This is a genomic window from Bradyrhizobium sp. AUGA SZCCT0169, from assembly GCF_018130085.1.
Lineage (GTDB): Bacteria > Pseudomonadota > Alphaproteobacteria > Rhizobiales > Xanthobacteraceae > Bradyrhizobium.
In genome coordinates, this window is record NZ_JAFCMC010000007.1 from 172,615 (window position 1) to 228,825 (window position 56,211).

55 protein-coding genes, 2 tRNA genes and 1 pseudogene (1 of these 58 only partly in view) are annotated in these 56,211 nt (G+C 63.3%); 34 read left to right on the plus strand and 24 right to left on the minus strand.

All coding sequences use genetic code 11. From position 1 onward, the window contains the following. The first annotated feature begins 36 nt into the window (after positions 1-36). On the plus strand, positions 37-1,218 hold the full coding sequence (locus JQ609_RS11490; RefSeq protein WP_212273504.1) for a DNA topoisomerase IB: 1,182 nt from the start codon (positions 37-39) through the stop codon (positions 1,216-1,218). Between the two features lie 142 nt (positions 1,219-1,360). On the opposite strand, the gene JQ609_RS11495 is transcribed toward JQ609_RS11490, so the two are convergent. From JQ609_RS11495 to tsaD, 4 genes are all read right to left on the minus strand, one after another. Then, complete coding sequence (locus tag JQ609_RS11495) at positions 1,361-2,698, minus strand: GGDEF domain-containing protein (RefSeq protein WP_212273505.1); 1,338 nt, start codon at positions 2,696-2,698, stop codon at positions 1,361-1,363. Between the two features lie 251 nt (positions 2,699-2,949). Then, a complete protein-coding gene (locus JQ609_RS11500; protein WP_212273506.1) occupies positions 2,950-3,363 on the minus strand; it encodes an EVE domain-containing protein in 414 nt (137 codons plus the stop codon). Then, a complete protein-coding gene (locus tag JQ609_RS11505; RefSeq protein WP_212273507.1) occupies positions 3,364-4,344 on the minus strand; it encodes an NAD(P)H-dependent glycerol-3-phosphate dehydrogenase in 981 nt (326 codons plus the stop codon). A gap of 2 nt (positions 4,345-4,346) precedes the next feature. After that, the gene (tsaD, locus tag JQ609_RS11510; protein WP_212273558.1) at positions 4,347-5,420 is read right to left on the minus strand and encodes a tRNA (adenosine(37)-N6)-threonylcarbamoyltransferase complex transferase subunit TsaD; all 1,074 of its coding nucleotides are present in this window, start codon (positions 5,418-5,420) and stop codon (positions 4,347-4,349) included. A 143-nt stretch (positions 5,421-5,563) separates the two neighbouring features. On the opposite strand from tsaD, the gene JQ609_RS11515 reads away from it, so the two are divergent. The 4 genes from JQ609_RS11515 to JQ609_RS11530 all read left to right on the plus strand — a co-directional run bounded on the left by JQ609_RS11515 (position 5,564) and on the right by JQ609_RS11530 (position 9,578). Continuing rightward, on the plus strand, positions 5,564-6,310 hold the full coding sequence (locus tag JQ609_RS11515) for a uroporphyrinogen-III synthase (protein WP_212273508.1): 747 nt from the start codon (positions 5,564-5,566) through the stop codon (positions 6,308-6,310). Between the two features lie 53 nt (positions 6,311-6,363). Beyond that, on the plus strand, positions 6,364-7,623 hold the full coding sequence (locus tag JQ609_RS11520) for a COG4223 family protein (protein WP_212273509.1): 1,260 nt from the start codon (positions 6,364-6,366) through the stop codon (positions 7,621-7,623). An 8-nt stretch (positions 7,624-7,631) separates the two neighbouring features. Next, positions 7,632-9,407 (plus strand): heme biosynthesis protein HemY, encoded by a 1,776-nt coding sequence (locus JQ609_RS11525; RefSeq protein WP_212273510.1) that lies wholly within the window; start codon positions 7,632-7,634, stop codon positions 9,405-9,407. 95 nt (positions 9,408-9,502) lie between these two features. Next, a tRNA-Thr gene (locus tag JQ609_RS11530) sits at positions 9,503-9,578 on the plus strand. Between the two features lie 99 nt (positions 9,579-9,677). Here the strand turns inward: JQ609_RS11530 and JQ609_RS11535 are convergent. Continuing rightward, entirely contained in the window at positions 9,678-9,863 is a 186-nt protein-coding gene (locus tag JQ609_RS11535) for a hypothetical protein (RefSeq protein ID WP_212273511.1), read from the minus strand. A 166-nt stretch (positions 9,864-10,029) separates the two neighbouring features. On the opposite strand from JQ609_RS11535, the gene JQ609_RS11540 reads away from it, so the two are divergent. After that, positions 10,030-10,251: a hypothetical protein gene (locus tag JQ609_RS11540; RefSeq protein ID WP_212273512.1), complete on the plus strand. Its 222-nt coding sequence runs from the start codon at positions 10,030-10,032 to the stop codon at positions 10,249-10,251. A gap of 249 nt (positions 10,252-10,500) precedes the next feature. Here the strand turns inward: JQ609_RS11540 and JQ609_RS11545 are convergent, their stop codons facing one another. Next, positions 10,501-10,860 carry a hypothetical protein gene (locus tag JQ609_RS11545; RefSeq protein ID WP_212273513.1) on the minus strand — a complete coding sequence of 120 codons (360 nt, stop codon included), beginning with the start codon at positions 10,858-10,860 and terminating at the stop codon, positions 10,501-10,503. A gap of 640 nt (positions 10,861-11,500) precedes the next feature. Continuing rightward, the gene (locus JQ609_RS11550; RefSeq protein WP_212210302.1) at positions 11,501-11,689 is read right to left on the minus strand and encodes a bacteriocin; all 189 of its coding nucleotides are present in this window, start codon (positions 11,687-11,689) and stop codon (positions 11,501-11,503) included. 111 nt (positions 11,690-11,800) lie between these two features. Here JQ609_RS11550 and JQ609_RS11555 point away from each other — a divergent pair, with 111 nt between their 5' ends. From JQ609_RS11555 to JQ609_RS11570, 4 genes are all read left to right on the plus strand, one after another. Beyond that, complete coding sequence (locus JQ609_RS11555; RefSeq protein WP_212273514.1) at positions 11,801-12,214, plus strand: hypothetical protein; 414 nt, start codon at positions 11,801-11,803, stop codon at positions 12,212-12,214. Positions 12,215-12,606: 392 nt separating this feature from the next. Beyond that, on the plus strand, positions 12,607-13,347 hold the full coding sequence (locus tag JQ609_RS11560) for a hypothetical protein (protein ID WP_212210304.1): 741 nt from the start codon (positions 12,607-12,609) through the stop codon (positions 13,345-13,347). Between the two features lie 210 nt (positions 13,348-13,557). Continuing rightward, positions 13,558-15,633, plus strand: coding sequence for an ATP-binding protein (locus JQ609_RS11565; RefSeq protein ID WP_212273515.1), 2,076 nt, complete (start codon positions 13,558-13,560; stop codon positions 15,631-15,633). Then, a complete protein-coding gene (locus JQ609_RS11570; RefSeq protein WP_212273516.1) occupies positions 15,630-16,283 on the plus strand; it encodes a response regulator transcription factor in 654 nt (217 codons plus the stop codon). Before JQ609_RS11565 ends, JQ609_RS11570 begins: the two co-directional genes overlap by 4 nt. A gap of 53 nt (positions 16,284-16,336) precedes the next feature. On the opposite strand, the gene JQ609_RS11575 is transcribed toward JQ609_RS11570, so the two are convergent. The 3 genes from JQ609_RS11575 to JQ609_RS11585 form a co-directional block, all read right to left on the minus strand. After that, on the minus strand, positions 16,337-16,642 hold the full coding sequence (locus JQ609_RS11575) for a DUF6719 family protein (RefSeq protein WP_212210354.1): 306 nt from the start codon (positions 16,640-16,642) through the stop codon (positions 16,337-16,339). 7 nt (positions 16,643-16,649) lie between these two features. Then, the gene (locus tag JQ609_RS11580; RefSeq protein ID WP_212273517.1) at positions 16,650-17,024 is read right to left on the minus strand and encodes a hypothetical protein; all 375 of its coding nucleotides are present in this window, start codon (positions 17,022-17,024) and stop codon (positions 16,650-16,652) included. 706 nt (positions 17,025-17,730) lie between these two features. After that, complete coding sequence (locus JQ609_RS11585) at positions 17,731-17,880, minus strand: hypothetical protein (RefSeq protein ID WP_212273518.1); 150 nt, start codon at positions 17,878-17,880, stop codon at positions 17,731-17,733. 355 nt (positions 17,881-18,235) lie between these two features. On the opposite strand from JQ609_RS11585, the gene JQ609_RS11590 reads away from it, so the two are divergent. Together JQ609_RS11590 and JQ609_RS11595 are read left to right on the plus strand one after the other, a co-directional pair. Beyond that, positions 18,236-19,414, plus strand: a complete 1,179-nt coding sequence (locus JQ609_RS11590) for an efflux RND transporter periplasmic adaptor subunit (RefSeq protein WP_212273519.1) — start codon at positions 18,236-18,238, stop codon at positions 19,412-19,414. A gap of 105 nt (positions 19,415-19,519) precedes the next feature. Further along, positions 19,520-19,963, plus strand: a complete 444-nt coding sequence (locus JQ609_RS11595; RefSeq protein ID WP_212210310.1) for a hypothetical protein — start codon at positions 19,520-19,522, stop codon at positions 19,961-19,963. Between the two features lie 81 nt (positions 19,964-20,044). Here the strand turns inward: JQ609_RS11595 and JQ609_RS11600 are convergent, their stop codons facing one another. After that, entirely contained in the window at positions 20,045-21,061 is a 1,017-nt protein-coding gene (locus tag JQ609_RS11600) for a polysaccharide deacetylase family protein (protein WP_212273520.1), read from the minus strand. A 209-nt stretch (positions 21,062-21,270) separates the two neighbouring features. Between JQ609_RS11600 and JQ609_RS11605 the strand changes: the two genes are divergently transcribed. Then, positions 21,271-21,549 (plus strand): hypothetical protein, encoded by a 279-nt coding sequence (locus tag JQ609_RS11605; RefSeq protein WP_212210312.1) that lies wholly within the window; start codon positions 21,271-21,273, stop codon positions 21,547-21,549. A gap of 183 nt (positions 21,550-21,732) precedes the next feature. After that, on the plus strand, positions 21,733-21,948 hold the full coding sequence (locus JQ609_RS11610) for a hypothetical protein (RefSeq protein ID WP_212273521.1): 216 nt from the start codon (positions 21,733-21,735) through the stop codon (positions 21,946-21,948). A 164-nt stretch (positions 21,949-22,112) separates the two neighbouring features. Here JQ609_RS11610 and JQ609_RS11615 read toward each other — a convergent pair whose 3' ends face one another. Beyond that, positions 22,113-23,801, minus strand: a complete 1,689-nt coding sequence (locus tag JQ609_RS11615; protein ID WP_212273522.1) for an MFS transporter — start codon at positions 23,799-23,801, stop codon at positions 22,113-22,115. A 150-nt stretch (positions 23,802-23,951) separates the two neighbouring features. On the opposite strand from JQ609_RS11615, the gene JQ609_RS11620 reads away from it, so the two are divergent. From JQ609_RS11620 to JQ609_RS11650, 7 genes are all read left to right on the plus strand, one after another. Continuing rightward, the gene (locus tag JQ609_RS11620; protein WP_212273523.1) at positions 23,952-25,325 is read left to right on the plus strand and encodes a hydrolase; all 1,374 of its coding nucleotides are present in this window, start codon (positions 23,952-23,954) and stop codon (positions 25,323-25,325) included. Between the two features lie 165 nt (positions 25,326-25,490). Continuing rightward, complete coding sequence (locus JQ609_RS11625) at positions 25,491-26,873, plus strand: cytochrome P450 (RefSeq protein ID WP_212273524.1); 1,383 nt, start codon at positions 25,491-25,493, stop codon at positions 26,871-26,873. Positions 26,874-26,930: 57 nt separating this feature from the next. Further along, a complete protein-coding gene (locus tag JQ609_RS11630; RefSeq protein ID WP_212210317.1) occupies positions 26,931-28,343 on the plus strand; it encodes an adenylate/guanylate cyclase domain-containing protein in 1,413 nt (470 codons plus the stop codon). Positions 28,344-28,546: 203 nt separating this feature from the next. Next, positions 28,547-29,074: a TerB family tellurite resistance protein gene (locus JQ609_RS11635; RefSeq protein WP_212210318.1), complete on the plus strand. Its 528-nt coding sequence runs from the start codon at positions 28,547-28,549 to the stop codon at positions 29,072-29,074. Between the two features lie 216 nt (positions 29,075-29,290). Beyond that, the gene (locus JQ609_RS11640) at positions 29,291-30,070 is read left to right on the plus strand and encodes an SDR family oxidoreductase (RefSeq protein ID WP_212273525.1); all 780 of its coding nucleotides are present in this window, start codon (positions 29,291-29,293) and stop codon (positions 30,068-30,070) included. A 142-nt stretch (positions 30,071-30,212) separates the two neighbouring features. Beyond that, a complete protein-coding gene (locus JQ609_RS11645) occupies positions 30,213-31,019 on the plus strand; it encodes a glutamine amidotransferase (protein WP_212273526.1) in 807 nt (268 codons plus the stop codon). Between the two features lie 130 nt (positions 31,020-31,149). Further along, positions 31,150-31,959, plus strand: coding sequence for an enoyl-CoA hydratase (locus tag JQ609_RS11650; RefSeq protein ID WP_212273527.1), 810 nt, complete (start codon positions 31,150-31,152; stop codon positions 31,957-31,959). Positions 31,960-32,088: 129 nt separating this feature from the next. On the opposite strand, the gene JQ609_RS11655 is transcribed toward JQ609_RS11650, so the two are convergent. Further along, positions 32,089-32,164 (minus strand) — tRNA-Ala (locus JQ609_RS11655). 182 nt (positions 32,165-32,346) lie between these two features. On the opposite strand from JQ609_RS11655, the gene JQ609_RS11660 reads away from it, so the two are divergent. From JQ609_RS11660 to folD, 3 genes are read left to right on the plus strand one after another with little or no spacing between them, the layout of a single operon-like run. Then, a complete protein-coding gene (locus JQ609_RS11660; protein ID WP_192739394.1) occupies positions 32,347-32,637 on the plus strand; it encodes a YggT family protein in 291 nt (96 codons plus the stop codon). A 10-nt stretch (positions 32,638-32,647) separates the two neighbouring features. Then, the gene (locus tag JQ609_RS11665; protein WP_212273528.1) at positions 32,648-32,977 is read left to right on the plus strand and encodes a DUF167 domain-containing protein; all 330 of its coding nucleotides are present in this window, start codon (positions 32,648-32,650) and stop codon (positions 32,975-32,977) included. 1 nt (position 32,978) lies between these two features. After that, a complete protein-coding gene (folD, locus tag JQ609_RS11670; RefSeq protein ID WP_212273529.1) occupies positions 32,979-33,863 on the plus strand; it encodes a bifunctional methylenetetrahydrofolate dehydrogenase/methenyltetrahydrofolate cyclohydrolase FolD in 885 nt (294 codons plus the stop codon). 159 nt (positions 33,864-34,022) lie between these two features. Here the strand turns inward: folD and JQ609_RS11675 are convergent, their stop codons facing one another. The 3 genes from JQ609_RS11675 to JQ609_RS11685 all read right to left on the minus strand — a co-directional run bounded on the left by JQ609_RS11675 (position 34,023) and on the right by JQ609_RS11685 (position 36,982). Next, positions 34,023-35,504, minus strand: coding sequence for a M20 family peptidase (locus JQ609_RS11675; RefSeq protein WP_212273530.1), 1,482 nt, complete (start codon positions 35,502-35,504; stop codon positions 34,023-34,025). Positions 35,505-35,714: 210 nt separating this feature from the next. Then, a complete protein-coding gene (gene ppa / locus JQ609_RS11680) occupies positions 35,715-36,248 on the minus strand; it encodes an inorganic diphosphatase (protein ID WP_212210325.1) in 534 nt (177 codons plus the stop codon). A gap of 224 nt (positions 36,249-36,472) precedes the next feature. Further along, positions 36,473-36,982: a GNAT family N-acetyltransferase gene (locus JQ609_RS11685; protein WP_192739389.1), complete on the minus strand. Its 510-nt coding sequence runs from the start codon at positions 36,980-36,982 to the stop codon at positions 36,473-36,475. A gap of 311 nt (positions 36,983-37,293) precedes the next feature. On the opposite strand from JQ609_RS11685, the gene JQ609_RS11690 reads away from it, so the two are divergent. Genes JQ609_RS11690 through JQ609_RS11705 form a run of 4 tightly spaced genes read left to right on the plus strand, consistent with a single transcriptional unit; the run spans position 37,294 to position 40,412 of the window. Then, the gene (locus tag JQ609_RS11690) at positions 37,294-38,193 is read left to right on the plus strand and encodes a S9 family peptidase (RefSeq protein ID WP_212273531.1); all 900 of its coding nucleotides are present in this window, start codon (positions 37,294-37,296) and stop codon (positions 38,191-38,193) included. Between the two features lie 7 nt (positions 38,194-38,200). Beyond that, complete coding sequence (locus JQ609_RS11695) at positions 38,201-38,668, plus strand: DUF2269 domain-containing protein (protein WP_212273532.1); 468 nt, start codon at positions 38,201-38,203, stop codon at positions 38,666-38,668. Positions 38,669-38,694: 26 nt separating this feature from the next. Then, the gene (locus tag JQ609_RS11700; protein ID WP_409410555.1) at positions 38,695-40,008 is read left to right on the plus strand and encodes an SDR family oxidoreductase; all 1,314 of its coding nucleotides are present in this window, start codon (positions 38,695-38,697) and stop codon (positions 40,006-40,008) included. Further along, positions 40,005-40,412 (plus strand): thiol-disulfide oxidoreductase DCC family protein, encoded by a 408-nt coding sequence (locus JQ609_RS11705; RefSeq protein WP_212273534.1) that lies wholly within the window; start codon positions 40,005-40,007, stop codon positions 40,410-40,412. The genes JQ609_RS11700 and JQ609_RS11705 overlap by 4 nt, the downstream gene beginning before the upstream one ends. A 132-nt stretch (positions 40,413-40,544) precedes the next feature. Here the strand turns inward: JQ609_RS11705 and JQ609_RS11710 are convergent, their stop codons facing one another. Next, complete coding sequence (locus JQ609_RS11710) at positions 40,545-41,804, minus strand: NAD(P)/FAD-dependent oxidoreductase (RefSeq protein ID WP_212273535.1); 1,260 nt, start codon at positions 41,802-41,804, stop codon at positions 40,545-40,547. A 224-nt stretch (positions 41,805-42,028) separates the two neighbouring features. On the opposite strand from JQ609_RS11710, the gene JQ609_RS11715 reads away from it, so the two are divergent. Then, positions 42,029-43,942 (plus strand): hypothetical protein, encoded by a 1,914-nt coding sequence (locus tag JQ609_RS11715; RefSeq protein ID WP_212273536.1) that lies wholly within the window; start codon positions 42,029-42,031, stop codon positions 43,940-43,942. Between the two features lie 24 nt (positions 43,943-43,966). Here the strand turns inward: JQ609_RS11715 and typA are convergent, their stop codons facing one another. Continuing rightward, entirely contained in the window at positions 43,967-45,793 is a 1,827-nt protein-coding gene (typA, locus tag JQ609_RS11720) for a translational GTPase TypA (RefSeq protein ID WP_212210332.1), read from the minus strand. On the opposite strand from typA, the gene JQ609_RS11725 reads away from it, so the two are divergent. Continuing rightward, a complete protein-coding gene (locus tag JQ609_RS11725; protein WP_192739380.1) occupies positions 45,792-46,016 on the plus strand; it encodes a hypothetical protein in 225 nt (74 codons plus the stop codon). The genes typA and JQ609_RS11725 overlap by 2 nt on opposite strands. A 23-nt stretch (positions 46,017-46,039) precedes the next feature. On the opposite strand, the gene JQ609_RS11730 is transcribed toward JQ609_RS11725, so the two are convergent. Next, the gene (locus JQ609_RS11730) at positions 46,040-46,795 is read right to left on the minus strand and encodes a Crp/Fnr family transcriptional regulator (protein ID WP_212210333.1); all 756 of its coding nucleotides are present in this window, start codon (positions 46,793-46,795) and stop codon (positions 46,040-46,042) included. 202 nt (positions 46,796-46,997) lie between these two features. Here JQ609_RS11730 and JQ609_RS11735 point away from each other — a divergent pair, with 202 nt between their 5' ends. Then, on the plus strand, positions 46,998-47,366 hold the full coding sequence (locus JQ609_RS11735; protein ID WP_212210334.1) for a response regulator: 369 nt from the start codon (positions 46,998-47,000) through the stop codon (positions 47,364-47,366). 204 nt (positions 47,367-47,570) lie between these two features. Here JQ609_RS11735 and JQ609_RS11740 read toward each other — a convergent pair whose 3' ends face one another. Continuing rightward, positions 47,571-49,121, minus strand: coding sequence for an alkaline phosphatase (locus JQ609_RS11740; protein WP_212273537.1), 1,551 nt, complete (start codon positions 49,119-49,121; stop codon positions 47,571-47,573). Positions 49,122-49,218: 97 nt separating this feature from the next. Beyond that, on the minus strand, positions 49,219-50,646 hold the full coding sequence (locus JQ609_RS11745; RefSeq protein WP_212273538.1) for a TAXI family TRAP transporter solute-binding subunit: 1,428 nt from the start codon (positions 50,644-50,646) through the stop codon (positions 49,219-49,221). Between the two features lie 209 nt (positions 50,647-50,855). On the opposite strand from JQ609_RS11745, the pseudogene JQ609_RS11750 reads away from it, so the two are divergent. Together JQ609_RS11750 and JQ609_RS11755 are read left to right on the plus strand one after the other, a co-directional pair. Beyond that, positions 50,856-51,170, plus strand: a pseudogene (locus tag JQ609_RS11750) (4a-hydroxytetrahydrobiopterin dehydratase); the annotation flags it as partial. 157 nt (positions 51,171-51,327) lie between these two features. Then, positions 51,328-51,714, plus strand: a complete 387-nt coding sequence (locus JQ609_RS11755) for a YkvA family protein (RefSeq protein ID WP_212210338.1) — start codon at positions 51,328-51,330, stop codon at positions 51,712-51,714. Between the two features lie 61 nt (positions 51,715-51,775). On the opposite strand, the gene JQ609_RS11760 is transcribed toward JQ609_RS11755, so the two are convergent. The 3 genes from JQ609_RS11760 to JQ609_RS11770 form a co-directional block, all read right to left on the minus strand. Continuing rightward, positions 51,776-52,981, minus strand: a complete 1,206-nt coding sequence (locus tag JQ609_RS11760) for a TAXI family TRAP transporter solute-binding subunit (protein WP_212273540.1) — start codon at positions 52,979-52,981, stop codon at positions 51,776-51,778. Between the two features lie 99 nt (positions 52,982-53,080). Next, positions 53,081-53,866, minus strand: a complete 786-nt coding sequence (locus JQ609_RS11765; protein ID WP_212273541.1) for a hypothetical protein — start codon at positions 53,864-53,866, stop codon at positions 53,081-53,083. 507 nt (positions 53,867-54,373) lie between these two features. Further along, positions 54,374-55,348, minus strand: coding sequence for an NADPH:quinone oxidoreductase family protein (locus tag JQ609_RS11770; protein WP_212210341.1), 975 nt, complete (start codon positions 55,346-55,348; stop codon positions 54,374-54,376). Between the two features lie 275 nt (positions 55,349-55,623). Here JQ609_RS11770 and JQ609_RS11775 point away from each other — a divergent pair, with 275 nt between their 5' ends. Further along, on the plus strand, positions 55,624-56,211 hold the 5' portion of the coding sequence (locus JQ609_RS11775) for an SDR family oxidoreductase (RefSeq protein ID WP_212273542.1). It continues 252 nt past the right edge of the window; only the first 588 of its 840 coding nucleotides appear in the window; the start codon lies at positions 55,624-55,626; its stop codon lies beyond the right edge, outside the window.

Sequence of the window (56,211 nt, forward strand, 5' to 3'; positions counted from 1 at the left end):
TTACCGGACGAACAGCGGAGCAGGACAACGACGGTCATGATGGATCAGGTGAATTTCGAGGCTACGCGGCCCAATTCCGCTGATCCTGCCGTCGCATTGGCAGAAGCGCTTGGCCAATTGCCGAAAGCGCCGCTGAAGGCCCCCGCGAAAATCCCTTCTCCGAAAGAAAAGCTCGCCAAGCATGAGCCGAAGATTTCGGTCGAGTCGCTGGCGCAGGAACTGGGTCTCAAGCTCGGCGACCAGAACGAGCTGACGATCCGCCGCATCAAGCGTGGCAAGACCTATTCATTTGTTCGCGCCAACGGCACGGCGATCCGCCACGCCGGCACCATCCGGCGCCTGAACTCGATGGCGGTGCCGCCGGCCTATCAGCAGGTGCGCTATTCGCCCGATCCGACCTCGCATCTGCAGGCGGTCGGCGTCGATGCCGCCGGCCGGCTGCAATACCGCTACCACGCCGATTGGGAAAAGGTCCGCGAGCACCGCAAGGCGCATCGCCTGGCGCGCCTGGTTGCGGCCTTGCCGAAGATCCGCCGCAACGTCTCGATGCATCTGTCCGGCGACGAGCCGACGCGCGAGTTCGCGCTATCGGCCGTGATCGAACTGATCGCCCGCACCGCGATCCGGCCCGGCAACGAATCCTACGCGCGCCTGAACGGCACCCGCGGCGCCACCACGCTTTTGAAGTCCAACGTCACGCTGGAAGACGACAGCTTCGTCCTGACCTTCAAGGCCAAGGGCGGCAAAGCCGTGCGCAAGGAATGCGATGCGGCCAAGCTCGTGCGCGCGATCGGCATCCTGCGCAGCGTGCCGGGCAAGCGCATGTTCCAGTACCGCGACAATTCCGGCACCGTGCGTACTGTCTCGACCACGACGGTGAACGGGTTCCTGCGCGAGATCGCCGGCATCAAGATTTCGCTGAAGGATTTCCGCACCCTGATGGCGTCAGCCGTGGTTTTGGAGTCATTGTCGCGGATCTCGCCGGCGGCGAGCGCCCGCGGCCGCAAGAAGCAGGTGCTGGAAGCGGTTCGGGCTGCCGCCGATGAACTGTCGAACACGCCGGCGATCTGCCGCAAGAGCTACGTCCACGATACCATCGTCACCGCCTTCGAGGACGGCATCCTCGAGCGCTTCGCCGCGACCATGAAGGGCTACCGTTCGCAGTCGAAACGCGAGGCGCTGCTGGCGCAAGTGGTGACCGCTGCCGCGGCGGCGTAGGCAACGCCGTCATGCGCGGGCTTGACCCGCGCATCCATCTTCAAAAAAGCTTTTCGAAGTTTGATGGATTACCGGGTCATAGGCGAGCGGAAGCGACGCCGTCCTACGGACGGCTATGCCCGGCAATGACAGATTGCGAGCGCTACTGCCCGCCTACCTTTGAGGACATCTTCCGTTCATCCACGCCGACCGGCTGCACATCACGCGCGTCCTCGCCGGCAACATGCGCATTCGACAGGAACACAATATTCCTGCCGCCGCGCTTGGCGTCGTACAGGGCGTCGTCAGCCCATTTGGCGACCATCTCCGGTGCGGCGCCTTCGTGCGCGAACGCAACGCCGAGACTGATCGTCACCACGCAGGTCGAATCGTTGGCGGGATGGATGCCGGGATTGACGATGCCGAGCCCCTCCACTGCGCTGCGGATGCGTTGCGCGATCGTCCAGGCCAGATCGGGCGTGGCATGCGCGAGAACGACGAGGAATTCCTCGCCGCCATAGCGGAACACCGCATCCAGGCCGAGCCGGACCGAGTCCTCGATCGTATCAGCTACCCGCCTGATGCAGGCGTCGCCGGCGGCGTGGCCGGCGGTATCGTTCAGGTGCTTGAACAAGTCGATATCGGCCATGATGAACGCGATACTGGCTTTCGGAACCGTCGGGTCGCGCCAGAGCCGGTCGATCAGATCGGTCGCCGAACGGCGATTGCCGAGCCCGGTAAGCGGGTCGCGCGTCGCCAGTATTTCCAGTTGATGGTTGGCGCGCCTCAGGGCGTCGCTGCGATACTGGTTGCGCAAGGACAGCAGGAAGGCTTTTTGACCGAGGAGCGACTGGGTTTTCCGCGCGATCGTCGCCGCATACATGCCCATCGCATAGAAGATCGACGTTCCGACCGCTTCCTTGGATTCGATCGCGGGATTGAAGATTTCAAAGCCGAAGAAGATCCCGATGGAGCAGATCATCAAAGACAGCGTCCAGAGATAGTCGATGCTGAACACCACGATCGCGATCGTGTTGACGTACATGATGCAGGTGAGGAAGCGCTCGTAGTTGCCACCGGCCGCGACCGCGAGGAAGCCGTAAGCAATCATGACTGATGTCATCAACAGCAGCAGCGACAGGCCTTCGACCGCGGCGCTGCGCGGTTTTCGCCAGATCAGATAAGCACAGCCGTGCATCGCCGGAACCAGCAGGCCGCTGATGATGGTGGTGTGCATGAGGAAGTCGGGCGCCAGCAGGTAGCTGATCGGAACGAACGCGACGCTGATCAGCCCGACCCAGACCATCCACGCGCGCGCGATCTTGCTGCGTTGCGGCCAGTCCTTCCTGCGATAGGCGCGAACCATCTCGGGAGAGAACCGGATGTCGCGCGTGCGCTGGGACAGCAGGCGCTCGGTCTCGGCTTCGAGCGCCGGCGTCACGAGCACGTCCGCCGCATCGTCGAGCGGCGTCGCGTTCAGGCTGCTGGAACCCGATCTCAAGGCGTATCTCTCCCGCTGGCGTGCTTGCCGCACGCGGCAGGAGTTAGCGCCCGAAATGCTAAATTTCTCCTGCAAACGGGATCGGGGAGTATTACGGGATAAGGGGATGGTTAAGGTGCCAGGATAAGGTGCTATATTACCCTGATTAAGAAGCCCCGTTACTTTGCATCGAGTTGTTTCGCGATTTTGTGTCTGACCCCCGCCAGGTTCCACCCAAGCGCGTCGGCACTGCGCGCTGTTTCCGCGAGGCGTTACAATCCGCCCATCTTGCAGACCATGTTCCATTCGTCCGCGGTCACCGGCTGGACCGACAGCCGCGAATATTTCACCAGCGCCATCGCGGCGAGCTTCTTGTCGGCCTTGATCGCGGCCATCGTCACCGGGGTCTTCAGCGGCTTGTCGGCCTTGATGTCGACGCAGACGAACTTGCCGGTCTTGTCGGTCGGATCAGGATAGGCCTCCTTGATGATCTCCGCGATGCCGACGATCTCCTTGCCCTCGTTGGAGTGGTAGAAGAAGGCGCGGTCGCCTTTCTTCATGGCCACGAGATTCTGCCGCGCGGTGAAATTGCGCACGCCGGTCCAGGCTTCGCCCTTGGCGCCTTTCGCAACCTGCATATCCCACGACCACACCGAGGGCTCGGACTTCACCAGCCAGTACGCCATTTATTCCTCCGCCTTGAACGGCCGCGTCAGCAGGCCCTCGATCGCCGCATCGATCGTCACCTTGCCGGCCAGGATCGCGGCGACCGCATTTGATACCGGCATATCGACATTTTGCGCAGCCGCCAGCTCGATCAGCACCGGCGCAGTGAAGGCGCCCTCCGCCAGCTTGTCGCGGGCCGGCTGCTCGCCGCGCCCGAGCGCGATGCCGAGCGCGAAATTGCGCGATTGCAGGCTGGAGCAGCTCAGGATCAGATCGCCCAATCCGGAAAGTCCCGCCAGCGTTTCGGCGCGCGCGCCGCAGGCGCGGCCAAGCCGTGCCAGCTCGCTGAAGCCGCGCGTGGTCAAGGCGGCCAGCGCCGAGGCGCCGAGCTTGCGTCCTTCAACGATGCCGGCCGCGATCGCCAGCACGTTCTTCGCCGCACCGCCGATCTCGACGCCGCGGATATCCGTGGTGTGATAGGGCCGGAAGGTGGATGAGCCGAGCGCCTGCACCAGCGCGCTTGCCAGTGCTTCGTCCTTTGCCGCCAGCGTCACGGCGGTCGGAAGTCCGCGCGCCACATCGTCGGCGAAGCTTGGTCCCGACAGGATCGCAGGTATCGCGTCGGGGGCGGCTTCCGCGATCACTTCGGTCATGAATTTATGCGTGCCGCGCTCGATGCCCTTGGCGGTGGCGATCACCGGCGTCGCCTTCTTCAGATGCGGCGCCAGCGCCAGCGCCGCTTCACGCAAATTCTGCGCGGGCGTTGCGATCAGGATAATGTGGGCGCCGGCCGCCGCCGCGATGCGGTTGGTGATTTCGATGCGCTGGTCCAGGCGCATGCCCGGCAGCCGCGGATTGGCATGCGCCATCTTCATTTGCGCGGCGTTTTCGGCGTTGCGTGCATAGAGGATGACATCGCGGCCGGCGCGCGCCGCGACGGCCGCAAGCGCCGTGCCCCAGGCGCCCGCGCCGATCACAGCGACGGTGTTTTCAGACGGCATCGCTAAAATCCCGCCCTGGTGTTGGCGTAGCCCGCCGGCGCTGCGGCATTGGCATCGAGCAGCCAGCGCGCGCGCGGCGGCGCATCCATCGTATCGGTCAGTCCAAGCGCCATCCGCTCGGCGCCGGCCCAGGCGATCATCGCGCCGTTATCGGTGCAGAGCGCCGGCGGCGGAATGATCAGCGTGGTCTGCGCTTTCGCCGCTACATCCTGCAGGGCGTCGCGGATCGCGTGATTGGCGGCGACGCCGCCGGCCGCGACCAGCGCGCGGGGCGGACCGAACTGCTCGTGGAACAGCCGCAGGCCGACGCTCAATCGATCGGCGGTGGATTCCAGCACCGCGGCCTGGAAACTGGCGCAGAGATCGCTGACATCCTGCGGCTCCAACGGCATCATCCGGCTGGCCTCGTTGCGCACGGCGGTCTTCAGTCCCGACAGCGAGAAATTCGCATCCGGCCGCCCGAGCATCGGGCGCGGAAACGCAAATCGCTTCGGATCGCCGCCGGCGGCCGCGCGCTCGACCTCGGGTCCGCCGGGATAGGGCAGCGACAACATCTTTGCGACCTTGTCGAAGGCTTCGCCCATGGCGTCGTCGACGGTGGTGCCGAGCCGGACATATTTGCCGACGCCGACCACCGCGACGATCTGGGTGTGACCGCCCGAGGCAAGAAACAGGCAATAGGGAAACGCCAGCGCGCAAGTCAGCCGCGGCGTCAGCGCGTGGGCCTCGAGATGGTTGACCGCGATCAGCGGCGTGTCGTGCACCATCGCGATCGCCTTTGCGGTGGTGAGGCCGACGATCACCCCGCCGATCAGGCCGGGACCCGCGGCGGCCGCGACCGCCGACAATTGCGCATAGCCGATCCCGGCCTCTTTCATCGCGCTATCGACAATGCCGTCGAGCAGATCGACATGGGCGCGCGCTGCGATCTCCGGCACCACGCCGCCGAAGCGGGCGTGCTCGTCGGTCTGCGAGCGCACGATATTGGACAGGATGCGGCCGCTGCCGTCACTCGCCCGCTCGATCACCGCCGCCGCGGTCTCGTCGCAGGTGGTCTCGATACCCAGCACCAGCATCGGCGTGTCGTTATCCAATTTGATCCCTTGCGCATCAGGTCAAACAACGCTTCCGTAACCCGGTAGCATTACGAGGTCTCTGGGTGCAATCGCCGGTTAAAGCCGAAACATTTTGCGCCAAGGTATTTTTGGAGATCTGAGGCATGGCCGTTCTCGTCACGCGCCCGCATCCGGACGATGAGGCCACCGCCGCAGCCCTTCGCGCCAGGGGTTTTGAAGTGCTTCAGGCGCCGATGCTGCGATTTGAGGCGGTGCCGTTCCATGACGATGCCGATGCCCGTTACGGCGCCATCATCGTCACGTCAGCCAACGCGCTGCGCGCCATCGCGCCGCATCTGGCCGATAGCCGGCTGCTGAAATTGCCGCTGTTCGCGGTCGGCGAACACACCGCCTCGGCTGCCCGCGACGCCGGTTTCAGCGAGGTGATGGCGGCCAGGGGCGATGCCGGTGCGTTGCGCGATCTGGTGCTGGGAGCTGTGAAATCGAAGCAACTCAAGAAAGCCAGCACGCTGCTCTATCTGGCCGGCGCCGATCTCGCGCGCGATCTCGCGGGCGAATTGGGCGAGAAGGGGTTCACCGTCGTGACGCACACGACCTACCGGATGATTCCGGCGTCCAGCCTGCCGCAGGAAATATGTGACGCTTTCGTGGCGAACCAGATCGAGGCGGTGCTGCATTATTCACGCCGCAGCGCGCGGGCCTTTCTGAACGCGGCCCGGTCGGGCGGCGTCGAAATATCGGCGCTGGCGCTGCCACAATGCTGCATTTCCGCTGCCGTTGCCGCCGTCTTGCGCGATGCCGGCGCGATGCAGGTCACGGCGGCCGCCCAGGCCGACGAAAATGCCTTGTTCGAGGCTTTGAGCCGTGCTTTGCGGACCCGATTGGCCTAACCCCGCCCGATTCTGATAGGTTCAGGGCAACTCACGCTAAGGGAACCGCTGCGATGGTCGACGACAGGCCCGAAAATCAGGGATCACCGCCCGAATCGGAGCGGCCCAAGCGCGAGCCGCCGACGATCGATCTCGAGGCGACCGAAGTGACCAGCGAACCTGCGAAAGCAGGCGATACAACGAGTGCGGATACCGCCGCGCCCGAGACCGCGGCGCCTGAGGCCGCGGCGGCCGACACCGAGACTGCAACCGCGGCGGCCGCGGCGGAACCGGCGCCGCAACCGGTGCCTGCGCCGGCGCCGGTCTCGCCCTGGATCGTTGCGCCCGTCTCCGGCGCGGTGGCGGCCGCGCTCGTGATCGGCGTCGGCTGGATGCTGGGCTGGCCCGCCGTTCAGCCGGCGGCAGCACCGCCCGCGCCGCAACTCAACGCCGCGATCGACGGTCTCTCCACGCGTGTCGCAGGCCTGGAGACGAAAACAAGCAAGCCCGCCGCGCCGGTGGCCGATCCGGCTTCCCTGGCGCGGATTGATACGCTGGAAAAATCGCTCGCCACGTTGCGCGGCGAACTCGCAACCGCGCGCACGCAGAACGAAAAACTTGCGTCCTCCGTCAACGAAGTGAAATTGGCGCCGCGTACCGACGGCACTCCCGCACCCGCGCCCGATCTTTCCGGGATCAACGAGCAGATCGCGAAGATCGAAAGCAGCGTACGGGCGCAGGCCGCGGAGATCGCGCAGCAAGGCAGCAAGATTGCCGACTTAAAGCCGGTCGAGACCAAACCTGCCGACGATCAGCCGCTGCGCCGGGTGGTGGCGGCGGCTTTGCTCGATGGTCTCGTGCGAACCGGCGATCCCTATCCGGCGGCGCTGAACACGGCGAAGGCGCTGGCGCCAAACGCCGACGCGCTGAAGCCGCTTGAGCCGTTCGCGGCAACGGGCGTGCCGAACGCCGGCAAGCTCTCGGGCGAATTGCTGACGCTGGTGCCGAAATTGTCGCCGGCGGTGCCGCAGGACACCGCCACGACTGGTTCGGGCATCGTCGAGCGGTTGCAGGCCGGCGCCGCCAAGCTGGTCCGCATCGAACGCACCGATACCGCCGGCAATGACCGCGGCGCGGTGGTGGCGCGGGCGACCGCGGCGGCGTTGCGCAACGATGCCAATGAAGCGCGGCGCGAATTGAAAACGCTGGCGCCGGCCGATCGCGCCCCGGCGCAAGCCTGGCTCGACAAGGCCGATGCGCGCGATGCCGCGCTGGCCGCCTCCCGTCAATTTGCGGCCGACGCCATGGCCGTGCTCGCCAAACCGGCGCAATAAGGAATCCGATGGTCCGGATCATTCTGTTTCTGCTGTTGATCGCGCTTGGTGCAGCGGGCGCGTCGTGGGTGGCCGAGCAGCCCGGCGACGTCGTGCTGTTGTCGGGCAATCTGAAGATATCGACCACGCTGCCGAGGTTCTTGGCGGGGCTTGGCATCGTCATCGTTGCGGCCGTCATGCTGTGGGCGATCCTGCGCGGCTTGTGGCGGACGCCGGCGCGTCTGCGCCGCAATCGGCGCGAGAAGCGTCACGCCCGCGGCCGGCACGCGATCACGCAGGGATTGCTCGCGATCGGTCACGGCGATTCCACCGCCGCCCGCGCGCATGCCGAAGTCGCGCGCCGCCATGCGGCAGAGGATCCGCTGGCGCTGCTGCTGGAAGCGCAATCGGCGCAGCTCGATGGCGATCGCGAAGGCGCGCAGCGCGCCTTCCACGCCATGGCCGAGCGTGAGGATACGCGGCTATTGGGCCTGCGCGGCCTGTTCATCGAGGCGCAGCGCGCCGATGATCCCGTCGCCGCCGTGATGGTCGCCGAGGAAGCGCTGAAACTGTCGCCGTCATCGTCATGGGCGTCGCATGCCGTGCTCGGCTTCTGCTGCGCCAAGAGCGACTGGACCGGCGCGCTCCGCATTCTCGATAACAATCAATCCTCGGGGCTGATCGACAAGGCGACCTATCGCCGTCACCGCGGCGTGCTGCTGACGGCGCGCGCGCTTGAGCTGGAGAAGGTCGATCGCGATCTCGCGCGTCAAAGCGTGATGGAGGCGGTCAAGCTGGCGCCGACGCTGGTGCCGGCCGCGGTGCTCGCGAGCAAATTTGAAAGCGAGGCGCATCAGGTGCGGCGTTCGATGCGCCTGGTCGAAACCGCGTGGCTGGCGCAGCCGCATCCTGATCTCGCCGATGCCTATGCCCATGTGAAGCTCGGCGATTCCGCGCGCCAGCGGCTGGTGCGCGTCGAAACGCTGGCGGCGAAAGCACCCGGCCATATCGAGGGCGCGCTCGCGATCGCGCGCGCCGCGATCGACGCCTCCGAATTTACGAAAGCGCGCGAAGCGCTGGCGCCGTTCATCACCGCGCCGACGCAGCGGGTGGCGCTGCTGATGGCGGAGATCGAGCGCACCGAACATGGCGACAGCGGCCGGGCGAGGGCGTGGACCTTGCGCGCGGTGCGCGCGCTGCACGATCCGGCCTGGACCGCGGATGGCTATGTCAGCGATCGCTGGCGGCCGGTCTCGCCGGTCACCGGCCGCCTCGACGCCTTTCAGTGGCAGACGCCGGTCGCGGCCTTGCCGTCCGAAAAGGGCCCCGCCATCGAATCCTCACCGTTCGAAGAGGCGATGCTGGCGACGCCGCGCCGCGCGGTCGTGCTCGAGCCGCCGGCTCCGGCCCCGGTCGAAAGCGGGCCGGCGGAACCGGCGGCCCCCGTCGCGCCGGAGCCTGTTGTCGCGCCCGCAGCTGCGGCCGCCCAGGACAACGCGCCGCCCGCCGCCAGCGTCGAACCGGAACCCGCCTCTGCGGCGGAGCCTGAGCCGTCCCCCGCACCGACGCCGCCGCCCGCCCAACAACCGGCGCCCGCCGTTGCCGCGCCGCTGTTTCGCGCCCGCCAGGACATTCCGAAGGCGGTTCCGGCACCGATTCCGGCCGTGATTCCCATTGTCCGGGCGCCGGACGACCCGGGAATCGACGAAGACGGCCCTCCGGACGAATTCGCCCAGCAAATCGGCCCGCCCAAGGCCCAGGCCGGCGGCTGGCGGGGATTTTTGTCACGCTGGGGCGGGGAGTAGAGTTGGGAGGCAGCGTTTTTCTTGCCAAGGCGGGCGCTGCCCGATATCAGGTGGCACGCGTTTTCGGCCCAGTTGCCGAACGCTGCGTCTGGTCCGCCGCAATAGCTCAGTTGGTAGAGCACGTCATTCGTAATGACGGGGTCACAGGTTCGAGTCCTGTTTGCGGCACCAATGACTTAGCCGGTTTTCGGCACCTTCAAAAATCAGCCGGGGTAGGTCGGGGGTAGGTAGCGCCCCGCGCGGCCAATCTGCCTGTTCGGCCCTTGAGCGCTATCGCCGTTCGCTCTGCGGCGGGTTGGCGTTGGGGGCGGTTGACGAGGCTTCAGCGTCCTCGGCAGGCACTTCGCGCGCGATCAATCGGGCGAGTTCGACAAGGCCATCGTCGAACGGGCGGGCGCGCGGGGTTGGTCTTTCCGGCCGGGAGGCGACCCGGCTCAACGCTGCTAGGATTTTCATTGTACGATTCCCCCGACCGCTGCGGCACTGGGTCAAGGCACTCTAAGGCGCTTCGTTCCGATTTGATTAAAATGAAGGCCGACAACTGAAGAACGTAGTCAACGCCGTCCTAACGTCGGTCGAGGTCGGTGGCCTCTTAACGCGTGAACGCTGAGATGATGGGCCCATGCCTGACAACGTCCACAAATTTCGCAGAATCAAATGGGCAGACCCGAAGTGGTTTAAGATGATCGATGGTTTCAAGTCAAAGCCGCGCGGTTCGCGCTATTTTTCTGGCTTGGTAGGCTTCAACGCGCCCGAAACAGGCAGCCGCGCGCGATGCGAGACAGAACGTCAAAAGGGCGAAGCAGCCCAGCGGCGGCTTCGCGAACAGCGGCGGTCGTCCTGATTTCCAGCAAGTCACTTGCTCTTGTCCGGCGGGAACGGAAGGCGCTAATGCGTGCAACTTTGGACGCCGCTCCTACTCTGCCCCGCCCGTGGTGCTGACCTAGCGGAATGATTCGGTCGGCCGCTATAGACACGCTCAACCTTGTTTGGCGTCGATGCCTTGTCCGATGCTGAAGGCAAAGCGGACCTACGACGCATCATGCCGAAGCGACGCGAATGACCCAGAGCCGAACTCGCGGCTATGCAGCCGTTATCGACCAGCATGCAATCGCCAAGGGGCGACGTCTGTGGCAATCAATTCAAAGATTGCCTGCGACATAATCTCCCTGAAAGCAGTGGCAGGGGGCGGGGTTCCACTGCACTCTGCTTCTACCGACAGTTTTGAATTCCCTGCAGCCGAAGCAAATATTTCATTGAGTAGTCGAACGCAGTCGTCCCACTCAGCATGTGACGGCGGTTCGTCGGCTCGAATATGAATGAAACACTTCTGCGGGTCGGCGGCAGCGTAAATGCTTTTGATCCATGTGAATGCGGGCCAAATCAATTCGAACAATGCCAACTGTATGCCGGCCAATTTCTCATTCAGTGCATCTTCTGACAGGCCGTTCATTATAAAGCAGCTCCGAGCATCCAAGTGAGGGCAACCAAGAAAGCTGTCGAGGCCATCGAAGGTGCATTCTGATATCGCCGAGTGTCAATGCTGCGCCGTCGGCTATTGGCACTTAACGGACCTAATGCGAAGGACCAACGAAGTCCGCTGATAGCGTTAAAGCGGACGTGATCCGCGCAAGCGATTCGTCCGCTGATCTATCCACACCCGCCGCCGGTCGCGCCCCGATGCTTTTCAGGGCGCAAGGGCGGGTGTGATTCGCGAGTCCGACGCGGCTGCGCTTTGATTGCGTCATGCCATGGCGGCGAAAACCAAATTCTCGATTGCGATACTGGTCAGGCGGGACACCGACCACGGCAAAGGCCGCTGGCTTCACGTCGATTCTTGTCTACTGCGTCGGCCCGCCTGTCGGAGACCCGCGCAACGGTGTTGGCATTCGGCGGCTAACCGAACGGGGTCACAGGTTCGAGTCCTGTTTGCGGCACCAGCCTCTCTCCCGCTCTACGCGCGTATTCTCAACTGATCGGTGTAGATCAGCGGAAATTTGTGGCCAGCTCCCGGTAGCGCAGCGTGGTCACGACATCCGCCCCAGGTCGGTCACGCCGACCGGGGCGACTTTTGGTCAAAGTGACCGTTTCACTTACAGCCGAATTGTCGGGGCTTCGATTGCGCCGCGATAGTTGCTCTCCATGAGCTGCTTCTGGGCGATCATGAAGTCGGTCCTGGCGCCAAAGCCAGTCGGATGCAGATGGATATATCCGCCTCCAGTGACAGCGGCGAGGTCGTTCTCGGTGATTTCGCGAAGTTCGTTCTGATTCCCGGTAGACATGGCACATCCTCCGTTTAGCTCGACCGGCGCGATCATTCGCCCCGTTCCGTCGATCTCGGAAAAATGCCCCGTCTTGCAATGATGCGCTGTTCCCCAGGTAACAGCCGATGCGTGACCGGCATCACGGAGCGCCCCGCATATCGCGTCTATGTCGGCAAAGCAGAGAGCGCTCATGCACCTGCTGCCATGCTTGTCCGAACATGGAGGCGCCGCATGCTGAAAATATACCTGAAGGTGAAGAGTGCCGCCCCTGTGGCGTTGCTCAACCGTCGACTCAGCGAGGTGCCTCCCAAGCAACGTGACGAACTCGCTCGAAATTTGAAGGACGAGTCCGACATCTATCCGCGTGCGCTACTCCTGATATTCGCGTTGGTCTCGTGCGCGTTTGCCGCGCTGGCGATATTTGCTGCTATCGACGCGTGGAAATCCGGCAACTGGGTGCAATTCACGGTAACGGCTCCGGGAGCGATCTTCTTTGCGTGGTGCGCGTGGGCATGGTTGCGCCGATGGATCGCCCGCGCCTGAACAGCATTCCGCGCTCACGGCAACAGTGGTACGGGCGGTGTGATCTTTCTCCCGGATACGATCTCCGCGGTGCTCGGAAGCTATTTCCGGCATTTTTCCCTGCCTATGCTGCGCCGTTAACCCTCCATTAACCATGTCGGCGCACCCTGCGCTGTCCCTTCTGGAAACGAGTGTGCGGCGAGAGGCCGTCCCCGCTGTCCCGGTGACGGCTTTTTGCCTTTCCGAACCGTGGAGTAGAGCCATGTCTGAACCGGGCAAGGTGCAACTGGGGGTAAATTTGCTTTCCGCATTCACATCGACAATTGCCGTTGCCCTGGTCTTGGGCTTGCCAATGGCGGTCGCTATAATCTGGCTTTGCTCCTGATTTCTCCGCCTGGCCAGAGGGCAAGGCAGTGTTCGACTGGTGGAAATCGAAAAAGCCTTCGACGAAGTCCGCCGACCGGGGACGCGGCGGCGGACCGCACGTCATCCTTGAGGAATTACGCAGCCGCGTTCCGCGGTACCTCGATGATGCCGATAACGGCAAACTGATCTATCCGGCCTGCAAGCGGGCGCTTTCGGATCTGGATGGCGATATCAGCTCGGTTTGGGATCACACCCGACTCGAAGCGATGCGATATGTCACGATGGTGCCAAGCCCGCAATTCGAGTTGCTGACCGGTTCGGACCGCCAGATCGAGATGATGAACGCTTACTTGTTTCAGCGTCCTCACGACGAGACCGTGATCGATTTCACCGGAACTGCGACGACCGATTTTGCGATTGCTATTGTGGCCGGCCTCAATTGGCTGACGCATTGCGCCCAATTGTCTGGCGTTGAACCAGGCAAGCAGTCCGGCACGATTCGCAATTTTCGAAGGATAGTCACGTTGGCGCACCAATGGTGGCTAACCGAGGGAGCCGGCGAACGCGCCAGCCGATTGCTTGATAATGGCGAGCAGCCACCGCTGATGTTCTATTTGGTATGGAACGACTATACGCAACTGGCAAAGCACATCGCGGCAGCCACCGTATTTGGATCGTCCGCCAACCGTGCAGCAAAGCTGGTTGCACTTCCCGCCGACCTCATTCCCCGTTTTGAGGCCGCTCAAGATCCGCTGGAATTGGCCGACGACGCAGCACGACCCCGCTAGTGGTTTGATCGGCTGCATTCCCTGAGGTTCATGCCCAGCTTTGGCGGGGCCGGAACCAAAGGATCTGGAACCCCGATGGATTGCGAGCGTCAGGATTTACCTGACGTCCGTGCGGCCAACACCATGCCTGGCAGACCAAGGTCAGGCTGGTCCGATCCGCCAAATCCCGTAAGGGTGGTCCGGGTTCAATTTGCTCCGGCGGAACGATAGATGCGCACAGCTGTAATCGCGGAGTTGGCTGACAGGCTTTCCTCCGGTTCAGGACGAAGGAACGAGGGCATATGGCTGTTCGCCGCGCTGGCTCTGACCGCCGCCATCCCGGTCCTGCTTCTCGGGGGATGGATCGCCTACATCACCGCTGACCAGGAACGCAGCTACGCGCGTAAAGCGGCCACCGAAGCGCTGACCCAGGTCGCGCATCAGATCGAAGCCGAAATTTCGCGTGAGATGCAGGTCGCGGAAACGCTCGCGAGTTCGGCCGCACTCGACAACGGGAATTTGGGTGACTTCTATCTGGAGGCAACGCGGATCGTGGCCGCCCGCCCGCTCTGGGAGACGGCCGCGCTGACGAAGCCGGATCAGGAGCAGGTATTGAACGTGCTGCGCCCGCTCGGGGCGCCGCTCGGACCGGTCATGGACAGTGAAAGTTTCAACGCCGCCGTCCGCACGCGAAAGCCGGTCCTTGGCGGACTTGGTCCGTACCAGGCTGCGATCGGCAAACAGCTGGTGTCCCTGCGTGTCCCGGTCATCAGGGATGGTGAACTCCGCTACATCCTGACGATCGGGCTGTTGCCCGACCAGATCGGCACGATCCTCGGTCAGGCCGGACTGCCGGCCGGATGGGCCGGCACGGTGATTGACGCCAAAGAGCGGATGGTGGCGCGCACGCCCGACACGAACACCGCCAAGGCAGACGCGAAAACGCCTGCAGTGCAGGAAGCCATTGCCCGCGGCGGCGCGAATTCGCGCAACACCAAGACCAGTGAGGGCATGGATGTCGAAACCGTCCATCGCGTGCTGGCCGGCACCGAAGGATGGTCGGTGCATGTGGGCGTTCCGCTCGCTGAACTGAACGCTCCCGTGTCTCGCTCCTTGCGACTGTTGTTTGGCGGAACCGCCGCAAGCGTCGGGCTCGCCATTGCCCTTGGTCTGGTGATCGCCCGGGAAATTGCCCGCCGGCGTCGCATGGAGGCGCTCGAATCGGCAGCGGCTTTGCTGGACAGCGAAAAACGAGGGGCGCTTGCGATCGACGCCGCCGAGCTCGGCACCTGGCGCTGGGATCTGTACACAAACGAGTTCAGCGGCTGCAGCCGCTTTTGCGCACTGCTGGGCCTGCCGGCCGCCCGATCGGGCGAAACAAAATGGCCTGCCGACGGGATTTTCGCGAAAGTCGAACCATCGCATCGGCCGGCGCTGGCGGCCTTTGGCGCTGCATGCCTGGAGAGCGGCAAGTCGAGCAGCGTCGCATTTCAGATTCAGTCCGACGACCGCGGCGAGTATTGGTTGCGCGCGGCAGGGAGAGCTGAAGGGCGGCCCAATCATCGCCATGTGATTCACGGCGTGCTCGCCGACATTGACGTGTCCAAGCGCGCGGAGGCGGAGCGGTCGCATCTGCTGCGACGGCTTGCCTCCGCCCAGGAAGAGGAGCAGCGCCGGATATCGCGGGAACTGCACGATCAGATCGGCCAGACGGTGACAGGGTTGTCGCTCGGCCTCAAGGCACTCGAGCAGGGGCTCGCCAGAGGAAACAACGGAGCAGCGGCAACCGAGCAGGTACGATGGCTGGAACAGCTCGCGGCGCAGATAGGCCGCGATATTCATCGCACGGCTTCGGACCTGCGGCCGACGGCGATCGACGACCTCGGAATTTTCAAAGCGATCGAGGCCTACGTTGCGGAGTGGCAGGAGCGTTATGGCGTTCGTGTCGATGTTCAGACGTTCGGGCGAGACGATCAACTTCCCGCCGATGTGGCGGCGGTGCTGTACAGGTTGGTTCAGGAAGGGTTGAACAACGTCCTGAAGCATGCCCAGGCCAGCAAGATCAGTCTCGTGCTCGAAAAAAAATCGGAAGGGTTGGCGCTGGTTCTTGAGGACGACGGAATAGGTTTCGATCCGGAAACCTCGCAACGCAATGTGTCGCACGGCCGGGCGCCCGGATTGGGCCTTTCCGGCATGAAGGAACGCGTGGCGCTTCTTGGCGGCAAGATTGCCCTGGAATCCGCGCCAGGAAAAGGCAGTACGATCTTTGTCCAGATTCCGCTGGAAGAGCTTGTGAGCGTCAGATGACCCGCATTCGCATCGCCCTCGTCGATGATCATCCTGTCGTGCTGGCGGGCATTCGCGCGCTGCTGCTGGACGTGCCGGACGTCGAACTCGTGGGTGAGGCGAATACGGGAGCGGCAGGTTTGAAGGCGATTTGCGAATGCTCCCCGGATATCGCGGTGATCGATCTGTCCCTGCCGGATTTCAGCGGCATGGAACTCGCGCGTCGTCTGAGCAAGCGGTGTCCGGCGGTGAAGATCATCGCGCTGACCGTTCATGAGGATCGCGCCTACGTCCACCCCGTGCTGGACGCCGGAGCGAGGGGATATCTGTTGAAGCGATCGGCCGGAGACGAATTGCTTCGCGCCATCCGGGCCGTCAACCAGGGATCGCTCTACCTCGACCCTGCGATCGCCGAAAAGACATCGGCGAAGGTGCCCGAACTCGCGTCGGCGGGCGAGGACGATGGCGGTGAGCTCAGCCCTCGCGAAGAGGACGTCCTCAAACTCGTGTCGCAGGGATTCAGCAACAAGCAGATCGGCGGGCAACTCGAAATCAGCGTCAAGAGCGTGGAGACCTACAAGGCGCGCGCCTCCGAAAAGAAGGGACTGCATAGCCGCGCGGATATCGTTCGCTATGGCATCAAGCAGGGCTGGCTTACGACTCCAAATTGAGCGCCTGTAACAGGTGTGAAGTCACGTGGCATCGCTGCCTGCGCCGCGAATCATCATCGCGGGGCGGTCTTGAGATCACTCATCGGCACGCAGCTCTTCTTCCGCCGCTGATTCCGCGGCGCACCCTGCACCTTCAAGACCTTGCCGGCCGAACACGAGCCGTCGTTGACATAGATCGTGGTATAGGGATCCATCATCAGCGGTTCGTAGGAATAGAGCTTCTGGGCATAGGACGGTTGCGCAACGAACAAGGCCGTCGCGAACAAGGCCGTCAGAAGCGCACCCCATGCCAGTCGACGAGAGCCGCGCCGGAACGCAAGGCATGCGCTGTCCTCAACGTGCCCGTTACGTGCGCTCACGGGCATCTCATCGATCCTCTTGAGGATGAAATGTCTCCGCCGTCGAGGGCGCATTCCGCGACAGGCTGTGAATGATGTCGGTCACCGGTATGAGATGGCGGGCGTAGACCTCTTGAAGTCTTCGAACCATGTCGATGTTTTCTGCTGACGCGTTCAAGCGAAAGCCGCCATTCGTGCAAAGCACGAACCCGTCTACGGAAAGCCGTTCGAGCGCCTTCGCGGTTTCCGTCTCGCTGGCGTAGATGCGGGCTGCGATCTCAGTCACTCCCCAGTGTTCTCCGGGGTTTGACCAAATGAGCAGCAGCGCTTCGATTTGTGCCACCGAAGCGATGTACTTCAGGATGAAGTCCCGAACCTCGCCGGGGACGTATTGGGCTGCCATGAGTTGGGCCGAGCTTGTGCGTGCGAACGAGAGAGGGTGTCCTGGCGGCAGATCGTGGTGCGATCGCCAGAGGATAATTCAGGGATCATTCCGCCGGTGAGTTTTGAACCGCCGGCGTGGCTCGCGTCCCCAAGGATCGCTCCGCTCGCGCCGCCTCGCCCTCATACTCGTCGACCAGTGCCTGAAGTTTAGCTGCAAATTTCGGGTCGGCGGCGCCGACTGCCAGCTGCTTGAAAAACATGGCCCGCGCACGCAAGTGCTTGCTTCCATATGGCTTGTTCAATTCGCAGTTGGCTCGACCCACCGTCGCATTCCCCATTCTTACATGCTGCCGCTCGGCGCCATTCTAGAGCCCAACCAGTCGTACGGGCGTCAGGAAAAGCCTGTCAGGGTCAACGGTTGTCTCATCAACGGGACGGGACTGCTGCCAAAGGGCTGCTGCAAAAGGCAAGCGGGAGCCCCGAGATGTTCATGGCGATGGAGAGGATCTCGCGGCGGTTTGCGGAACGGATCCGCTGCGTGAATCATTGTTGCAAATCAGGCAGACAGCGCGGGACGTCAACCGTCCGTCGACGCCTAACCGCTCGTAACGGTGTGGCGTTCTTTCCAAGCACGGAACGCAGTAAGCCAAAGGTGGACTCTTGATCGTCTTGCCATCCAGCATTTCAAAACCCCCAATCTTGAAAAAATCTGCGTAAATCTCCCGTTATTCTTCGCTTTCGTCGGCCCCACCCGCAATCGCGACCACGACCACGAAGCCAATGGCACCCGCCGAGATGAGAGCATTAATCCTCAATGCCGCCGGAGGAACTCCCAGCCCGTACCAGACCAGCAGCATCATCAACAATGCGGCCACGCATGCGCTTCCGAGGTAGATCGTGAGTGCGACAGCCAGATCTATCATTCTCATCGTTGGCTCGCGGCTATCTCGGGTTCGGCGTTACCCTGAATAGTAGAACGACGATGATCTTCGGAACGTCAGGTAAATCCTGTCAGGTCTGCCGGGGGATAGTGCACTAGTCATTCCTAAAGCAATTCGCGGTAATGACGCTGGACGGTTCCAGGATCTGATCGGGTCCAACGGCGCTAACCCTGCTCAGAGCGGCTGAATCCGATCGGATTGCCTGGCAAGACCTGGAAGCCAAGACCTGGAAGTCAAGACCTGGAAGTCAAGACCTGGAAGTCAAGACTTGGAAGTACTGGGGGATTAGATGAAGCATCACTCGGGGCTGGCGTGCGGAGCATTGTTGTTGGCTGGCCTTGCGCCGTTTCTTGCGGGTTGCGATGAGCCGAGGGCCGCGCAAGCCGCAACCAAGGTTGAATCCGAAGTGGGCGTTATTTCCGTGAAACCGCATCCGCGTGCCCTGGTGCGCGAACTGCCCGGTCGCATCGCGCCCACGCGCATTGCCGATGTTCGGTCCCGCATATCGGGCATCGTGGTTGAGCGGATGTTCCACCAGGGCTCCGAAGTAAAGGCCGGCGATCCGCTTTATCGAATCGATCAAAGGCCGCTCGAAGTCGAACTGCGTGCAAGCGAAGCGTCGCTGGCAAAGGCGACTGCCGCGCTCGAACTGGCTTCGCATCAGGAGAAGCGAACGACGCTGCTCGCGAGTCAAAAGGTGGTCTCCGAAGCCCAGCATGAGAAGGCGGTCGGAGGCTTGCGTCAGGCCGAAGCGGACGTCGCGGCCCGCAAGGCCGACGTTGCCCGCGCACGGCTCAAGCTGAATTACGCAACCATCCGCGCTCCCATCGATGGCGTGGTTGGCGCTGCACTTGTCAGTGAAGGCGCCTTTGTCGTCCAGAACGAATCCAATCTCGCCACGATTCGGCAGCTTGATCCGACCTACGCAGACTTCACCCAATCGGTAACCGAGATGAACCGGCTTCGCCGCGCGTTTGCCGACGGCGACCTGGACCGGATCGCGCCCACGACAGCCCGGGTTCGCCTCGTGCTGGATGACGGAACCGTTTTTCCGATGCACGGCAAATTGCTGTTCTCGGAATCCAAGGTCGATGCCTATACCGGGCAGGTGACAATGCGGGCCGAGTTTCCAAACCCGAGACGAGAATTGCTGCCGGGCATGTATGTCCGGGTTCTCATCGAGCAGGGGGTCGACGCCGACGCCATCACGGTGCCGCAACAGGCCGTCCAACGCAACGCGGGAGGAGGCAGCGAGGTCTTTGTGGTCAAGGACGATGGTCGTGTCGCGGTGCAGCCGGTCCGTCTTGGTGAGGCGCAGGGTGGCCTGTGGCTGGTAAACGAGGGTCTGCGTGAGGGCGACCGGGTGGTGGTGGATGGATTTCAAAAGCTTGCGCCAGGCGACAAGGTCAAGCCGGTGCCTTTCATCAATGAAACGGCGTCGGCCGATGCCTCCCTGGGGCGCCGATAGCTCGCGCCTATTCAGAGAACGGCCACTGCCCCTGTGTGACCTATCTCACATAACCATTCGCGGTCCCCGCCTAGTTTTCCCGCTACCAAAAACGGGAGACACATCATGCGCAAAATCATTCTGATCGCAGGGTTCGTTTTGGCGTCTGTCAGCGCGCAGGCCGGGGATAACAGAAGCCTCTCGCTGGCCGGAAGCGATACGCAAACAACCGCCGCACCGGCCCGGACCAACGCGCCGCCGCAAATTGCCGAAGCTGCCGAACCGCCGAAGGCCGAAGCCCCGCGCGCGGCCGAGGCGCCCAAGGCGGAAACTCCGAAATATGTCGAGCGTCCGGCGATCGTCGAAACCAAGCCTGACCGGTATCGCCACGAGCCGCGTTACAAGGACGAGCCGCGATATCGCGACGAACCGCGCTACAAGGATGAGCCGCGATATTCGGACTCGCCTCGATATGATGATGGTCCCCGATACGATAAGTCCCGGAGGTCACGCTACTGGACCGAACGGCGTATCATCAACGCACTGCATCGACACGGCATTTACTGGTAATTCCAGAAAGCAAAACGCGCCCGCGGGATTGATCCGGGGCGCGTTTTTGTTGTGGGCTGATGCCGGCGGCGGCGCGCTTGACTACTCCTGAGCCGTCTGCACCACGCTGGCGATCGGGCGGCTGGCGACGGTCGGGACCTTGAGGTCCTTGACCAGCATCGCGTCATACTCGGCCAGGGTCTCGAGCTGCACCTTGGCCTTCATCAGCACGACCTTGTAGCCGCCGGCCTTGAGGCGGCGCAGCAGCGTCGGCAACGCCGTCGCGGTGTGCTTCTGCAGGTCGTGCATCAGGATGACGCCCTTGCCCTGCTTGTCGAGCTTGGTCATGACGTTCTGGATCACCTGATCGGGACCCGAGGATTTGAAGTCGTTGGAATCGACGTCGACCGAGAACATCGAGATGTTTCGCGTGCCGAGATAGGCCAGCGTGGGTTGGGTGTGTCCGAGCCCGGGGAAGCGGAAGAACGGCGCGGGTGCAGCGCCGATCGCCATCTTCACGGCGCTGAAGCCCTTCTCGATCTCTTCCTTGGCCTGCGCTTCCGTCATCTTCTTGCTGTCGAGATGCGCGTGCGACCAGGTGTGCGAGCCGACGGTGTGGCCGGCTACGTAAACCTGGCGGAGGATTTCCGGGTGATAGGTGGTGTGCTTGCCGACCGGGAAGAACACCGCCTTGGTGCATTCGTCCGCCAGCGCCTTCAGCACTGCAGGTGTGGTCGGCCACGGACCGTCGTCGAAGGTCAGCACGACCTCTTTCTCGGTCAGGAAGTCGAACTGCTTGTATTGCAGGAAGCCGAAGCCCGGTCCGCCCGTGGTGTCGATAATGACGGTGCGGCTGACGCCGAGCGCATCGGGATTGGCGCAAGCCGGTTTCGCGGCCACCGGCGCGACAGGTGCGGGCGGCGGGGCCGGCTTCGTTAGCGACGCCGTTACCTCGACGTCATCCTTCGGCTTGGCGGCGGCCGGCAACGGCTCGGCCTTGCGGGCGGCGACAGTTTGAGGAGCCGCATCAGCGCGCGGCGAGGAGGTCCAGAACCAAACACCGGCGATCACAGCCGCCGAAACAACAGTGGCCAGCATCAGGCCTAACGCATTACGCATCGTTACACTTTCCACATAACGCAAGGGACACAACGCAACGGGCCATTAATGCCAATAAGGTCTTAACGCCTCCCCAACACGGCGCCGGAGTTCAGGAAAATTAGGGGCTTATCTCTGTGTGATGAACGTCACAGCGGGAATGGTGGGCGGAGTGCACGGTCGGTCATCAACAACGGGCCCCGCATCCGCGGCGCCAATGGGAGCCGAAAATGACCGCTTTCTTCACCACCGTTCGTAACGTCAGTGTCGTGCTGGCCGTTGCCGCCTCGCTTTCCGCTGTTACCTCGACCGCGGGCTATGCCTTCAGCGAAGAAGCCCGCTCGCAGTGCACGGGCGATGCCTTCCGCCTCTGCAGCTCTGAAATCCCGAACATTCCGAAGATCACCGCCTGCATGGTCAAGAATCGCGCAAATCTCTCCAGCGGTTGCCGCGCCGTGATGGACCGCGATTTCGCCGCGCAGCGCGTCAGCAAGGTCGCCGCGCAATAACCCAGTCTTCCCCGGCTCTCTCGAAAAGCGCTTGCGTCGATGCGACGCAGGCGTTTTTTGCGTTTGCCGGCAGCCAAATTCCCGCATGTAACCGCTTCCCCCGGACCAGCTCCGGGCTGGCTTTCGCCTGAAAACGCGATAGAAGGCGGGGATCGTTTATTGCTGTGTGTGAAGGCGACTAAGATGACCAGATTTCTTTTCGTTGTTCCCTTTGTTCTGATGGCGTCAGCCGCTTCGGCGCAGCAGCAGCCGGGCCATGACGCCTGCGCCCGCGACGTCTCGCGGTTTTGCCGCGCCCAGATGAATGACGGCGACATGGTCGTGCTGGCGTGCCTGCAGCAGAACCGCGCCCGTATCAGCAAGGGCTGTCAGCAAACGCTGGCCGCTCACGGGCGGTAGTTAGCCTCTCCGTCATTCCCCGATGCGCAATTGCGCATCTGAGGGCGTGCGAAACACGAGCTATGATGTGCAATTGCACATCTGAGAATCCATAACCACGATAATGAGTATGGATTCCGGGCCTGCACCAAGGGGCGCATCCCGGAATGACGATGGTGAGATAGCTACGTACTGCTTCCCGCCACGGTCGCGACCGGCAACACCTCGTTGGCGGCGCGGTCGGGCGTATCTTCCTTCCAGCGCACCGATCCGAACGGCCGCTCCAGCATGCGGCGCACGCGGATCGGCTCGGGCCCGAGGTGGAAGTCGATCGCGCGCTGGTGCAGCGCGCGTTCGGATTGCGTCGCGCGGTTGCGCTGGCGCAGATAATCCAGCCAGGTCGGGCAGTGATAGCGTTCGGTCCACAATTCGGGATCGGCGATGTCGCGCGCGATCGACCAGCCATAGGCGCCGTTGCGCTGCCGGCTCAGCTGCACTTCCTGCATTACATTGTGGAACAGCCGGGCGTTGTCCTGCGCCACGCGATATTCGATCTCGACCACCAGCGGGCCGCTGCGTCCGGTCAGCGACAGCCGCACCTCGGGATCGGCCAGCACTTCGGTGGCAGCCTCGTTGCGCGCGCCGACCGGTGGCATGCGCAGCCAGATGCCGAGGATCGGCGAAACCAGCATCAGGCCTGCGGAGACCAGCAACGCGGCCTCGACGCCGGCGTAGTCCGTAAGATGGCCCCAGCCCCAGCTTCCGACCGCGATGCCGCCGGCGATCGCGGCCTGGAAGGCGGCCAGCGAGCGGCCCGCGACCCAGCGCGGCGCCGAGAGCTGTACGCCGATGTTGAACAGCGCGACCGCCAGCATCCACACGCCGCCGGCGAGCACGAGGGCCGCCGCCGTCAGCGCCGCGTTCGTGCTGAACGCCACCGCGGCAATCGCGCCGGCCATCGAAATCGCGCAGGCGCGCACCGCAGCTTCGCCGCTCAGCCGCTTGCGCACTTCCGTGATGTTGAGCGCCCCGATAACGGCGCCCATGCCGAAGGCGCCTAACATGATGCCGTAGGTTTGCGCGCCGCCATGCAGCAGATCGCGCGCCACCAGCGGCATCAGCGCCGAGACCGAACCGCCGATCAGGCCGGTGACCAATGTTCGTATCAGCACGATGCGGATCGACGGCGAGTTGGCGATATAGCGCACGCCGGAGACCATCGCGCGGTTGAGACGCTCGCGCGGCAGGCGCGACGGCTCGTGGGTGCGGTTCCACAGAAACAGCACGACCATCAGCGGCAAATACAGCACCGCGTTGACCGCGAACGCTGCGACCGCACCCGCGGTCGCGACCACGATGCCGCCGACCGCCGGCCCAAAGCTTCGCGCGATGTTATAGCTGATGCCGTTGAGCGCGACGGCCTGCGGCAGCGTTTCCGCCGGCACCTGCTCGCTGACCGAGGCCTGCCAGGCCGGACCGAACAACGCCATGCCGCAGCCGACGACAAAACACAGCGCCAGCAGCACATTCGGGGTGACGAGGTTGAACCATGCCAGCACGGTCAGCGCGGTGGCGCCGACCAGTGCGATCGACAGCGAGACCAGCGCCACGATACGCCGGTCGTGCATGTCGGCGATGGCGCCAGCCGGCATCGAGATCAGCATGATGGGGAGCATCAGCGCGGTTTGTACCAAGGCGACCTTGTCGGCCGAGGACGTCATCTGCGTCATCGCCCAGGCCGCGCCGACGCCCTGGATCAACAGACCGAGGTTGGACACCAGGCTGGCCAGCCAGATCCGCCGGAACACCGCGTGCCGCAGCGGCGCTGCGATGCTGTCGGCGGCAAAACGCGAGCGCTTCGGCTGGTCGGTCATGGTCCGTTCCGCCTGTCCCTCTGTCACCGGTTTGATTCCATTTGCATTTAAAGAGATGCCTGCGAAAACCCTGCCCTGTCCAGTAGTTACGCCGCCCTCGGTGGTGCCAGGACACAGCTAAAGTACTGAAAAGTAACGGAAGGTCACAAAATGAGCCTATCGCGGCGATCGATCCTGAAAAGCGCCGGCGCGCTATCCTTGCTGGGCGGCCCCTTCGGATTTCAAGCGTTGGCACAGGCGGCGCCGGCTGTGCCTGCCGCCGCCGAGATTCCGCCGATCCTGTTCGTGCACGGCAATGGCGATCATGCCGCGCTCTGGATCACCACGCTGTGGCGGATGGAATCGAACGGCGTGCCGCACGAGCGGATGTTCGCGATCAATTTCACCGATCCCCTGGCGCGCAGCGACGACAAGGTGGAGCAGCCGAACCGTTCGTCGACCGAAGACCAGCGCCGCGAACTTGGCGAGGCGATCAAGGAACTGAAACGGCGCACCGGTGCGCCGCGCGTCGCGCTGGTCGGCAATTCGCGCGGCGGCAATTCGATCCGCAATTATGTCAAGAACGGCGGCGGCGGCGATGTCAGCCATGCCGTGCTGTGCGGCGTTCCCAACCACGGCGTCTATGACTGGGACGACGGTCTCGGCGGCGAGTTCAACGGCCGCGGGCCTTTCCTGCGCGGCCTGAACGAGGGCGAAAAAGAAGTCACTGATGGCACGGCATTTCTGACGCTGCGCAGCGACGGCATCGACAAATTCGCGCAAGCCGACGGCCGCTTCGTCGGCAAGCCGGGGACGCCGACCGGTATCACCGCGGAAGGTCCGGCGCTGAAGGGTGCAACCAATCTGGCGCTCGGGGCTATCGATCATCGCGAGACCGCGTACCATCCGCGCGCGTTCCGCGAGATTTACAAGTTCATCGCCGGCCGCGAACCGTCGCGTCTCGACATCGTGCCGGAAGCGCAGGTCAAGCTGAGCGGGCTGGTGACGGGCATGCCGACCGGCGTTCAGACCAACCGTCCGGTATCCGGCGCAACGGTCGATGTCTATCGCGTCTCCGCAGAGACCGGCGAACGCAATGGCGGGCGGATTCATTCTTCGCAGACCGGCGCCGATGGCCGCTGGGGTCCGGCGCAGGTCGACCCCAGCTGGTATCTCGAAATCGTGCTGACCTCGCCGCACGCGACCACGACGCATTTTTACCGTTCGCCATTCCCGCGCTCGTCCGACATCCTGCATTTGCGGGCCGCCCGGCCGCTCGGGTCGGCCGATTCCGGCGCCGGCGCTGTCGTGCTGATGTCGCGGCCACGGGGCTATTTCGGCCTGCCGCGCGACGTGGTGCTGTTCGACGGCAAGGAGCCCAAGGACGTGAAACCGGGCGTGCCGACCGATTCGGTCACCACCTTGCGGCTTCCGGCCGAGGAGGCAGGCCGCGCCGTGGTGGCGCTGTTCAACCAGGAGCGAATCGTGGCGCGGGCCTGGCCGGCAGCGGAAAACCGGATTGCGGTAGCTGAGCTGACTTATTAGCTGTTTTCTCGACTATTACCGGTGCCGGCGCCTTTGTCATGCCGGGATCGGAGACATAGATTGAATCTTGGATAAGATCTTGGCCCGCATGAGCGCAGCGATATGCGGGGCTTTGGCACCATCCCGGATATCGCTTCGCTCATCCGGGCGACGAAAGTGGCGCCTATGAGCATTGCCGAAGCCTACGACATGCCGCTCGCGCGGCCGCTGGTGCCACCGAGCCCGCCGCGTGCGCCCGACGACATGACGATGCTGCGGCGGATCAAGGCGATCCGCGAGAACGTGATCGGCAGCTGGGGCCAGCGGGCCTATGAAGAGGACATCGTCCGCGGCCGTTTTTTCCGGCGCAGCACTTTCATTCTCAACACGCCGGACGCCATCCGGCATGTCCTGGTCGACAATTACGAGAATTATACGCGCACGCCGGCCAGCTTCCGTGTGCTGCGGCCGCTGGTCGGCGACGGATTGTTGACCGCCGAGGGACGCGCCTGGAAACATCAGCGCCGAACGCTGTCGCCGGCCTTCACGCCGCGCGCGGTGACGACGCTGGTTCCGCACCTGCTGTCGGCAACCGACCAGACCATCGCCAAGCTCAGGGCCGCCAGCAATGCGCCGGTGGATCTGCGCCAGGTCATGCAGCGGATGACGCTCGAGATTGCCGGACGCACGATGTTTTCGTTCGGGATGGACCGCCACGGCGCCGCCTTGCGCAATTTCGTGACGGAGTATGGCGAGCGGCTGGCGTCGCCGCATTTTCTCGACATTCTGCTGCCGCCGCGCTGGCCAAGCCCGCAGGATTTCGCGCGCGCCCGCTTCCGCAAGCGCTGGACGGCTTTTGTCGGTGTGCTGATGGCCGAGCGCCGCGCCGCCGGCAAGACCGAAGGCGCCCCGCCGCGCGATCTGTTCGACCTGATGGGCGCGGCGCGCGATCCCGAAACCGGCGAGGCCTTCACCGACGAACAGCTCGGCGATGAAGTCGCGACCATGATTCTCGCCGGCCACGAGACGACGGCCACCGCGCTGTTCTGGTCGCTCTATCTGCTCGCGCTCGATCCCGCGACCCAGGAAAAACTGGCGTCCGAAGTGCAGGGCGCGAGCGTCAATGGCGAGCTCGAGATCGAGCGGTTGAAATTCACCCGCGCGGTGGTCGACGAGACCATGCGGCTTTACCCGCCCGCTTTCCTGATCATTCGCGCGGCAGCCGGGCCGGATACGATCGGCGGCATGCCGGTGAAGAAAAACGACGTCGTGCTGATCGCGCCGTGGCTGCTGCACCGGCATGAAAAACTGTGGCGCGATCCGAACGCGTTCGTGCCTTCGCGCTTCATGACGGGGACGCCGCCCGATCGCTTCGCTTATCTGCCGTTCGGTGTCGGCGCGCGCGTCTGCATCGGCGCGCATTTCGCGCTGGTCGAGGCGGTGCTGGCGCTGGCCAAGATGATCGGCGCGTTCCGTGTCAGCATGGTCGACAACGCGCCGGTGATGCCGGTCGGCGTGGTGACGACCCAGCCGGACCGCTCACCGCTGTTTGCCATCGTGCCGCGGTGATGCGCATAGCGCATTGCCTGACTTGGTGGTCCGCCCAATCTGCTTTAGGCTGCGATCATGAGTGACGTCAAAGCGCAATTTTCGATGCTCAATCAGACCGCCGATCCCGCGGTCGCCGATGCGATCCGGCTTGCGGTCGAGAACGGCCAGGACCATGAGCTCAACCGCATCAATGTGCTGGATTTTGCGAAACGGAGCGGGCTGGACGAAGAGCGGGTGATTTCGGGCTTTCTGCACGCGTCGCGGCTTGGATTGTTCGACCTGACCTGGAACGTGTTGTGCCCCGGTTGCGGCGGTGTGCTCGGCGCCCACAGTACGCTGAAATCGCTGTCTCCGCATGACTACCATTGCGGCCTTTGCGCCTGCGGTTACGAGGCCTCGGTCGACGAGCAGGTCGAGGTGGCCTTTACCGTCAGCCCCCGGGTCAGGCGCATCGCCGCGCATGATCCCAATACGCTGCCGGTCTGGGAATACTACAAGCAGATGTTCTGGAGTTCGGGCATCGATTTCGACGCGGCTGATATCGCGACGCTGGCCGACGAAGTGACACTGGATACGCTCGAACTACCGGCGGGCGAGAAGGCGGTGCTGTCGCTGCAATTGCCGAAAGAATTCATCATCGTGTTCGAACCGGTGACGCATTCGGCGGAGTTCATCGACGTTCAGGGCGAGCCGACCAAGGAACGCCAGCAGCTGTCGCTGGTCTACAACAAGACCGCGACGCCGACGGGCGGAACGAGGACCATGCGTCCGGGACCGCTGCGATTGTCGCTCGACAATCAGGCCGATGTGCGGACGTTGCCTACGGTCTTTATCGCGGGTGATGTGATGCATCACCTGATCGGCAAGCGGAAGCCGTTTCTCACGGCCAAGCGGATGCTGTCGAACCAGACCTTCCGCGACGTGTTCAAGGCCGACAATCTCAGCGTCGATCAACGCCTCAAGATCACGTCGCTGACCTTCCTGTTCACCGATCTGAAAGGATCGACCGCTCTGTACGAGCGGGTCGGCGATCTCGCCGCGTTCGATCTGGTGCGCGCGCATTTCCACGCGCTGCTGGAAATCATCTCGTCGGAAAAGGGCGCCGTCGTCAAAACGATTGGCGATGCCGTGATGGCGACGTTCATCAAGCCCGAACATGCTATCGTTGCGGGCTTGCGCATGCGCTCCGCGATGGACGCCCTCAATGCTGCGCGCGGCACCGAGGACCTCGTCGTCAAGATCGGCATTCACGAGGGCCCGTGTCTTGCCGTCATGCTCAACGAGCGGCAGGACTATTTCGGCCAGACCGTGAATATCGCCGCCCGTGTGCAGAGCCTGTCGACCTCGCAGGAGATGCACATCACCGGTCCGGTGATCGAGTCGCCTGCGGTTGCCGGCATCCTCGAGAGGGAAGCGATCAAGCCGATCCAAAAACAGGCGGCGCTGCGCGGCATCGCCGACAAGATCGTGGTGTACGAAATACCGTAGAGGTGGGTCCGTCATTCCGGGATGGTCCGAAGGACCAGACCCGGAACCTAGAGATTCCGGATTCGATGCGTTGCATCGCCCCGGAATGACGACGTGATCCAGATTGCCTAAACGTAATGCTTCCCCGGTAGCCCCCGCGCATTGCGCGGCCTGATTTTCCACGCCATATAACCGCTATCAATCTTCGTTCCATAGAGGTGCCGATGCTCGACGGACTTCGCCAATTCATCGCCGACATTGTCTCTCCCGATGCGAATCAGGATCGGGCGTTCGACGATACCGGGTATCTTCTGGCGGCGACGGCGCTGCTGGTTCACGTCATCTCGCTCGACGGCGAACCGACGGCGCTGGAGAAGCGCAAATTGCACAGCCTGATCGAAAGCCGCTTTGAGCTCGATCCCGGCACCGCGGACCGATTGATTGCCTCGGCGACGCGGGTCGAAGGCGACGCGGTCGATCTCTATCATTTCACCAGCGTCATCATGCGCAGCGTGAATGAGGAGGGCAGGCTCCGCATCGTCGAGATGATGTGGGAAATGGTCTATGCCGACGGTGACGTCACCGAGTTCGAGGATAACGTGCTCTGGCGCGCCGCAGATCTCCTGGGCGTCTCGTCGCGCGACCGGATCGATCTCAAGCGCCGTGTCGCGGAGCGGCAAGGGAATTCCGAAGGCAAGTCTCAAGGCAAGCCCCTCGCGGGCGCGTCGAAGGCGGCCGACGCGACAACTTAAGCGCTGTGCCTAGCCGCAGATGACGAAACTTTAATGTGGAGCGCGGCCCGCGATCCCGACGCGCGATAGACCCTGAAAATACTGGACTTCGATTCAGCAGGCGCGTGCCTTTGCGTGGCGATATGCTCGCGGGGTGGCTTGCGTCGCACCACAAGCCTATGCTCTCGTTCTCCCGTTGGGCGGCATTTCCGTAATTCATTTTAAGAGCACTCGATCGTGACTGAGCGTGTGGCGCTGATTACCGGTGCATCGGCGGGCATCGGCACCGAACTGGCGCGCGTGTTTGCTTCCAGGGGCCATCGCGTGGCGCTGGTGGCGCGGCGCGAGGACCGGTTGACGGCATTGGCGGCTGAAATCACCGCGGCAGGCGGTGCGGCGCCGATCGTGATTCCCTGCGACCTCACCCAAACGGGGGCAACCGACCGGATTGCCGACGCACTGACGGCGGCCGGCGTCGAAGTGGAATATGTCGTCAACAATGCGGGCTTCGGTGTGTTCGGCAAGGCGATCCAGCGCGATCGCGCCGATCAGCTCGACATGATAACGGTCAACATCCGCGCGCTGACCGATCTGTCGCTGCGGTTTGCCGATCAGCTGATCCGCCATCGCGGCGGCCTGCTCAATTTGGGCTCGATCGCGGGTTTTCTGCCGGGCCCGGGCATGGCGGTCTATTACGCGTCCAAGGCCTATGTCTTGTCGTTCACCGAAGCGATGCGGGCGGAACTGGCGCCCCGGGGCGTGCGCGTGACCGTGGTGTGTCCCGGCCCGGTGCCGTCGGAGTTTCAGGCCCGCGCCGGCTTCGCGCCCGGATTTGATTCGGCCATCCTCAACGTCCTGCCCGCCGATGTCGCCAGGCAGGCCTATGACGGCCTGATGGCCGACAAGCGCGCGGTGTTGCCCGGTATTGGCATCAAGATCGTGCCGTTCCTGCTGCGGTTGTTTCCGCGCTCTTTCATCCTGGCGGCGGTCTGCCGTTTCCAGCTGCGCAAGCGCTAAAAGGCGGCGTGACGCGCCTCACAGACGCTCTGGCCCGCGATTTGCTTACAGATATTTGCAAATATCTGCAGGCCCCGCATGAACTCACCTGAAATTAAGACTCACTTAGGTATGGTTTTGGTTTGAGGTCCTGAGCACATCGATGTCGTTCCGGTCGCGAAAAAATGGCGAAAACGTCCTGCCCTTTCCGGGGCGAAGGGCGCTGGCTGCCGCGCCGGAATCTCTGCTGCCGCCTCTGCTGCCGGTCCTGATCGTTCTGCACCAGGAGAGTTCGACGCCGGGCCGGGTCGGCAACGCGCTGCGTGCGCTGGGGCATACCCTCGACATTCGGCGTCCGAGGTTCGGCGACCCCCTACCGGAAACGCTGGATCTGCATGCCGGTGCGGTGATCTTCGGCGGCCCGATGAGCGCCAACGACGGCGACGAATATGTGCGCCGGGAGATCGACTGGATCGAAATTGCCCTGCGCGAGCAGCGGCCGTTCCTCGGCGTCTGCCTCGGCGCCCAGATGCTCGCCAAACAATTGGGCGCGCCGGTAGCACCCCATCCGCAGGGCCGTACCCAGATCGGCTACTACCCGATCCGTCCGACGCAAGCCGGCCACGCGGTCTGCCCGAACTGGCCGGATCAGGTTTACCACTGGCACCGCGAGGGGTTCGAGCTGCCGGCCGGCGCCGAATTGCTGGCGGAGGGCGACGACTTTCCGGTGCAGGCATTCCAGTCCGGCCATGCCTTCGGCTTCCAGTTTCATCCCGACGTGACCTACGCGATGATGCATCGCTGGACCACGCGCTGCGAGACAATGGATTTGCCGGGTGCGCGGGCGCCGCATTCGCACTTCGCCGATCGCGCGGTGCACGACGTCGCCGAGCGCGCGTGGCTGCAGCAATTCATCTCCGGCTGGCTCAAGCGCATGCCGATGTCGATCATGTCGGAAGCGGCCGAATAGCCGCCACGCGGAATTTCCCCGCGCCTCCACGCGCCTTTCAAAACCATCAGATGTGCTAATCTGTCCGCATGGCGTGGCCGAAAAGGCTCGCGCGCGAAATTCAACAATAGAAAACAACAGGGAGATCGCGGTGACCTACCAACACATTCTGTACGACGTGAGCGACAAGGTCGCGACCATCACGCTCAACCGGCCGGACCGCATGAACGCCTGGACCGCGATCATGGAGCGCGACGTGCGCCATGCGATGGAAACCGCCGCTGCCGACGACAATGTGCGCGTCATCGTGCTGACAGGCGCGGGGCGCGCGTTCTGCGCCGGCGCCGATATGGAAGGGCTGAAGGGAATCGATCCCAACGAGGTCAGGCGCGGCGAGAACACGCCGTTCGACATGAACCGGCGCGCCGACTGGCAGACGCGCTACGCTTATTATCCGGCGATTCCAAAACCGGTGATCGGCATGCTGAACGGCGCCACCGCCGGCATCGGCCTCGTGCATGCGCTGTATTGCGATCTGCGCTTTGCCGCCGACAACACCGTGTTCACGACCGCGTTCTCGCGCCGCGGGCTGATCGCCGAGCATGGCATCAGCTGGATGCTGCCGCGAATCGTCGGCCACGCCAACGCGCTCGATCTGCTGATGTCCTCGCGCCGCGTCTCCAGCGAGGAAGCCCTGCGCATCGGCCTCGTCAACCGGCTCTATCCGCCGGATCAGCTGCGCGAGCAGACCTACGCCTATGCCCGCGACCTCGCCGATTTCGTCTCGCCCAGCGCGATCTCGGTGATCAAGCGCCAGCTCTACGACGTGCCGTTCCAGACGCTCGCCGAAGCCACCATCGACGCCAACCGGGAAATGCAGATTGCGCTCAAGGGCAGCGACTTCAAAGAGGGCGTGGCGAGTTTTATGGAGAAGCGGCCGCCGAGGTTTACGGGGAGGTGAGGGGGTTGTGTGCTTGTGGAACCAGCCCGCCGTCGCCCTTCGGGCTATGGCGCGGCAGCCTTCGCTAGCTTCGCTACGATAGGCCACGGCGTGGCTTGCCGAGCCGTAGCTTGCGAAGCAAGCGAAGGCTGGTGGAGCCAGGCGGGATCGAACCGCCGACCTCGTCATTGCGAACGACGCGCTCTCCCAGCTGAGCTATGGCCCCGTCGCGGCCGCCCAAACTGAGAACAGGCGACCGGCAATCGGCGCCATTTACAGTCCGGCCCAAGGTCAAGTCAAGAACGGTTAAAGCGGCGATTCCGGGGTCTTTTTGATGGGAACTTCCCTTGTTTGCGGGGGGACGAACCGATATCTAGCAGGTTACCCCACCTGCGAGCCCCCTCCATCATGCGCGCTGTCCTCGACATCATCTCCATCGTCCTCGACCTCTATATCTGGCTCTTGATCGCCTCCGCCATCCTGTCCTGGCTGATCGCCTTCAATGTCGTGAACACGCGCAACCAGTTCGTCGCGGCCGTGGCCGAATTCCTGTACCGGATCACCGAGCCGGTGCTGGCGCCGATACGCCGGATGCTGCCCAGTCTGGGCGGCCTCGATATCTCGCCGATCATCCTGATCCTGATCATCATGTTCATCCAGCGGGTGATCGCCTACTACATCTATCCGAACGTCATCTGATCGAGGGTTGATGGATCCTTGGCGTTACTCTACCGAGGGCATCAGCGTGGCGCTGCGGGTCACGCCGCGCGGCGGCCGCGACGACATCGACGGGATTGAGACGCTCGCCAACGGGCGTTCCGTGGTCAAGGTGCGGGTTCGCGTCATCGCCGAGGGCGGCGAGGCCAACCGCGCGGTCATGGAACTGATGGCAAAGGCGCTCGGCGTGCCCAAGGCCAGGGTCAAGATCCTGTCCGGCACGACATCGCGCCTCAAGCAGGTCGCCATCGGCGGCGATCCCAAATCGCTCGGCGATACCTTGCGCAGGCTGACTGCAGCCAAACCGGATACGAAGGATTGAGATGACCGCTCGCATCATCGATGGAAAGATCATTGCAGCAGAGCTGCGTGGCCGCGTTGCCGGCGAGGTCGCACTGATCAAGGCCGCGCATCAGATTACGCCGGGGCTCGCGGTGGTGCTGGTCGGCAGCGACCCGGCGAGCCAGGTCTATGTCCGCAGCAAGCACAAGCAGACCCAGGAAGCCGGCATGGCGTCGTTCGAGCACGTGCTGCCCGAAGACGTCGCGCAGGCGGACTTGCTGGCGTTGATCGCGCAACTCAATCGCGATCCCGCAGTGCATGGCATTCTCGTGCAACTGCCGCTGCCGAAATCGCTGCATACCGAAACCGTCATCAATGCGATCGATCCCGCCAAGGATGTCGACGGGCTGCATCCGAACAATGCCGGGCGCCTGGCCGGCGGCTTTGCCGCGCTGTCGCCGTGCACGCCGCTCGGCTGCATTATTCTCACCAAGAGCGTGCATGCCTCGCTCGAGGGCATGAACGCCATCGTGATCGGCCGCTCCAACCTGGTCGGCCGTCCCCTGGTGCAATTGCTGCTCAATGAAAACGCGACGGTGACGATCGCGCATTCGCGCTCGCGCGATCTGGCGCAATTATGCGCCCGCGCCGATCTGGTCTATGCGGCCGTCGGCAAGCCGGAAATGGTGCGCGGCGACTGGATCAAGCCGGGCGCTACCGTGATCGACGTCGGCATCAACCGCCTGCCGGCCGCCGACGGCAAAACGCGCCTGGTCGGCGACGTCGCCTATGCCGAAGCGCTCAACGTCGCCGGTGCGATCACGCCGGTGCCCGGCGGCGTCGGGCAAATGACGGTGGCGTGCCTGCTGGTGAACACGCTGCGCGCGGCGTGCGCGATACACGGGCTGCCGAAGCCGGCGGTGTGAGGCGAGGCGCAGATCTCTCCGTCGTCATTGCGAGCCAACGGGTCGCGCGAATGCGCGCCCGATGACAGGCTCCGCGAAGCGATCCATAGCGTGGCAAAACGGATAGTCGGATTGCTTCGTCGCAAGTGCTCCTCGCAATGACGGAGGTGAGAGCTTGGGCTATCCCGCCGCGTTCTCGATCAGCCGCCGATAAAACCGGATCATGTCGGCATAGCCGTCCAGGCTGAGGCGTTCGTTGGTGCCGTGGAAGCGCTTCAGATCGTCGGTATTGGCGCGCACCGGCGAGAAGCGGAAAATCTTGTCGGTGATCCCGGCAAAGTGGCGCGAATCGGTCGCGCCCACCATCAGTCCGGGCGCCACGATGACATCAGGAAAAACCTCGCGGATGGTACGGTTGAGCATCTGGAACGACGGGCTCGCGGTACCCGTCACCGGTGGCGGATCGGTATTGCCGGGGAACGGTTTGATCGAAATGCGATCGTTGCGGATCGTGCTGCGCACATGGTCGGTGACGCTCGCTTGGGTGTCGCCCGGGATCATGCGGAAGTTGACGACGGCCTCGGCGTTGCCGGGCAGCACGTTGTCCTTGTCGCCGGCATTGAAAATCGTCAGCGCCGTGGTGGTGCGGATCGTCGCCTCGCTCGGGCCTTTCTTCTCGAACTCGCGCAGCAACAGCGGCTTGAACAGCCACAGGTTCGACAGCACCACGCGGTTGAAGCCGTTCATCTCCGGCGCCAGCGTGTCGAACATTTCGGCGACCGTGCCGCGGATATGCATCGGCAGGCGGTTGTCTTCGAGCCGCGCCAGCGCCGCGCTCAGCATGCCGATCGCGGTGTCGCGCGGCGGCATCGAGGAATGGCCGGGCGTTGCCTGCACGTTCAAGACCAGCGAGGCGTAGCCCTTTTCGGCAACGCCGATCAGAGCCGCTGATTTGTCGAGGCCCTTGATCATGCCTTCGGTGATCAGGAGGCCCTCGTCGACGACGAAATCGAGGCGGACGCCGCGTGAGGCCAATAGCGCCGCGATGGCCTTGGCGCCCGCGGTGCCGGCAGTTTCCTCGTCGTGGCCAAAGGCAAAGTAGATCGTTCGCTTCGGCCGGAAGCCGCCCTTGGTCATCGTCTCGGCGGCCTCCAGCATCGAATAGAGGTTGCCCTTGTCATCCCAGGAGCCGCGGCCCCAGATGAAACCATCGGCAATGACGCCATCGAAAGGCGGCTGCTGCCAGTCCTTCTCGGTGCCGGGCGCGACCGGCACCACGTCCTGATGCGCGAGCAGCGCGATCGGCGGCAGCTTTGGATCGGAGCCCTCCCAGGTGTAGAGCAAGCTGTACTGGCCGACGATCTCGCGCTTCGCCACGGCGTGGAACGCCGGAAAGCTCTTCTCGATATGCGCCTGCATGCCGCGCAAGGCCTCGGCGTGCTGGTCGGGCTTTTCGTGGCTCGAAATGGTGCGAAAGCGGATCGCCTCGCTGAGGCGCGCCGCAACGGCTTGCGCGTCGACCGCAACGCGCGGGATGGCCGCGACCTGAATTTGCCGCGAACTATGGGTGCTAACGTTGAACGCCAGCACGCCGGCGAGAATCACGATAGCAGCGATCAGGAGCAGCGCGAGGTTGCGGATAATTCTGACCAGCCGTCGCATCGGACTCTCCGTCATGGCCGGGCATAGCCGTCTGAAGGACGGCGTCGCTTCCGCTCGCCATAGCCGTCTGGAGGACGGCGTCGCTTCCGCTCGCCTATGTCCCGGCCTCCACGCCCTTCTTTCTGCGCGTGACCAAAGACGTGGATGCCCGGCACAAGGCCGGGCATGACGAGATCTATCACAAAGAATTGGTCCCGGGGCGCTAACCGCCTACTTCTTCCCCTGCGCCCGCTCGATGCCCTCGATGATCAGCCTTTGGGCGTCGTTCGCATCGCCCCAGCGCAGCACCTTGACCCATTTGCCTGGTTCGAGATCCTTGTAGTGCTCGAAGAAGTGCTGGATCTGCTGCAGCGTGATGTCGGGAAGGTCGTTGTAGTTCTTCACCTTGTCATAGCGTTGCGTCAGTTTCGATGTCGGCACCGCGATGATCTTCTCGTCGCCGCCGGCCTCGTCTTCCATCAGCAGCACGCCGACCGGCCGCACGCTCATGACGGCGCCCGGCACGATCGCGCGGGTATTGGCGACCAGCACATCGCAGGGATCGCCGTCGCCCGACAGCGTGTGCGGGATGAAGCCGTAATTGCCGGGATAGCGCATCGCCGTATAGAGGAAGCGGTCGACGACCAGCGTGCCGGCCTCCTTGTCCATTTCATATTTGATCGGCTCGCCTCCGACCGGCACTTCGATGATGACGTTGACGTCATGCGGCGGATTCTTACCGGTTGAAATGGCGTCAATGCGCATGGAGGGCTCCGTGGTTGCTTGGCGCAGTCGTGCTTCGACTGGCTGGATGGTCATGCCTGGCAAATGCGCCAAGCGCGTGTTCCGCGCTGGATCCCCGGCGTATCCATCGCATGCAGGCGGCTATTAGAAATGATGGGAGGCTAGGTCAAGCCATACCGAAGGCGTGATTCGCGCTTTCGTCTGATATGACGATCAGCCCAAAAAATTGGCGTTTCAGGCTTGGCTCAGTTGGTCCAGGCGAAGGCGACCTTGTCGAGCGATTTGGGTCCGAACTTCTCCGACGAGCGGGCGACCATGCGTCCGCCGAGCGCGCGATAGAACTCCGTCGCGGGATCGTTGTCGGACAGCGCCCAGATCACCATGCTCTTGAGGCCGCTCTGCAAGAGATCGCGGCGGGCAGAGGTGAAGAGGCGGCGGCCGAAGCCGAGACCCTGGAATTCCGGACGCAGATAGAGCTCGTAGATTTCGCCTTCGAAATGCAGGCTGCGGGCGCGGTTGCGGCCGTAGTTGGCATAGCCCGCGACCTTGTCGCCGAACACCAGCACGCTGACGCGGCTGCCCTTGCGGATCGCGCTGTCCCACCATTGCGGGCCGCGGCGGTTGATCAGCTTTTCAAGTTCGGCGCCGGGAATGATGCCCTGATAGGCCGAGCGCCAGGCTTCGTCATGGGTGGACGCCACCGCGGCTGCATCCGCAGCTTTGGCCGGCCGAACCTCGATCAGGGTTGTGCTCATGGACCCAATCAAAGCAAGTCAGCGCGTTGTCTTCAAGGTCCATCGTTAATTATCGGTTAACCTGTGGATTTTCTGCATCAGTTTACCGCCCGGCTGTACCGAAAGAGGACAGGAGGCCGACTTTACCGGGCACTTGGCCGATGCGGAGCAGGGTAAAACCAGGCTCAAAACAATCGCGGAGAACGCTTCCAGCAATCCGATCACGGAAAAATGTGCTGAATCTGATTCGCCGGTATTCTGTTGGCGAATTCGCAATTCCTTCCCAAAGACTACCGTCGCAACTGCCTTTCCCAAGCCCGCCAGGCCAATTCATGCATCCGGCTAAAGTGTTTATCGCAGCGGTTGTCCTCGCCGCGCTCGGCATCGAGACCGGCGCGGCGCAACAAAACCTCGGCGCGCAAGGTACCGAGGGCGAGCCCAATCGCCGGCAGCAATGGCTGGTGCCGTCGCCCGATCTGGGCCCTCCGTCACATGCGCTGTTGTTTCGTCCACCGGGCGCCGGTCCGTTTCCGCTCGCGCTGATTGCGCATGCCACCACTCAAAACGTATTGCGTCGCGCGCAAATGCCGCAGCCGGAATACCGTGCGCTGGCGGCCTGGCTGGTGGCGCGCGGCTTTGCCGTGCTGGTGCCGGAGCGTCCGGGCCATGGCGCCACGGGCGGCAAATATCTCGAAGACCAGGGCGGCTGCGACGAGGCTGATTACGCCAGGTCAGGCCGCGCCACCGCTGATGTCATCGCGGCGGCAATGGGCTTCGTGCGCAAGCAACCCTTCATCCGGTCAAACGGAATGATCGTGATCGGGCACTCGGCCGGCGGCTGGGGCGCGCTGGCGCTGGCCAGTGAAGATCCGAAGGACATCTCCGCGATCATCGCCTTTGCGCCCGGACGCGGCGGCCGCGCCAATGATTTTCCGGGTCAGGTCTGCGCGCCGCACACCCTGATGGCCGCCGCACGGGAATTCGGCAAGACCGCGCGCGTGCCCGTCACATGGCTGGTGGCGGCCAATGACAGCTACTTCTCGCCTGTTCTGTCGCGGCAACTGGCGGACGCGTTCCGCAACGCCGGCGGCAAGGTCGATTTCCGCGTGCTCGGGGCCTATGGCAGTGAAGGGCACTGGCTGCCGGAAACCGAAGCTGGTGTAACAAGCGCTGCCAGTGAACTCGATCGCGCCTTGAAGCTGCGCGGGCCGAACCCGGCCAAGAAACGATGACGCAACGATGACGCTGTATTTCGCGATCAAATATCTGCACGTGCTTGGCGCCATCGTCATTCTCGGCACCGGCAGCGGCATCGCGTTTTTCATGCTGATGGCGCATCGCAGCGGTGATGCTTCCTTCATCGCCCGCACCGGGTCGACGGTGGTGATTGCCGACATGCTGTTCACGCTGACGGCGGTGCTGCTGCAGCCCGTTACCGGCGGTCTCTTGATGATGCTGTCATCGACGGGATTTGGCGAACTCTGGATTTGGGCCTCGCTCGGGCTGTATGCGGTGGCGGGGCTGTTCTGGATGCCGGTGATCTTCATGCAGATCGAGATGCGCGACCTGGCGCGCGTCGCCGCGGCTGCGAATGCGGCGCTGCCGCCGCGCTATTTCGCGCTGTTCCGGCGCTGGTTTCTGTTCGGCATTCCAGGCTTTGGTTCGGTCATGGCGATCCTGTGGTTGATGATCGCGAAGCCGGTTTAGGTGGGTATATGCAAGCGGAAAATTCATTGCGCAAAATCCTCGTCCTCGGCGCTTCCGGCCTGATCGGTAGGTACATCACCGATGATCTTCGATTGCAGGGCTTTCAGGCGGTCGGGGTCGCGCGGCATTTCGAACCGTCACAAAAGACTGGCGCTTCCGACCTTGAGCTTCCGATCATGTCGATGGATGCTGCCTCGCTGGCGCGGTTGATCCGCGAGCGCGAGATCGATGTCGTGGTCAATTGCCTCGGCGTGCTGCAGGACGGGCCGGGCAGCGACACCCGCGCGGTGCATCGCGATTTCGTCGAACGGCTGCTGGTGGCGATCCGCGACAGCCGCCGCGCGGTGCGCTTCGTTCACATCTCGATCCCCGGCACCGCCGATGACGACCGCACCGCCTTTAGCACGACCAAGCGCGAGGCAGAGCGGCTGATCGCGGCCTCCGGTATTCCCTACGCAATCCTGCGGCCGGGCTTTGTCGTGGCGCCTTCGGCCTATGGCGGCAGCGCGATGTTGCGCGCGCTGGCGGCATTCCCGCTGCAATTGCCCGGCGATGAATCGGCGACTCCGTTCCAGCCGGTGGCGGTCGAGGATGTTTCCGCGACCATCGCCTGGCTCGCCGCCCGCGACATCGGCGATCCCGCGGCAAACGCCGTGACCTGGGACCTGATGCAGCCGCAACCGATCACGCTTGGCAATGTCATCGATCAATTCCGCTGGTCGCTCGGCACCTCCCGCATGCCGCGGATCACGCTTCCCGGTTTTCTGCTCAATCTCGGCGCCAAATCAGGCGATCTCGCCAATAAACTTGGCTGGATGCCGCCGATGCGCTCCACGGCGATCGCCGAACTGCGCCGCGGCGTCACCGGCGATCCCGCAAGCTGGATGGCGGCGACCGGCATCGTGCCGAAGACGCTGGCGCAGGCGGTGGGCGGGCATGCCGCCACCATCCAGGACAAATGGTTCGCGCGGCTGTTCCTGGTCAAGGCGCTCGTGATCGCCAGCCTTGCGGTGTTCTGGATCGTGTCGGGCTTCATCTCGCTGGTGATCTCGTTTGCCGCCGCCGCCGATATTTTGCGGGCGCACGGCTTTCCGTCATGGCTGGTCGCGCCGATGACTGCTATCACCAGCCTGATGGATATGAGCATCGGGGTGTTAATCGCCTTCCGTCGCACCGCCGCGGTCGGACTGGTCGCCGGCATCGTCGTCGCGCTGGGCTACATGGTCGGCGCGGCGATCCTGACGCCGGATCTCTGGATCGAGCCGCTCGGTGCGCTGGTCAAGACGGGACCGGCGATCGTGCTGATGTTGGTCGCATTGCTTACCTTGGACAACAGATGACGGCATGGCCGGACGATGACGTGATCCTCTACGACGGCGTCTGCATCTTCTGCTCGCGCTGGGTCCGCTTCGTCGCCATGCGAGACGTCGAGCGTCGCTTTCGCTTCACGCCGATCCAGTCCGGCTACGGCACGCGTCTGGCGCAGGCGTTCGGCATCAACCCCGACGATCCCGATACCAACGCCGTCGTTCACGGCGGCGTCGCATATTTCAAGTCCGACGCGGCGCTGACGGTGCTCGGCGCGCTGCCGGGCTGGGGCTGGACGCGCGCGCTGTTTGCGGTGCCGAAGCCGTTGCGCGACGGCGTCTACAGCCTTGTCGCGCGCAACCGCTACCGGATTTTCGGCAAGTATGAGCAGTGTTTTGTGCCCGATGCCGATATGCGCGCGCGGGTGATGGAGTAGATTCACGCCGAACCGTCATTGCGAGCGAAGCGAAGCAATCCATGTCACCGCTTGGGGAATCGATTGCGTCGTCGCTATCGCTCCCTTGCGCAAACGCTTCGCGCTTGTCGCAGGCAATGACGGGATTGAGGGCTATTGCTTCGCCAGCAAAGCCAACACTTCCCCCGCCGCGCGCTCCCCCGAATCCCGTGCCCCATGCGCGGTCGAGAAAAACCCCGGCGAGGTTGCCTCGCCCGCAAAAAACAAGCGTCCATCTACGGGCGCTGCCAGCACCGCGCGGTCGCCGGCGTGGCCGGGTAGAGCGTGGGAATACGAGCCGCGCGAGAACGGCTCGTGGGCCCAGCGCGATTCCGCGAGCGGCTTCAGCTTGCGGCGGAAGTCGTTGCCGAGGAAGCCTGCAATCTCGCTGATGCTTTCGGCGGCCAGTGCGCCGGGGCCGGCATCTTCCAGCGATCGCGCAAAGCGGCCGCCGAAAAAGCCTTCGATGCAGGGCTGGCCGAACGGGCGCAGATGATAGGTGCCCATCGCGGTGCGCATGGTGGCGCCGCGCAGGCTGCCATCCTTCGGCAGCGCGTCGCCATCGCTAAGTGCCAGCATCACCTTGTCGGCGAGACCAAGCGGCAGGCCGCGTGCGGCGTCGAGCTTTGCCGGCAGGGCCGGGTGAAAGCGGATGGCTTCATCCGCAATCAGGTTGGTCGGGACGGTGATGATCACCCTGCCGGCGGTCAGCGTGCCCCGCGACGTCTCGACGCGAATGCGCTTTCCCGAATGGTCGATCAGCGTCACCGCGCAGTTGAGCGCGAGCGGCATCGAGGCGCCATAGGCAGCGACCAGCGCGCCATAACCGCGGCGGACGCGCCAGTTGATCTCGGTGTCTTCATAGGCATCCATGTCCAGGATCGAGACCTGATCCAGTTCGCAGCCGTTGACGTAGGTCGAGATCGCGTCGATCATCGGGTTCCAGCGATTGCCGGGCTCAAGATAGAGGCTCGCGGCGACATCGCGGCCGCTCTGCCCGGCCAGTTCTGCGGCTTCCTCGGCGCGGTCATAGAAGGCATCGAGCGCCCTCAGGAATTCCGTCCGCTGCTCAACCGGAAACGCCTTGTTGTGGGCCTGCTCGCGCCAGGGCGGGCGGTTCCTGTCGATTTCGAACTTCAGTTGCTCGGCGATCGGGACGAATGAATTTTCATCCGCCGAATGCAACCAGCCGCATCCGAGGTCGAAGGTGATCTCGGGCGAGGCCGCTATCGTATGGGCACGGCCGCCGACGCGGTCGCGCGCTTCCAGCACGACACAGGAGAGACCGGATTGTTTCAGCGCATGCGCGGCGCCGAGGCCAGCAGCGCCGGCGCCGATGATGGCAACATCGACTTCGGAGGGGAGGGTCGTCATGTCAGAGCCTCTAGCACGTTCGCCAGGGGGCCTGAAGCCGGTCCGCAGAGGGCTCCCGGTCCACGGCGGGCAGGGGAGGGATGCGGTCGCATCGATTGGCCGAACTCGATCATTGCCGGCTGGCAGTGCGACATCTTTGCGAAAAAGAGCGGCTTGTTTCTCTCCCTGTAGTTGTATTGAATAGATCATTCTCCCTAACGTCATTTCAGATCCGGATTTCAGCTATGGCCGAATTCGACCCCGCTACCGCGCGGAAGAGAACCGCGATCCTTGTCGTTCACGGCATCGGCAGTCAGCGCGCGCTGGAAACGGTGCGCGGCGTGATACGGGGCGTCTGGCTGGACGAGAAAAACCCGGCCGACAAAGGCAAGCGGATCTGGACGCATCCGGAAAGGGACGGCTCCGACATCGACCTCGCTGTGATGACGACGAACACGGTGCCGGATTCGCCGGATGGCCGCCTGGTCGATTTCCACGAATTATATTGGGCTCACCTGATGAGTGAGACCAAGGCCGTCGCAGTGCTGCTCTGGCTGTACGAACTGGTCCGGAAGGGGCCGATCATGAAGCTCGGCATGAACGGGCTTTGGTGGGCAGCGGCTATTTTCCTGTGCCTGATGAATCTCTCCTTCGCGGTGCTGGTGTTGCAGGGGATTCTGCTGTTTTCGCGAAACGTTGCGCAGATCATGCTGGTCGCACCGTTCCTGCTGCTGGTTGCAAGCCTGCTGTTAGGCCTCCTCGTCGCCTTGAAATGGGGGGCTGTCCGGATCATCGGATTGCTCGCAATCGCGTTGGCCGGCGGGGCCGTTCTGATCGCGGTCTATGTCTGGATCGGGAGAAAATTTCCCGGCATTGCTGCGAGTGCAGGTAATCCCGGGATTCCCGATGGTGCCGAACTCTTCACGCAGATTGCGCTACCCACGTTGATTGCGCTGATCGCGACATTGCTGATCATGGGGCGACAGGGACTGCGGGCATTCTGGCGAGCCATCTTCATTTCCGTGGTCCTGTTCGGCATTTTCATTGTTGCCGATCGGTACTGGCATCCGGAAAGCGAATTTGTCCTGACCGTGATCAAGGCATGGTTGTGGGCGCTGAACTCGCCGTGGAGCGTCGCGGCGGCGTCGGCCGTGATCGGGCTCTATTTGATCATCAATGCCGCATTCCTGCAGCCGTATCTCGGCGATGCCGCGCGCTACTTCCGCAATTCACCGGCCAATGTGGCGGTGCGCCGGGCGATCAGGAAGGAGGCCGTGGATCGGCTCGCAAACCTCCACGCGTCCGGCCAGTACGATCGCATCGTCGTCGTCGCGCACAGCCTTGGTACCGTCGTCGCCTACGACATGCTGCGCGCCTATTTCAGCCGGGTCTGCAATGAGTTGCCGCCTGTCGAAGAGCTGGGCACGGATTTTGACGCCATCGATAGCGCCAAATGGCAGCCGGAAGACGCCAAGGCAACGATCGAGGACAAGAAGGCGTTGCGGATCAAGGCGCGCGCCACGATCGCCAGCATCGCCGCTGCCGCGGCGAAGCCGACGCCCCAGCAGCAAAAGCCCAATCCCTTGCAACCCAAGAGCTGGCTGGTGACCGACTTCGTCACCCTGGGAAGCGCGCTGACCCACGCCTACTTCCTGATGTGCCTGGGCAAGACCGCGGCGGATCTGAAAGCCGAGGGAAGGTTGAATACCGAGCAGGATCTGAAGGATGATTTCGCCCGGCGCGTCGGGGAAAGAGAGTTTCCGACCTGCCCGCCGAAACGGCTCGATCGAGACGGCTTGCTGACCTTCACCAATCCGACGACGCACAGGAAGCAAATTCACAACGGCGCGTTGTTCGGATTGACCCGGTGGAGCAACATCTATTTTCCCCGGCGTCAGCTGTTCTGGGGAGACGCCATCGGCGGCGCGCTATCGCCGATCTTCGGCTATCACATCGTCGATCTCGCGGTCTCCACCAAAAACGCGGGGGGTGACGACTTCTTCACCCACACCGCCTATTGGGACGTGCGCCGTGCGCCCGACACCTGTCAGGCGCCGCATATCGTCACGCTGCGCAAGGCCATCGATCTGGCCGATACCGGCGCCGCCATCGACCTGGTCGACGAAGGCGACGATCCCACCGCGCACGACGGGATCTGACGCAGTCGTTTAGGCGGGCGGTGCTTAGGCCACCGCCTCCTTGGCCTTTTCCGCGCGCTTGCGGTCGTTGGCGTCGAGGAACTTCTTGCGCAGGCGGATCGACTTTGGGGTCACTTCCACCAGCTCGTCGTCCTCGATATAGGCCAGCGCCTTTTCCAGCGTCATGCGGATCGGCGGGGTCAGGCGCACCGCTTCATCCTTTGAGGTGGTGCGGATGTTGGTGAGCTGCTTGCCCTTGAGCACGTTGATCTCGAGGTCGTTGTCGCGGGTGTGCTCGCCGACGATCATGCCCTTGTAGACCTTCCAGCCCGGCTCGATCATCATCGGGCCGCGGTCTTCCAGCTTGAACATCGCGTAAGCCACCGCTTCGCCCTGGTCGTTGGAGATCAAGACGCCGTTGCGACGGCCCTGGATGTCGCCCTTGTAGTTGGCATAGCCGTGGAACAGGCGGTTCATGATCGCGGTGCCGCGGGTATCGGTGAGCAGTTCGCCCTGATAGCCGATCAGGCCGCGGGTCGGCGCGTAGAACACCAGCCGCAGGCGGTTGCCGCCGGAGGGACGCATCTCGATCATCTCGGACTTGCGCTCGCTCATCTTCTGCACGACGACGCCGGAATGCTCCTCGTCGACGTCGATCACGACTTCCTCGATCGGCTCCTGCCAGTCACCGGTGGTTTCGTCCTTCTTCAGCACCACGCGGGGGCGCGACACCGAAAGCTCAAAGCCTTCGCGACGCATGGTCTCGATCAGGATCGCGAGCTGCAATTCGCCGCGGCCGGAAACTTCCATCGCATCCTTGTCGGTGGCTTCCACCACGCGCAGCGCGACATTGCCTTCGGCTTCGCGCAGCAGGCGGTCGCGGATCATGCGGCTGGTCACCTTGTCGCCTTCGGTGCCGGCAAGCGGTGAGTTGTTGACGATGAACGACATCGACACGGTCGGCGGATCGATCGGCTGCGCCACCAGCGGGGTTTCAACGGACGGATCGCAGAAGGTATCGGCGACGGTGCCCTTGGTGAGGCCGGCGATGGCGACGATGTCGCCCGCTTCGGCTTCCTCGAGCGGCGTCCGCTCGATGCCGCGGAAGGCGAGGATCTTCGTGATACGCCCGCTTTCGATCTGCTTGCCGTCGGCACCGAGCACCTTCACGGCCTGGTTCGGCTTGATCGAACCCGAGGTGATGCGGCCGGTGATGATGCGGCCGAGATAGGGATTGGCTTCGAGGATGGTGCCGATCATCCGGAACGGGCCTTCTTCGACCGTCGGCGGCGCGACATGGCGCAGGATCAGGTCGAACAGTGGCTGCATGCCGGCTTCGTGCGAGGCTTCCGGGCTGTCGCCCATCCAGCCCTGCTTGGCTGATCCATAAAGAATCGGGAAATCGAGCTGCTCTTCGGAGGCGTCGAGCGCGGCGAACAGGTCGAACACTTCGTTGATGACTTCGGTCGGGCGCGCGTCGGGACGGTCGACCTTGTTGATGACGACGATCGGCTTCAGGCCGACCTTCAGCGCCTTGGAGACCACGAACTTGGTCTGGGGCAGCGGGCCCTCCGCGGCGTCGACCAGCACCAGCGCGCCGTCCACCATGTTCAGGATGCGCTCGACCTCGCCGCCGAAATCGGCGTGGCCGGGAGTGTCGACAATGTTGATGCGGGTGTCTTTCCACTGCACCGAGGCGGCCTTGGCCAGAATGGTGATGCCGCGCTCGCGCTCCAGGTCGTTGGAATCCATCGCGCGTTCGACCACGCGCTGGTTGTCACGGTAGGTACCGGATTGCTGCAGCAGCTTGTCGACCAGCGTGGTTTTGCCGTGGTCGACGTGGGCGATGATGGCGACGTTACGAAGGTTCATGGCTCTTCTTCTGGTCGTGCAATGGCTGGAGCGCGATCTCGCCGGAAAACCGGGACCCACTTTTCCGGATCGTGCTCAAAACCTGAAATGCGAAAGGGGCAACGGCCTCGACCTTGGCCCCAAAAAGGAAGCCCGGCCAAAAGGACCGGGCACACCTTACGCGTTGCGGCGCAATATAGTCAGAAAACGCCAAAAAACAATGATTTGTTTGGCATTTGGTTAGCCGATTTTCGCCCGATTGCCCGCCTAATTGCCCTTTTCGGGGTCCGGATAGACCCCCCGCAAAACCTCCTCGAAATGGTCCTTCACCGCGTCATTGCAGAGGCAGGACCGGATTCGCAGCGCATCGGCGTTGCGGACCAGGATCGAACCGCGACGGGTCTCCAGCATGCCCTCGGCCTTGAAGGTCTGGATCACCCGGCTGGTGTAGCTGCGGCCGACCCCGAGCAGGGTCGCCAACTGCTCATGGGTCAGCGGCACCACTTCGTCGCCGTCGGTGCGTTCCATCGCCGAAATGATCCATTTCGCCGTGCGCTGCTCGATCGAGTGGATCGCGTTGCAGGCCGTGGACTGGAAGATCTGGGCCAGCATGCAGTCGGCGTAGCGGGCGAAGATGTTGCTGAGCGTCGCCGATTGCCTCTTGGCGGCCTCGAGCTTTCCGACCGGCAGCCGCACGAACGGCCCGGCGAACTTGACCATGATGCGGGTATAGGCCGGCAAATAACCCTGGCTGACGATGCCGCCGACCGCGCCTTCGCGGCCGATCAGGATGGTCTCGACATCGCGGCCATCCTCATTGGGGACCAGGTAGGAGACGAGGCTCGGACCGCAGGGGAAATGCACGATCTCGACGTCATCGCCGGGGCTGTAGAGCACTTCGCCGGCACTGGCATCGACCTCGGCAAGGTTCGGCGCGACCAGGGCGAAATCGGCCGCGTTCAGACGACGCAGCAAATTGTTGAACGGCCGTGCGCCGGCCGGCTCCTCGCGTCGCGCCTGCATCCAAGGTTCCTCTGTTCCCCAAGCGCACAATAACGAAGCTGTGCGCGTTTTTATGTGCACTAGTGAACAGACAGCATAACGACGGTGTGATGGTTTCAGTTCCGGAACCGATGGCCGCGCTTCAAGGCGTCGTCGGACCTCCTTCCGGGGCTTCGGCCCGGCAATCGGACAAAAAATAGTGAACCTGGGACAGACGAGTACAATGCAACCCGTCGCCGACGGCATGCCCAATGACGTCCTGATCGTCGAGGACGACCCAATCATCGCACTCGATTTCGAGGACACGCTTCTTGGTTTTGGCGTAAAGGCCGTGCGTACGGCTCAAACCGTGGCCAGGGCCCTCGCCATGATCGCCGAACGGCCGCCGGATTTTGCCCTGCTCGATGTCAGCCTGATTCGTGAAAAGAGTTTTGCGGTTGCCGAACAGCTGGACGCGCTGAAAATTCCTTATGTCTTCGTCACCGGCTATGGCGTCGACGCCAGGCTCCCGGCGGCGTTCGCAAACACGCCCCGGCTGGCGAAGCCTTATTCGACCGAGGCGTTGCTCGCGTTGCTGAACGTCAGGCGCTGAGACGCCAACCAGCGCGTCTGATTTATCGGCGGTGGATGCGTCCGCTTCCGGGCCGCCTGAATGGTTCACCCGGGAGCCGGTTCTGACTGGATCAGAACCGGCCCCGGCTTTTTGTTTTGACGCGTTTTCTACCGCAGATAAGTCTACGCAATCCGCGCAAAGCTTGATTGCGATGCGAACCGATTCCCGCTTCGCTCGAAAACGCTACGTACGCTGCGGATCGAGCGTCGTCGACCAGAGTGCGACGTCGGCGCGATCGCGCAAGGTCACGATCATCTGTCCGGTGGCGCCGTCGATCTTGACGTGGCCGAAGAACTGCATGCCGGCCGACGGCGGCAGGTTCTGCTTGTCCGGCCCCGGCGCCTTGATGAACTTCACCTCGGGCCCAAACGTGTTGTCGAGTTCGTTCGGCCCGAACGTGCCGGCATGCAGCGGGCCGGCGACGAATTCCCAGAACGGATCGAACTCCTGGAATTGCGCTTTATCGGGATTGTAGTAATGCGCGGCGGCGTAGTGCACGTCAGCCGTCAGCCACACCGTGTTGACGACGCCTGATGTCTTGATGAAGCGCAGGATATCGGCAATCTCGAGTTCACGGCCGCGCGGCGGGCCGTCGCCTTGCGCGAACGCTTCCGAGCCCTTTTTGTTGGCCGCATCGTCATAGACGATGATGCTGAGCGGCATGTCGGAGGCGATCACCTTCCAGGTCGCGCGCGAGTTCAACAGTCCGCGCTTCAGCCAGGCGAGTTGATCCGGTCCGAGGAAATAGCTTTCGGGCCCGTAGCTGGTTTGCAGGTTGGGCCCGTTGCCGGCGCGATAGCTGCGCTCGTCCAGCATGAAGACGTCGAGATGCGGACCGTAATGCAGCGTGCGATAGAGCCGGCCCGGCTCCACAATGCTTTCCCGGATCGGATACATTTCGTGGAACGCGCGGCCGGCGCGGGCGGCGAGCAGGTTGATGTCGCGCTCCTTGTAGGAGGCCGGCAATTGCTTCGACGGCGACCAGTTGTTGGTGACCTCGTGGTCGTCCCATTGCACGAAGATCGGCACCTCGGCGTTGAAGGCGCGGACATGTTCGTCCATGAAATTGTATTTGTGGGCCGCGCGAAACTCGTCGAGCGTCTCGGCCACCTTGGCTTTTGCTTCGATGGTGACGTTCTTCCACACCTTGCCGTCGGGAAGCTTCACCTCGGACCTGATCGGGCCGTCGGCATAGACGGTGTCGCCGGAATGCAGCAGGAAATCCGGGCGGTGCTTGCGCATGGTGGCGAAGGTGAACATGCCGCCGTCGTCGGGGTTGATGCCCCAGCCCTGTCCCGCGACATCGCCGCCCCAGACGAAGCTGACATCGCGGCGATCGGCCGGCGCGGTGCGGAAGCGGCCGACAACGGCCTCGCTCGCGACGTCGATATGCGACAGATCGCGAAACCGCACGCGGTAGAAGATCTCTTGTCCCGCGGGCAGGTTTTCCAGCAGCATCTTGGCGGTGAAATCGCTTTCGGGCAGTGCTGCGATCGGCGGCAGCGCCCGCGCATTGGCAAACGACTCGGATGTCGCGACCTCGACCATCATTTGCGAGGGACGGTCGGCGCGCGCCCAGATTACGCCGCCATCGGCGCCGACGTCGCCGGATTGCACGCCGTGGCTGATGACCGGCCGGTCGCCGGCGCGGCTGAGATAGGGCATCGCGATGACGCCAAATCCCGTCGCGGCGGTGGAGGAGAGAAATTTTCGACGAGAAATTCGTGTGGCCATGTCGGTGTTCCCGGTCCGCCCTGAGATAGCACGGGTAGACCTAGGAAAATTCCATGACCGCCGAATTACAGGACGGCCGAATTACAGGACTCCCAGCTCAGGCGCCGGCGGCCCGGAATTGCGCGCTGGCCCGTTGCAGGTTCTGCGGCATGCTCATCAGGAGCGCCTTGCGGTCGGCGACCGCGTTGTGGAACTGTTCGAGCGCGATGTTGAACGTGGTCAACGCGCCCTCCTCGACGGCGCCGTGTTCGAAACACTCCAGCATATGGCGCAGGATGCCGTCGGCCTCCGTCTGCATCTGGTCAAGCTCTTCCCCTGAATCGCAGCTGCGTGCAGCGGTGAGCAAATCGAGCAGCCGGTCGCGCTGCGAATTGCTGGCAATGCGCTCGTCCTTCTTCAGGTAGCCCGCGAACCAGGCGCCGGCAGAGCCCATCGCCGAGAGCCCCATCAGGCCCCACCAGATGAAATCGCTATAGCGCTCGAAGAAGGTTTTTTCCTCGCCATCGACAAAGGCGGCCGCGCCGGGATGCGCCGGGATATTGGCATCCTTGTCGGTGTCCGGCGTCTCGATCTTGGCGGCGAGCGGAAATTCGTTCTTCAGCGTTTGCCTGATCGCAAACAGCTGCCGGGTAAAGATCGCGATGGTGGAGTCGGATACGCCCTTCCGCGCCACGATGTGATGCGAGAAGCTGATGGTCTTGACTTCCTCTTCCGGCTTGGCCGGCGCGCCGCCAAAGGTACCGGCGGGAATCTCGGAAGACTCGTAGGCCGGATGGTTTTGCGCAATCGCTTCCGCCGAATCGATCGCGAGGAAGGTCGGCGTGCCGCCGTCGCGCATCGAGGCTGCGATCGCATCGGATGTGATCTTGCTGTTGAGCGGGCCCGCCGCGAGATAGATATCCGCCTTCTGGTTCCGGATGGCGTCGACCGCCTCAGTGACCGGAAACTGGACGATGTCGACCTTCGCCGGATCGACGCCGTATTGCTGCAGGATCACCTTGAGCAAATTGACATTGGCCTCGGTGCGGCCGACGACGCCGACGCGATGTCCGGCGAGCTGCGTGATTTTCGTGATCGCGGGCGCGGCCTTCTTGCCCTTGGCCCTGGCTTTACTGGCGGGTGGCACCCAGAGGACCACGACGTTCTTGCGCAGCGTCGCCACAGCCTGCGCGTTTTTGGGCACCTCGAGGTCGCCCCGGATAATGGCGAGATCGGCCTTGCCGTCGCCGAGCAGCTTGGCGCTCGCCACGGCGCCGTCGGTCTGTGCCGGACGCAGCCGGATTTGACCGTGCGGCTGGTTGTTGAGGGCTTGCGTCAGTGCCTGAACCACCTTGAGGTCGTCGCTGTTGGCCGGGCCGACCGCGATCCGCAACGTCACCGGCCGCGTCGCAATGTGATAGCCGGCCGCCGCCACGCCGAGGATCGCCAGAACGCCAGCCAGCATCACGAATGCCAGCCGCCGGCGCGCCGAACGGGGCGAGGGGGGAGGCAGTGCTGCTTCGGCGGGATGAGAGCCGTCGGTCATCAATTCCTGAACAATCGTTTGAGGTTCGATCTTCGGTTGCCAACGTGCTTACACCGGGCATCCTAGCAAATTCCTCGCCGGACCGTGGTTACATCTCCGTCATGGTTACCGGCACCCGAGCGGCCATTGGACGCGCCTTTCGGTCTAAATTTGGGCGGGGATCCCGCGGGGGCCCTTCGGTGTTAGGGTGAAGCTGGTGTCAAACGCGGGAGGCGAGCATGGCGGAACGGCTGTCGGCAGAAGCGCGGAAATCGGCGCTGGCGGAACTTTCCGGCTGGTCGGAGGCGCCCGGCCGCGAGGCGATCGCGCGAACCTTTACCTTCCAGGATTTCAACGAGGCCTTCGGGTTCATGTCCCGCGCGGCTTTGGTGGCCGAAAAGAACGACCATCACCCGGAATGGCGCAACGTCTACAAGACGGTCGAGGTGGTGCTGGCCACCCATGACGCCAATGGCGTCACCAAGCTGGACATCGAGCTTGCGGCCGCCATGAACGCCATAGCCAAACAGCTCGGCGTCTCCTGAGCGCCATCTTGGCGTCTCCTGAGCGCGCCAGCGTCTCCTGAGCGCCGGGTCTTGAAGTGATCTTCCAGCAGTGATCTTGCGGCGGCGGCTGGACATCCCCAATTCCTAGACAGACGTCCGCGGCGATCCGCCGCGCCTGTCTTGAGGGAGCGCCGTCATGGCAACGTCCGAACACAGCGTGGGTTTTGAACCGGCCGACCGGCTGGCGCAGGACCGCGAAAGCGTGCGCCGGCGCTTCTGGAGCAAGCTGAAGCGGGTGGTGGCGAAGCTTCCCTTCGCCGAGGACCTGCTCGCGGCTTACTATTGCGCGTTCGACAAGCAGACGCCGCGCCATGTGCAGGCGGCGCTGCTCGGCGCCATCGCCTATTTTGTTCTGCCGTTCGATTTCGTTTCCGACGTGCTGCCGGTGCTCGGCTTCACCGACGACGCCGCAGTCCTGGCCACCGCCATCCGCATGGTTGCCAGCTATATCACATCGGAGCACCGCGACGCCGCGCGCGCTGCGCTGAAGCGAGGTGTCGGGAACGACGACGAGGCGCAATAGGCCCGCGTCGACGTCCGCCACCGGGATCGCTTGCGGCGATCCCGATGACGTCCGAGGTTTCCTACTTCTGCGATCCGGAGCGAACTTGCGCGCGCGCGTTCCGCTCGGTTTCCCAGGCCTGGAACTGCTTGAACAGCGTCTCGCGATCGGCATCGGTCTTGATGTTCGCCGCGGTGGTTGGGCTCTGCTTCAGGAATTCATCGAACCGGGTACGCGCGACCGCTTCAACGTTGTGGGACTTCAGCCATTGCTCGGCGGCCGGCAACCGCTGCCAATCGGGCAGTGGCGCCGACAGCGAGACTTCCCTCCACTTCGGATGGAAGGGCGGGTTCTGGAACGTCGGGAATTTTGTGAAGAACGCATCCACGAACTGCGACAGCTTGCGATAGCGCTCGGTGTTCGGCGCCCAGTTATAGGCGGCGAGCACCGCCGGCACCGCGATGGTGTCGACGCGATCGTCGCCCGAAATCAGGTTGGGATAGTCCTTCGACGACAGGCTGGCGGGCAGATAGTCCTTCTGCAGCGGCTTCTCGTAGTTCACCGTCACCAGATGGAAGCGGTCGTCCTTGAACGTGCTGACGGATTTGTACGGTTTGCCGCCGCACACGATCACGGCGTCGATTTCGCCGGCCTTCAATTTCTCCAGCGCGATGCGTTGCTCGACATAGACCACCTTTGGCTTCATCCCGAGCCGTTCGAACACGGTCAGCGCAGTCACGAACGTGCCGCCATTGGGAAGGTCGACGCTCACGGTCTTGCCTTCGAGGTCCCTTAAGCTGCGGACCGATTTCGACGCGATCACGTGCATCTCTTCATTGTAGAGCTTGGTCACGTAGGTGAACTGCTTCTTGATATCCTTCGCAAAGCCCTTGCGTTCGAGATAATCGAGCGTGTCGGAGCGGACGATGCCGAGATCGACACCCTGCAGGAACAGGATGTCCGCCACGCTCTGCACGGAACCGCGCCCGACGATGGGCAGTACGCGCAACTTGTTGCCATCGTCGAGCACGGAAGCGAGGTCGGCGCCGAACTGCACATAGGTGCCGCCGATCGTCCCCGACATCAGCGTCACCGTGTTCGAGTTGAGGCTCTGCTTGGTGGCGACAGAACCGAACTGGAAAATAGCCTTCAGGCTCTCGCTGACCTTGGCCGGGTCGTACTCGGTTTGCTGGGCTTGGGCTTGGGCTTGGGCTTGGGCTTGGGCTTGGGCCGTCAGGCCGCAAGCCATCATGATGGCAAATACTGCCATTCCAAACAGTCGTCGCATTTGTTGGTCCCCTGCGTGATGCCCGCTGATGCGTGATGCGTGTCGCGTGATGCGCGGTCGTGAGTGATGCGTGCCGGTGATGACCGGTTCTGAAGATGCCTAGTTCTGGACCTGGCTGAGACGCCGCTTGGCGTCGGCCGAGCCGAGCTGGGCGGCCTTCTGGTACCAAAGCCGCGCCATCGCCGGATCGGGCGTGATGCTGCGCATGTCCTGCTTGCCCAGCACCTGCGGATCATAGGTCCCCGCCAGCATCAGCGCGGCGTCGGCCTCCTGCGCGTCTGCCGCACGCTCGAGCAGCAACCGGGCGGAGGTGATGTCACCGATCGCGAGCAGGCCCTTCGCCCGCTTCAACAGCGCGGCCAGTTCATCCGCATCGATGCGCCGTGCCGCTGGTGCAGGTTCGGGGGCCGTCGGCTCGATCGCCACAACCTGGGTCTTGATGGCGCTCTGGTAGGCCGCGGTGATTTCGTCGCGTGACGGTGAAGCGGACGCCACGGTTGCCGCTTCCGGCGTTGCCGGCGATGCTTCGGGACTAGCAGGCTGGGCCGCGACGCGCGGTGCCGGTGGCGCGGCGTCCTGTTGTTCGGTGCCTGACGGGGCGGGCGCTGCGCTGGCCAACGAAGCCTTGGCGTTGACGATGACCGCGCGCGTCGAATCGAAGGAAAGCAGCGCAAGAACGGCGGCCACGATGGACAACGCAAGCGCACCGGTCACGATGCGCGATGCGCGCGCTCGTCGTTTCTTGCCGCCAGCGAAGGAGTATTCGGGCGGTTCTTGATAGAAGGGCAGGTCCTGATAGCGCTCGTCCTGTCGGTGGCGGGCATCCTGCTGGCCGGCGAGAAAAAGCGGCACCGGGTCGTCTGCCAGGTGATCTTTCTGGACCAACGGGTCGGGCTTGCGTGCTTCTGACCGCAGAAATTGATGTGTCTCATACAATCCGGAATCACCGATCGCTTCGCCTAATCTTGCGAACGGATCCCCAGATTGAACGTGCCTTGTACTCTCCACCATGGTGATGCTTCCCCGCTACCAAAACGCAACGACGGGAGGCCGGCATCTGTTTCTTGTTGTTATCGGTGTCCGGGAACCCGTTTACTGGGCGGGCAATTCGCATGTCGAATGGGTTGAAAAAACGACGCCGGACCGCTCGAATCGGGAGACATTTTGTTTTGATTGCGGCGAATAGACGTGATTCAGAGATTTAAGATTGTATATCGTTAGCGCACAATCGCCTTGTATGAAGGCATTTTCAGCGTCGCCGCTCGGCAAGGCGCAGGCGCGCCAATTGCCAAAACGGGCCACGTTGTGCGCGGCCCGTTCGATTTTTTGCTGAACGATGATCGTTCAAAACAGAAGAGACGTTGAATGAAGCGCGACTGCTGTCGCGCAGCATCACGGATGCAGAATCACCTTGCCCATCGCCTTGCGGCCGGCGAGCACTTTCAGCGCTTCGGCGGTTTGCGCCAGCGGGAAGGTGCGGTCGACATGCGAGGAGATCTTGCCTTCCGCGGTCCACTTCACGAGCTTCTCCAGGTTGGCGCGGTTCTTCTCCGGGTTGAGCCGGGCCCAGGCGCCCCAGAACACGCCGCGGATATCGCAGCCCTTGAGCAGCGCCAGATTGAGCGGCATTTTCGGAATGTCGCCGGCGGCAAATCCGATCACCAGGAAGCGGCCTTCCCAGGCGATCGAGCGTAGCGAGGCCTCGGCATAGGTGCCGCCGACCGGATCGAAGATGATGTCGACGCCCTTGCCGCCGGTAAGGCGCCGCAAGCCTTCCTTGAGATCTTCCTTGCTGTAGTTCAGGCCAAGCTCGGCGCCGTGCGCTTTCGCAAATTCGAGTTTTTCATCCGACGAGGCGCAGGCAATCACCTTCAGGCCCATCAGCTTGCCGAGCTCGCAGGCGGCGAGGCCGGTACCGCCGGCGGCGCCGAGCACGGCCATGGTTTCGCCGGGCTTGAGGCTGGCGCGATCTTCCAGCGCATGCAGCGCGGTGCCGTAGATGATGAAGATTCCGGCGGCGCGATCGAAGTCCAGATTGTCGGGAATCTTCACGATCGAGTTGGCCGGCAGCGCGATTTTTTCGCGCGCGCCATTATGGCCGCAGGAGGCCGCCACGCGGTCGCCGACCTTCAGATCGGTGACGCCACTGCCGACGCTTTCGATCACGCCCGCGACTTCGGCGGCCGGCGAGAACGGGAACGGCGGCTTGATCTGGTACTTGCCCTGGATCATCAGGATGTCGAAGAAATTCAGCGCCGCGGCTTTGATCGCGATCACCGCCTCGCCCGGTCCGGCGACGGGATCGGGCACATCGGCCAGTACGAGGTCGTCGGGCTGGCAATATTGCGAGCAGAGAATGGCTTTCATGGACACACCTGATGTTCGGACGCACAAGGAAAGGCTGAATGCTTCTTGCCGGATTTGACGCCGGGCTACAATCCGATTCGGTGCTTAGGACGCGCATAGCTATCCGCCCGTCATTGCGAGCGAAACGAAGCAATCCATCGCGCCGCAAAATGAAAGAATGGATTGCTTCCGCCTTCGCTCAGGAGCTACGGCGGACAAGTCGTCGCTTACGCTCCCTTGCGCAAGCGCGTAGCGTTTGTTCGCAGGCAAGGATGGGGAAAACAGGGAGTGAAACAATGTTTGAAAAAAACCTGTTGGCGGGAAAGCGCATTCTGGTCACCGGTGGCGGCTCCGGGCTTGGCGCCGCGATGGGGCGGCGCTTTATCGAGCTCGGGGCGGAACTCATCATCTGTGGCCGCCGGCTCGAATTGCTGGAGGCCACGGCAACCCAGATGCGCAATGAGCTCAGTGGCAAGGTTTCCGTGGCGCGCTGTGATATCCGCGACGGCGGCGCGGTCGATGCGATGATGGATCAAATCTGGCGCGAGGCGCCGATCGACGTGCTGGTCAACAACGCTGCCGCGACTTTCCTCGCGCAGACCGAACATCTGTCGTTTCGCGCGGCGGACGCGATCCTGGGGCCGACGCTGCATGGCACGATGTATTGCACGCTCGCGGCCGGCAAGCGCTGGATCGAGGGCCGTCATAATGGCGTGGTGCTGAGCATCCTCTCGACCTCGACCATCACCGGCCGCGCCTTCACGGTGCCGTCGGCGATGGCGAAGTCCGCTATCCTGGCGATGACGAAGAGTCTGGCGGTGGAATGGGGGCCGAAGGGCGTTCGCACGGTCGCGATTGCACCCGGTGCATTCCCGACGCCGGGT

Coding starts and splice junctions, on each gene's coding strand:
- JQ609_RS11490 (WP_212273504.1), top strand. CDS start 37: ATGATGGATCAGGTGAATTTCGAGGCTACGCGGCCCAATTCCGCTGAT.
- JQ609_RS11500 (WP_212273506.1), bottom strand. CDS start 3,363: ATGGCGTACTGGCTGGTGAAGTCCGAGCCCTCGGTGTGGTCGTGGGAT.
- JQ609_RS11505 (WP_212273507.1), bottom strand. CDS start 4,344: ATGCCGTCTGAAAACACCGTCGCTGTGATCGGCGCGGGCGCCTGGGGC.
- tsaD (WP_212273558.1), bottom strand. CDS start 5,420: ATGCTGGTGCTGGGTATCGAGACCACCTGCGACGAGACCGCGGCGGCG.
- JQ609_RS11515 (WP_212273508.1), top strand. CDS start 5,564: ATGGCCGTTCTCGTCACGCGCCCGCATCCGGACGATGAGGCCACCGCC.
- JQ609_RS11520 (WP_212273509.1), top strand. CDS start 6,364: ATGGTCGACGACAGGCCCGAAAATCAGGGATCACCGCCCGAATCGGAG.
- JQ609_RS11525 (WP_212273510.1), top strand. CDS start 7,632: ATGGTCCGGATCATTCTGTTTCTGCTGTTGATCGCGCTTGGTGCAGCG.
- JQ609_RS11535 (WP_212273511.1), bottom strand. CDS start 9,863: ATGAAAATCCTAGCAGCGTTGAGCCGGGTCGCCTCCCGGCCGGAAAGA.
- JQ609_RS11540 (WP_212273512.1), top strand. CDS start 10,030: ATGCCTGACAACGTCCACAAATTTCGCAGAATCAAATGGGCAGACCCG.
- JQ609_RS11545 (WP_212273513.1), bottom strand. CDS start 10,860: ATGAACGGCCTGTCAGAAGATGCACTGAATGAGAAATTGGCCGGCATA.
- JQ609_RS11550 (WP_212210302.1), bottom strand. CDS start 11,689: ATGTCTACCGGGAATCAGAACGAACTTCGCGAAATCACCGAGAACGAC.
- JQ609_RS11565 (WP_212273515.1), top strand. CDS start 13,558: ATGCGCACAGCTGTAATCGCGGAGTTGGCTGACAGGCTTTCCTCCGGT.
- JQ609_RS11570 (WP_212273516.1), top strand. CDS start 15,630: ATGACCCGCATTCGCATCGCCCTCGTCGATGATCATCCTGTCGTGCTG.
- JQ609_RS11580 (WP_212273517.1), bottom strand. CDS start 17,024: ATGGCAGCCCAATACGTCCCCGGCGAGGTTCGGGACTTCATCCTGAAG.
- JQ609_RS11590 (WP_212273519.1), top strand. CDS start 18,236: ATGAAGCATCACTCGGGGCTGGCGTGCGGAGCATTGTTGTTGGCTGGC.
- JQ609_RS11595 (WP_212210310.1), top strand. CDS start 19,520: ATGCGCAAAATCATTCTGATCGCAGGGTTCGTTTTGGCGTCTGTCAGC.
- JQ609_RS11600 (WP_212273520.1), bottom strand. CDS start 21,061: ATGCGTAATGCGTTAGGCCTGATGCTGGCCACTGTTGTTTCGGCGGCT.
- JQ609_RS11605 (WP_212210312.1), top strand. CDS start 21,271: ATGACCGCTTTCTTCACCACCGTTCGTAACGTCAGTGTCGTGCTGGCC.
- JQ609_RS11610 (WP_212273521.1), top strand. CDS start 21,733: ATGACCAGATTTCTTTTCGTTGTTCCCTTTGTTCTGATGGCGTCAGCC.
- JQ609_RS11615 (WP_212273522.1), bottom strand. CDS start 23,801: ATGACCGACCAGCCGAAGCGCTCGCGTTTTGCCGCCGACAGCATCGCA.
- JQ609_RS11620 (WP_212273523.1), top strand. CDS start 23,952: ATGAGCCTATCGCGGCGATCGATCCTGAAAAGCGCCGGCGCGCTATCC.
- JQ609_RS11625 (WP_212273524.1), top strand. CDS start 25,491: ATGAGCATTGCCGAAGCCTACGACATGCCGCTCGCGCGGCCGCTGGTG.
- JQ609_RS11630 (WP_212210317.1), top strand. CDS start 26,931: ATGAGTGACGTCAAAGCGCAATTTTCGATGCTCAATCAGACCGCCGAT.
- JQ609_RS11635 (WP_212210318.1), top strand. CDS start 28,547: ATGCTCGACGGACTTCGCCAATTCATCGCCGACATTGTCTCTCCCGAT.
- JQ609_RS11645 (WP_212273526.1), top strand. CDS start 30,213: ATGTCGTTCCGGTCGCGAAAAAATGGCGAAAACGTCCTGCCCTTTCCG.
- JQ609_RS11660 (WP_192739394.1), top strand. CDS start 32,347: ATGCGCGCTGTCCTCGACATCATCTCCATCGTCCTCGACCTCTATATC.
- JQ609_RS11665 (WP_212273528.1), top strand. CDS start 32,648: ATGGATCCTTGGCGTTACTCTACCGAGGGCATCAGCGTGGCGCTGCGG.
- folD (WP_212273529.1), top strand. CDS start 32,979: ATGACCGCTCGCATCATCGATGGAAAGATCATTGCAGCAGAGCTGCGT.
- JQ609_RS11675 (WP_212273530.1), bottom strand. CDS start 35,504: ATGCGACGGCTGGTCAGAATTATCCGCAACCTCGCGCTGCTCCTGATC.
- ppa (WP_212210325.1), bottom strand. CDS start 36,248: ATGCGCATTGACGCCATTTCAACCGGTAAGAATCCGCCGCATGACGTC.
- JQ609_RS11685 (WP_192739389.1), bottom strand. CDS start 36,982: ATGAGCACAACCCTGATCGAGGTTCGGCCGGCCAAAGCTGCGGATGCA.
- JQ609_RS11690 (WP_212273531.1), top strand. CDS start 37,294: ATGCATCCGGCTAAAGTGTTTATCGCAGCGGTTGTCCTCGCCGCGCTC.
- JQ609_RS11695 (WP_212273532.1), top strand. CDS start 38,201: ATGACGCTGTATTTCGCGATCAAATATCTGCACGTGCTTGGCGCCATC.
- JQ609_RS11705 (WP_212273534.1), top strand. CDS start 40,005: ATGACGGCATGGCCGGACGATGACGTGATCCTCTACGACGGCGTCTGC.
- JQ609_RS11710 (WP_212273535.1), bottom strand. CDS start 41,804: ATGACGACCCTCCCCTCCGAAGTCGATGTTGCCATCATCGGCGCCGGC.
- JQ609_RS11715 (WP_212273536.1), top strand. CDS start 42,029: ATGGCCGAATTCGACCCCGCTACCGCGCGGAAGAGAACCGCGATCCTT.
- JQ609_RS11725 (WP_192739380.1), top strand. CDS start 45,792: ATGGCTCTTCTTCTGGTCGTGCAATGGCTGGAGCGCGATCTCGCCGGA.
- typA (WP_212210332.1), bottom strand. CDS start 45,793: ATGAACCTTCGTAACGTCGCCATCATCGCCCACGTCGACCACGGCAAA.
- JQ609_RS11730 (WP_212210333.1), bottom strand. CDS start 46,795: ATGCAGGCGCGACGCGAGGAGCCGGCCGGCGCACGGCCGTTCAACAAT.
- JQ609_RS11735 (WP_212210334.1), top strand. CDS start 46,998: ATGCAACCCGTCGCCGACGGCATGCCCAATGACGTCCTGATCGTCGAG.
- JQ609_RS11740 (WP_212273537.1), bottom strand. CDS start 49,121: ATGGCCACACGAATTTCTCGTCGAAAATTTCTCTCCTCCACCGCCGCG.
- JQ609_RS11745 (WP_212273538.1), bottom strand. CDS start 50,646: ATGACCGACGGCTCTCATCCCGCCGAAGCAGCACTGCCTCCCCCCTCG.
- JQ609_RS11755 (WP_212210338.1), top strand. CDS start 51,328: ATGGCAACGTCCGAACACAGCGTGGGTTTTGAACCGGCCGACCGGCTG.
- JQ609_RS11760 (WP_212273540.1), bottom strand. CDS start 52,981: ATGCGACGACTGTTTGGAATGGCAGTATTTGCCATCATGATGGCTTGC.
- JQ609_RS11770 (WP_212210341.1), bottom strand. CDS start 55,348: ATGAAAGCCATTCTCTGCTCGCAATATTGCCAGCCCGACGACCTCGTA.